Genomic DNA, 56,275 nt, shown 5'->3' with positions numbered 1-56,275 from the left:
GCGCGTCGTCGTGGTGGACAACGCCTCCACCGACGGCTCGGCCGAGGGACCGGAGCGGCCGGGGCTTCAAGTCACCGTGCTGCGCAATTCCGAAAACCTCGGCTTCGCCCGCGCCTGCAACCAGGGGGCGGCCGCCGGCTCGGCGGATGCGATCCTGTTCCTCAACCCCGACACCGAGGTGAGCCGGGACGGGATCGGGCAGGCCCGCGCGGTGCTGGAGGCGAATTCCCGCACCGGCATCGTCGGCGCGCGCCTCGTGGACGAGGACGGCGCGACCCATCGCACCTGCGCACGCACGCCCACCGCCTTCAGCCTCGTCGCCCACACCCTGTTTCTCGATCGGCTCCTGCCGGTGCGCATCCCTCCGCATTTCCGGCTCGACTGGGACCACGCCGACACGCGCCCCGTGGACGCCGTGATGGGTGCGTTCCTGATGATCCGCCGCCCGCTCTTCGCCCGACTCGGCGGCTTCGACGAGCGCTTCTTCGTCTACTGGGAGGATGCCGACCTCTGCACCCGGACGGGTCGGGCCGGCTTTGCCGTGTGCCATGCCGCACGGGCCGTGATCCGCCATCGCGGCCAGGGGACGACCGAGGGCGTGAAGGACCGGCGGCTGTTCTACTTCCTGCGCGCCCAGGCGCTCTACGCACAGAAGCATCACGGCACGGCCGCCCTCCTCGGCGTCCTCGCGGCGGCGTTCACGGTCAACCTGCCGGTTCGCCTCGCTCGGGCGCTGCTGCGGGGCGGCCCCGGCGAGGCCGGCGCGGTGCTGCGCGCGACGCGCTGGCTCGCGGGTGCTTCACCCAAGCTGTTGACCCGGCGGCCAAGTTAGGGCTTGCCTCCGCCGTGGCCTTGCCGGTCGCCGCGCCCTCGGCCATGCTGAAGGGAGCGGCCCGGGCTGCTGAACGGGGAACGGATTGCTCGAACGGGCGGACCAGGGCTCTCGATCGCCGGATGTCTCGCCCGGCCTGTACCGGGCTGCCTTCGATGCCGCCCCGGTCGGTCTCGCCATCCTCTCGCCCGACGGCCGCACCATCCGCGCCGCCAACCCACGCCTGTGCGGCTGGCTCGGGCACCCGCCCGGCGCCCTCGACGGGCGGGCCGCCGCCACCGTGCTGGACAGCGGGCAGACGATCGAGCCCGGCATCCGCCGCTGGCGCCGGGCCGACGGCGGCGGCATCGACCTGCGCCTGTCCCTCTCGGAGGAAGCGGGCGGCGAGACGGTGGCGGTGGCCGAGGAGGTCGATGCCGACGAGCTGGTCCGGGCCGAGCAGAACCGCGACGCGCTGACCGCCGCGGGCCTCGGCGAATGGCGCTGGGACCTCACCACCGGCGAGATGGCCTTCTCCCGCCGCGCCGCGCAGATTTTGGGCTACGCCCCCGGCCGCTCGGTCACCTGGGCGGCGATGCGCGGGCGGATCGATCCGGACGATGCGGAGCGCATCGGCACGGCCGTCTCCGAGGCGATCCGTCAGGGCCGGCCTTACGAATTCCAGACGCGCTTCCGCCGCGCCGCGGACGAGGCCGAGATCTGGATCGGCGCCCGTGGCGAGGCTGTCCTCTCCGGGGACGGCACGCCGGTCGGCATCGTCGGCGTGGTGCAGGACATCACCACCCGGGTCGAAGCCCGCGTCGCCCTCGCCGAGCGTGAGGAGCGGCTGCGGGTCGCCACCACCGTGGCCAATCTCGGCATCTTCGAGTGGCACGTCCTCGACGACAGGGCGACCTGGGAGAACGAGCGGATGTTCGCCCTGTTCGGCCGCCGGCCGGAAGAGGGCAGCATCGGCAAGTCCACCTTCCTCAAGGAGATCCTGCATCCCGACGACCGCCCGGCCTTCCGCCAGGCCATCGTGCGGGCCTTGCGCGACGACACGATCCTCCACGCCACCGGCCGCATCCGCCGCCACGACGACGGCACGTGGCGCACCATCGACATGGCGGGCAAGTTCGAGCGGGGGCGCGCCGGCGCGCTGCCGCGCCGCCTGATCGGGGTCGTGGCCGACGTGACCGACCGGCACCAATCGGAGGAGCGGCGCAGCCTCCTGATCCGCGAGTTGCACCACCGGGTGAAGAACACGCTCGCCACCGTGCAGGCCATCGTCGGCTCGACGGCGCGCACGGCCACCAGCATCGACAGCTTCCACGAGGCCTTCGTCGGCCGCATCAAGTCGCTGGCCCACACCCACAGCGTCCTGACCGAGGCCACCTGGCAGACCGCGCGCCTGCGCGACCTGCTGGCCTCCGAGCTGATGCCCTACGCCGAGAGCGAGACCGAGACCTCGCCGGACCTGCGCATCGCGCTCGACGGTCCCCCGGTCGATCTGCCCTCCGACATCGCCGTGCCGATCGGCATGGCGATCCACGAGCTGACCACCAACGCGGCCAAGTACGGCGCCCTCTCGACCGGCCGCGGGCGCGTCGCCATCACTTGGGACGTCCGCGACGGGAGACTCCACCTCGACTGGCGCGAGAGCGGCGGCCCTCCGGTCGCCCCGCCGACCCGTCAGGGCTTCGGCTCGCGCCTGCTGCAGCGGGTGCTGACGACCCAGGTCCAGGCGACGATCACGACGGATTACGCGCCGGAAGGGTTCCACCTGACGCTCGCCGCGCCGATGCCGGAACGCAACCCGGCCCTCAACCCGCTGGCGTGAGGGCGGGCAACCGTGCCGGAATACCGAGCGGCACGGAACAGGACCGATGGTCCTGTTCCGTGCGTCCGGCGGAGGCCCGCCGCCGCGCCGTCGCGGGGAGCAATCGGCGATGAGTCAGGATCATCGCCGATTGGCATGACACCGCCCGGAAGGGCTTTCAGGGATTCACCCGCACGCCGAGCAGCACGGCGTGCCCCTCGTAGCTCGAATTGGCGCTGGTGCTGTTGAGCGTCGACCAGATGTAGCTGCCGCGGAAGGTGAGCCAGCGGTTGAAGCGGTAATCGAGCCGGGCGAAGACGGAGTAGCCGCGCTCGCGGATCGCGACGCCCTCGTAGGTGGTGGAGAGGTAGGTGCCGCCGAGATTGATCGAGAGGTTGCGGAACAGGTCGTGCTGCACCTCCAGCGACGCCACGTCGGTGAAGGCGCCGCTGGAGCCCGGTACGGCCGTCTCGATCACGCCGGTCTGCTGGTTGAAGCGCACCGTCGTCAGCGGCGAGACCGTCCAGATCAGCGCCGCGCTGACGAGCGGCGCGTCGATCGGCCGGAGCGAACGATCGACGTAGGAGCGGTGCTGCATCCCCGCCGAGACTTCGGCAGTGAGGGCGCGGTTCAGCTCGACGCTGGCGCCGGCCGTGAATGCGATGCCGTCGGAATCGCGCCGCAGCCCGTATTGATCGACCGGCGTGTCGTAGACGCGGGTGTCGATCAGCGTCTCGACGAAGGGCGTGAACGCCGGCGACACCTCGTAGCCCGCCCGCAGCCGCACGCCGTACTGGTTGGCGTCGCGGTCGCTCTGGCGGATCACCGTGCCGTTCGACAGGCGCGCATCCTCGTAGACCTGCCGGTCGAGCGAGCCGCGCAGCGAGAGCTGCAGCCGGTTGAAGGTCTCCTGCACCCCCACCGTCGCGCCGTAGGTCGCGAAGAGCGGGCGGCTCGCGGTCGCGGCGTTGAGGTCGGGGCTGCCGGTGCGCTGGCTGTCGAGCAGGAAGCGCGTCTCCACGTCGATGCGGGTGTCGCGGTTGGCGTCGATCCGCAGCCGCGAGACGCCGACCGCGTTGGGGCGGCTGGCATCCGGGTTGTCCGGATATTCGAGGTAGCTGCCGCGCATCTGGCTGTTGAATTCGGCCTGGGACCAGTCGGAGCGGACCGCCAGTTCCCCCTCGCTGCGCAGGACGAGGGAGGGCTGGGCGGCCCGCGCCGTGGTCTGGTTCGGATTGGTGTCGTAGCCGAGGCTCTGGGTGAAGGCCGGCAGCAGCGTGAAGGTGCCGAGGCGAAACCCGAGCGGCGCATAGGCCGGATCGACGGGTTTCAGGCCGCCCAGTTCGGTGGTGCCGAGCCCGAGGCCGAGCCCCAGCACGCCGACCGGGTTGACGAGGCCGAGCCGTGCGAACGGGATCGGCAGCGGCACGCCGGAGACGGGATTCTGGACCACCGGCGTCAGGCGCAGGTCGGTGGTGCTCTGCTGCGTACGCGCCTGCGTGATCTGCCTGGTCGCCGAGCCGAGCCGGCGCGGCGGCGCCGCCCGCTGGCGCAGCAGCGAGGGCCGGGCGCCGTTGACCGTCGCGCCGCCGGTGGTGCCGGGGGCGGTGCGGAAGCGCGGCAGACGCGAGACGCTCCCATCGCCCGAATCGGTCGATGGCGCGGAAGCGTCGCCCGAGGAGACCGGGGCGCGGGGGCCGAAGAGGCTGGCGCCGGTCGTACCGAGGGTCGACGAGCCCGTGTTCGTGGCGCCCGCGTTCGACGAGCCCGTGTTCGCGGCGCCGAGCCCGGACGCGATCGAGCCGCTGCGCAGGGGCGAACGCGTCTCGATTCCGGAGGTGCGGGGCCCGGCGCGGGCGGGCGCCTCGGCGCCCTCCGCCGGGGCGGCGGACGGATCGGCCGCGGATGGGCCCGCATCCTGGGCGAGAGCCGGGCTGGCGAGCGGTGCCACCACCAGGGCGGCGGCGAGGGCCCAGACGGGGCCTCGCATGACATCACGCGGCGGGGCGAGGCGGCCCGCCCCGGCGCGGCTCGCGCGCTCTCCCGTGATCGGCCGCTCGCGTGTCACCGCCTGCGCTCTTCCCTCGATGCCGTCGGCGGACCCGTCCCACGGGCCCGCCATGGTTAACCGAGCTATACCGGACAGGGTTAACGGCCGGTTTCGGCGCGGTTCGGGGCGGCCTCCGCCCGGCCCGCGCGCGAGACCGAGCGATAGCCCCCTTGCGACCACATTCACGGCTAAGAACGCACGCGAGAGACGAGACGACAGACCGGACCCCCACATGGCCCTTGCCCAGCGGATCGAGGCGACGGACGGCGACGATGCGGCCCACATGTCGGCCGTGGCTTCGGCCCTGCGCACCATCGAGACCGAACGCGAGGGCCTCGCCTGCCTGATGGCGGCGATCGGCAACGGCATGGGGGCGGCCTTCGCGCGTGCCGTGGCGCGGATCGGCGCCGGGCGCGGCCGGGTGATCTGCACCGGCATGGGCAAGTCCGGCCACGTCGCCCGCAAGATCGCCGCGACCATGGCCTCCACCGGCACGCCGGCCCTCTACGTCCACCCGGCCGAGGCGAGCCACGGCGATCTCGGCATGGTCCAACCCGAGGACGTGGTGCTGGCCCTGTCGTGGTCAGGCGAGACCACGGAACTCGCCGACATCATCGGCTACACCCGCCGCTACGGCGTCGCGCTCGTGGCGATCACCTGCAACGCTGGCTCGACGCTCGGCCGCGAGGCCGACATCTGCCTGACGCTGCCGAAGGCCAAGGAAGCCTGTCCCAACGGGCTGGCGCCGACGACCTCGACGGCGATGCAGCTGGCGCTGGGCGACGCGCTGGCCGTGGCGCTGCTCGAGGCCCGCGGCTTCTCGGCCCGCGATTTCTCCGTGTTCCATCCCGGCGGCAAGCTCGGCGCCTCGCTGCGTCAGGTGCGCGAGGTGATGCATGGCGGCGAACGCCTGCCGATCGTGGCGCTCGGCACCCCGATGCGGGCGGCGGTGGCCGAGATCGACGCCAAGGGCTTCGGCTCGGTGCTGGTGACCGATGCCGAGGGGCGGCTCGCCGGCATCGTCACCGACGGCGACGTGCGCCGCGCGATCTTCTTCAAGGACGGCCTCGACGCCCTCGCGGTGGATGCGGTGATGACCCGCAACCCCCGCACGATCACGCCCGAGACCCTGCTGGCGAAAGCCTTGCAGATCCAGGAGGCGATGAAGATCACCGCCCTCGTCGTGGTCGAGGACGGACGCCCCGTGGGCCTCGTGCATTATCACGATCTGTTGCGCACCGGCGTCGCGTAGCGGGCTCGCGCGTTCGAACGGTGAAGGGCCCCTGGCCCCCGCCCTCCGGCACGGTCCCGCTGGGTCGCGACACGCCGAGATCCACCCCCGACGCCGCCCTCGAAGGTGCGCCGAAATGGCGCCGGCCAAGCTCGGGAACATTCGGCGGCCTGAGCGCTTGAGGCCAGCCGTTCGAGCACCGAACAGTCCCGACGGCAGCCTTGATGGACAGGACGCTCCGGCTGCCGGCCCGATTGCCGAAGGCCGGTCGCGTCGCATCCGTGCGGGACGCGAGGCCGGATCTCGGCCCTCCCCGCCGCTTGCGCGCGCGCAGTGACGAAAAGGGGAAGGACCATGGAAACCTATACCGATGTCCTTTCGGGCAAATGCCCCTTCGGCGGGGACCGCGTCGGCGGCACGTTCGCCTCGCCGCCGACGTTGGAGCAGTGGTATCCCGACCGCCTGCGGGTCGAGACGCTGCACCAGAACGGACCGCAGGCCGACCCGCTCGGGCCCGACTTCGACTACAAGGCAGCCTTCGAATCGATCAATTACGAGGAGCTGAAAGCCGATATCCGCTCGTTCCTGACGAGTTCGGTGTCGTGGTGGCCGTCCGATTACGGCAATTACGGCCCGCAGATGATCCGCATGGCCTGGCACTCGGCCGGCACCTACCGCATCGCCGACGGGCGCGGCGGCGCCGGCGAGGGCCTCCAGCGCTTCGCCCCGATCAGCAGCTGGTGGGACAACGGCAACACCGACAAGTCCCGCCGCCTGATCTGGCCGATCAAGCAGAAATACGGCAACGCCCTGTCCTGGGCCGACCTGATGGTGCTGACCGGCACCGTCGCCCTCGAGATCATGAACTTCCCGACCTACGGCTTCGCCGGCGGTCGCCGCGACGCCTGGGAGGCCGACAACGCCACCTACTGGGGCCCGGAGCTGTGGGACCCGCACAACGTCAAGTCTCCCGACGAGATGGTGAACCGCGATAAGCGCTGGCGCGGCCAAAACGGCGACCCCGATTACGATCTGGAGCAGCCGCTCGCGGCCTCGCATCAGGCGCTGATCTACGTGAACCCGGAAGGCCCCTACGCCAGCGGCGATCCGGCTGCGTCCGCGCACGACATCCGCGTCACCTTCACCCGCATGGCGATGAACGACGTGGAGACGGTGGCGCTGATCGCGGGCGGCCACGCTTTCGGCAAGAGCCACGGCATGGTCAAGGCCGACCGGATCGGCCCGCCGCCGGAGATCGCCCCGATGGAGGCGATGGGGCTGGGCTGGCACAACCCGGAGGGCAAGGGCTCCGCCGAGCAGACGATGACGAACGGCATCGAGGGCTCGTGGGTGCCGAACCCCACCTCGTGGGACAACGACTACCTCACCAACCTCTTCAAGTTCGACTGGAAGCAGACCAAGAGCCCGGCCGGTGCCCTGCAGTGGGAGCCGACCGACCCGAATGCGCCGCGCACCCCCGACGCGCATATTCCGGGCAAGACCCATCCGCTGATGATGATGACCAGCGACATCGCGCTGAAGGTCGATCCGGTCTATCGTGAAATTTGCCAGAAGTTCCTGGAAGATTTCGACTACTTCACGCTGGAGTTCTCGAAGGCGTGGTACAAGCTCACCCACCGTGACATGGGTCCGAAGGAGCGCTATCTCGGCCCGGAGAAGAAGCTCGAGAACGACCTGATCTGGCAGGACCCGATCCCGGCGCTCGACCATCCGGTGATCGATGCCGCGGACATCTCGGCTCTCAAGGCGGAAATTCTCGCCAGCGGCCATTCGGTATCGGACCTCGCCTTCACGGCGTTCTCGTCCGCCTCGACCTACCGCAAGAGCGACAAGCGCGGCGGCGCGAACGGCGCCCGCATCGCACTCGCCCCGCAGATCGGCTGGTCGGTCAACCGCCGCGCCGTGCCGGTGATCGAGACGCTGCGGGGCGTCGCCTCGAGCTTCAACGGTAAGGCGACCGGCGGAAAGACGGTCTCGCTCGCCGACCTGATCGTGCTCGGCGGCTGCGCCGCAGTGGAGAAGGCGGCTCAAGAGGCCGGCGTCGATGTCACGGTGCCGTTCGCGCCGGGGCGGATGGACACCACGTCCGAACTCACCGACGAGGCGAGCTTCGAGTGGCTGAAGCCCGTGGTCGACGGTTTCCGCAACTACATCGACGACCGCTTCGCCGAGATCACGGGCGGAAAGGTCGCACCCGAGGAGGTCTTCCTCGACCGGGCGAACCTCCTGGCGCTTACCGCCCCCGAATGGGTGGTGCTGGCCGGCGGCACCCGCGCGCTCAACCTGAACCACGACGGCTCGAACCACGGCATCTTCACCGACCGCGTCGGCGTGCTGACCAACGACTTCTTCACCGTGCTGACCAGCATGGACTATGAGTGGAAGAAGGCGGACCCGGCCGGAATGTCCTTCACCCTCGACGACCGCGAAAGCGGGCAGACGAAGTACACGGCCACCCGCTGCGACCTCGTCTTCGGTTCGAACGCGCAACTGCGCGCGGTGACGGAGGTCTATGCCGGCGCCGACGGACACAAGCGCTTCGTGCGCGATTTCGTGAAGGTCTGGGACAAGGTGATGAACCTCGACCGGTTCGACCTGCGGGTCTGATCGGACGGCCGTCGTTGGAGCGAGCGGGCGGCCGGTTGGCCGCCCGTTTTCCGTTCGAGGCGACCACCCCTCGACAATCCCCGCCATCCGTCCGAAGGAGAGGCGGGGCAGGGCGCGGGGAGCTTTTCGCGCATGAGCGGGCAAACCAGCGAGCACGTCATCGTCGAGGACCGTGCGGACGGCGTGCGGCTGATCCGGATGAACCGTCCGGAGAAGAAGAACGCGCTGACCGGCGCCATGTACGACGCCCTGCGCGAGGCACTCGCCGAGGCGGACAAATCCGAAAAAGTCGGCGCGGTGGTGCTGGCCGGGCTGCCCGGTGCCTTCACCGCCGGCAACGATCTGGCCGACTTCGTCGCGGCGGCGAAGGGCGGCTCGTTCTTCGATATGCCGGCCCTGCACTTCATCCGGCAGCTCGCCCGCACCCGCACGCCGCTGGTGGCGGCCATCGACGGGCTCGCGGTCGGCGTCGGCACCACCCTCTGCCTGCATTGCGACCTCGTCTTCGTCGGGCCGCAGAGCCGGTTTCGCATGCCCTTCGTCGAACTCGGCCTCGTGCCGGAGGCCGCCGCGAGCTACCTGCTGCCGCGCCGGATCGGCATCGCGCGGGCCTCGGCCCTGCTGCTCCTGTCGGAAACCTTCGACGCCGAGACCGCCGTGTCGCTCGGCCTCGCCAACGCGCTCCTGCCCTCCGACGAGGTGGAGGCGCATGCACTCGAAAAAGCCGCCCGGCTCGCCACCCTGCCGCGGGAGGCGGTGGCGGCGACGCGGGCGCTGATCCGCGGGGATCAGGCGGCGGTGGAGGCCGCGATCGAGGCGGAGGCGCAAGCCTTCTCCGAGCGGCTGGCCTCGGAGGAGGCGCAAGCCGCCTTCGCCCGCTTCCTGTCCGGTGCACGCAAGCCGTGAGCCTGCCTTTGCGCGGAAAGGTCTGCCTCGTCGCCGGGGCCTCGCGCGGGGTCGGGCGGGGCATCGCCCGGGGCCTCGGCGAGGCCGGCGCGACCGTGATCGTCACCGCCCGCTCCTCCGAGACCGGGCGGCGCACCGAGACCCGGCCCGAGACCATCGAGGACGCGGCCCGCGCCGTCGATGCGGCGGGAGGCGAGGGGCACCACTACCTGTGCGACCACACCAGCGAGCGTCAGGTGGACGAGTTGGTCCACTGGGCCCTGCGTCGCTTCGGCCGGATCGATGTGGCGGTCTCCAGCGTCTGGGGCGGCAACGAGGGCTATGACGGCGAGCGCTATCCCGACGGGGCGAGCTGGGGCACGCCGTTCTGGCGCCGCTCGGCCGAGCCGTTTTCGGGGTTTCTGGGGACCGGCCCCTATCCGGGGCTGCTGCTGGCGCGCGCTGTGGCGCCCGCCATGGTGTCGGCGAAGAGCGGGCTCTTCGCCTTCGTCTCGTTCGGCACCGAGGATTATCTCGGCGACCTCTATTACGATCTCGCCAAGTCGGTGACGAACCGCCTCGCCTTCGCCTGCGCGGCGGAGCTGAAGCCGCACGGCGTCTGCGCTCTGGGCCTCTCGCCGGGTTTCGTGGCCACCGAGCGGGTGCGCGACGCGGGCCAGACCGAGATGGCGACCGAGAGCCCACTCTATGCCGGCCGGGCGCTCGCCGCGCTCGCCGCCGACCCGGACGTACTGACCCGGGCCGGCGCCATCCTCCATGCCGGGGACTTGGCGCAAGACTACGGCTTCACCGACGAAGACGGGCGCCGTCCGGAGCGCTTCCGCATCGCGAGGGACGCATGAGCCTCCAGGGAAAGACGCTGTTCATCACCGGCGCCTCGCGCGGCATCGGGCTCGCCATCGGCCTGCGCGCCGCCCGCGACGGCGCCAACGTCGCGATCGCGGCCAAGACCGACACGCCGCATCCGAAGCTGGAGGGCACGATCCACACGGCGGCCGAGGCCATCGAGCGGGCCGGCGGCAAGGCCCTGCCGATGGTGGTCGATGTCAGAGACGAAGACGCGGTCAAAGATGCGCTCGACCAAACAGCCAAAAAATTCGGTGGGATCGACATCGTCGTGAACAACGCCAGCGCGATCTCGCTGACGAACACGGCCAACACCGAGATGAAGCGCTACGACCTGATGCATCAGATCAACGCGCGCGGCACCTTCATGGTCAGCAAGCACGCGATCCCGCATCTGGAGAAGGCCGACAACCCGCACATCCTGATGCTGTCGCCGCCGCTCGACATGGCGCAGAAGTGGTTTTCGCCGCATCTCGCCTACACCATGGCGAAGTTCGGCATGTCGCTGTGCGTGCTCGGGCTCTCGGGCGAATTGCGGGGCAAGGGCATCGCGGTCAACGCCCTGTGGCCGCGCACCACCATCGCCACGGCGGCGGTGCAGAACCTGCTCGGGGGCGACGCCCTGATGCAGGCGAGCCGCACGCCCGAAATCATGGCGGATGCCGCCCACGCGCTGTTCCTGAAGCCGTCCCGCGAGACCACCGGCCGCTTCCTCATCGACGACAGCTTCCTGGCCGAGCAGGGTGTCACGGAGTTTTCAAAATATCGCGTCACAGCGGGCGTCCCCCTTGCGCCGGACTTCTTCGTGCCGGATGCGAGCGAGCCGCCGCCCGGCGCCCTCGACTGAAGCCCGATCCCGAGTCCGCCCTTGATCTTCATCCACCAGCCGGTCCCCGGCGGCGCGCAGACCCTGCTGGAGCGCCGCCCCCTGGAATTGCAGGACGCGATCCCCGAGGACACGGTCTGGCTCGACATGATCCGCCCGACCCGCGAGGAGGACGTGAAGGTCGAATCCTTCATGGGCATCCAAGTGCCGACACGGGAGGAGATGAAGGACATCGAGCCGTCCGAGCTCCTCTATGTCGAGGAGGGCGCCCGCTACATGACGGGGCGTGTGCTCTCGAAGGTGAGCGATTCCGAGGAGCCGGGACTTGCCGGCATCACCTTCATCCTGCGCGGCAACCGCCTCGTGACGGTGCGCTACGAGGAGCCGCAGGCGTTCCGGATGTACGCCCAGCGTGCGGGCCGCACCACCGGCAACGGCCCCTCGCGCTCGACCACCGGCGAGACGATCCTGGCCGGGCTGATCGAGGCGGTGATCGACCGCGCGGCCGACGTGCTCCAGTTGCAAGGCGAGCGCATCGACCGATTGTCGCGAAAAATCTTCGAGGAGCGGGACGATCCGTCGGCCCGCAACACCGCCCTGCAGGACACTTTGCGCGCGCTGGGGCGGCACGGCGACCTGATCTCGAAGCAGCGCGAGAGCCTCGTCTCGATGGAGCGCATCCTGCTCTCGCTCTCGGCGACCTACCGCACCAGCAAGGCGCCGCGCGAGTTGCGCGAGGACGTACGCTCCACCTTGCGCGACCTCCAGTCGCTGGAAGAGCACGCGACCTTCCTCTCGTCCAAGATCCAGTTCCTGCTCGACGCGACGCTCGGGCTGGTGAACCTCGAGCAGAACAACATCATCAAGCTGTTCTCGGTCATGGCGGTGGTGTTCATGCCGCCCACCCTGATCGCCTCGATCTACGGCATGAACTTCGAGATCATGCCGGAGCTGAAATGGCACTTCGGCTACCCGTCCGCCGTGGTGATGATGGTGGTGGCGGCGGTGCTGCCCTACGTATTCTTCCGCTGGAAGAAGTGGCTGTAGAGCCTCGGCCCGAACGACGGGAACCGGCTTTCCGAGCGAGCCGATACCGCATGGGAAGACGCAAGAAGGCCCTGGATCCGGGATCCAGGGCCTTCTTGCGTCGGCGGGTCGGGTCGAACCTTACTTCCGCGCCAGCGAGTCCAGCCGCGCCTGCATCTCGGCCATCTGCTTCTTCAGCTCGTCGAGATCGCCACCGCCGGTGACAGGGGCGGGGGGCGTCGCGGGCGGGGTGGCGGGCGGGGCAGGGGGGCCGAAGCCGCCGGTGAACATCTTCATGGCGTCGCCGAAGAAGGTCATGTTCGCCCGGACCTGCTCCTGCACCGCCTGCTGGAAGGCGGAGGGGCCGAAGCTCTGGGCCAGCTTCTCGCGCAGGCCGTCCTGGTCCTTGGCGAAGTTCGCCATGGAGAATTCGAGGAAGCTCGGCACCATGGTGCGCATGCTGTCGCCGTAGAAGCGAATCAGCTGGCGCAGGAAGGCCACCGGCAACAGGTTGTCGTCGCCGGCCTTGTTCTCCTGCTCGAAGATGATCTGCGTCAGCACCGAGCGGGTGATGTCGTCGCCCGAGCGCGCGTCGTAGACGATGAAATCCTCGCCGTTCTGCACCATCGTGGCGAGGTCTTCGAGGGTGACGTAGGTCGACGTGCCGGTGTGGTAGAGTCGCCGGTTGGCGTATTTCTTGATGACGGTCTGGTGCGCCCTGCCGCTCTCGGCCATCGCTGAGACGCCTCCCGCTTCGCTCATGAGTCCGCGCAAAGCTCACCGCTCCGCTTACGTTGCCGGCCGCCCGCGCGCGGGCGGGCTTTTCTTTCGTCCGAAGACGACCTTAAGGCACTCGCCCGGCGTCGAAAACAGCAATTTATCTCTTGTCCCGAAGATTCCCGCCGCGCCGTCCCCACTTCCACGCGACGAAGAGGCGGGGTTGTCTGCGCTCTGGCTTGACTTCGGGTGTCTCGCGCTCTTCATCCGGTGAACGGCAGGCCGCGCGCCGGACGCTTCGAGTCCTCTCATGATCGCGCCGCCGGAACGAGGAGAACGCACGATGGCAGCCAGCGAAGATATCGTCATTGTCGGGGCGGCGCGCACGCCGGTCGGCTCGTTCGCGGGCGCCTTCGGCAGCGTGCCGGCCCACGAACTCGGCGCGGTGGCGATCAAGGCCGCCCTGGAGCGGGCCGGCGTCTCGCCCGACGACGTGGACGAGGTGATCTTCGGCCAGGTGCTCACCGCCGCCGCCGGCCAGAACCCGGCCCGTCAGGCCGCCATCGCCGCGGGCATCCCCGAGAAGGCCACCGCCTGGGGCCTCAACCAGGTCTGCGGTTCGGGCCTGCGCACCGTCGCGGTCGGCATGCAGCAGATCGCCAACGGCGACGCCACGGTCATCGTCGCGGGCGGCCAGGAATCGATGTCGCTCAGCCCCCACGCGCAGTACCTGCGCGCCGGCCAGAAGATGGGCGACATGAAGCTCGTCGACACCATGATCAAGGACGGCCTGTGGGACGCCTTCAACGGCTACCACATGGGTCAGACCGCCGAGAACGTGGCTCAGGCCTTCCAGCTCACCCGTGAGCAGCAGGACGAGTTCGCGGTCCGCTCGCAGAACAAGGCCGAGGCCGCCCGCAAGGAGGGCCGCTTCAAGGAGGAGATCGCCCCCGTCACCGTGAAGGGCCGCAAGGGCGACGTCGTCGTCGACACCGACGAGTACATCCGCGACGGCGCCACCGTCGAGGCGATGGCCAAGCTCAAGCCCGCCTTCACCAAGGACGGCACGGTGACCGCCGCCAACGCGTCCGGCCTCAACGACGGCGCCGCCGCCCTCGTGCTGATGTCGGCCTCGGAAGCCGAGAAGCGCGGGATCAAGCCGCTCGCCAAGATCGTGTCCTGGGCGACCGCGGGCGTCGATCCGAAGGTGATGGGCACCGGCCCGATCCCGGCCTCGCGCAAGGCCCTGGAGAAGGCCGGCTGGAAGCCGTCCGACCTCGACCTGATCGAGGCCAACGAGGCCTTCGCGGCCCAGGCGCTCGCGGTCAACAAGGACATGGGCTGGGACGACGCGAAGGTGAACGTCAACGGCGGCGCCATCGCCATCGGCCACCCGATCGGCGCGTCCGGCGCCCGCGTCCTCATCACCCTGCTGCACGAGCTGAAGCGCCGCGACGCCAGGAAGGGCCTCGCCACCCTCTGCATCGGCGGCGGCATGGGCGTCGCCATGTGCGTCGAGCGCGTCTGAGCCGGCTTCCGGGAGGGCCGCACGGCCCTTCCGGACCTCAAGAAAATTTGCGCAAATCCGCTTTGACCGCAGCGGAAATTTAAATGGCGTGCCGCCCCCGGCAGGGCCGGGTTAGAAGCACAGCCACGGTCCGATCAGAACACGACCCAACACACGGAGGAAACCATGGCTCAGGAACGCGTCGCCCTCGTCACGGGCGGAACGCGCGGCATCGGCGCCGCCATCTCCAAGCGCCTGAAGGAGAAGGGCTACAAGGTCGCCGCCAATTACGGCGGCAACGACGAGGCCGCCAACGCCTTCAAGGCCGAGACCGGCATCCCGGTGTTCAAGTTCGACGTCGGCGATCTGGCGAGCTGCGAAGCCGGCATCAAGGCGATCGAGGCCGAGGTCGGCCCGATCGACATCCTGGTCAACAACGCCGGCATCACCCGCGACGGCGCCTTCCACAAGATGACCTTCGAGAAGTGGCAGGCGGTCATCAAGACCAACCTCGACTCGATGTTCACCTGCACCCGCCCGCTGATCGAGGGCATGCGCTCGCGCGGCTTCGGCCGGATCATCATCATCTCGTCGATCAACGGCCAGAAGGGCCAGGCCGGCCAGACCAACTACTCCGCCGCCAAGGCCGGCGTGATCGGCTTCGCCAAGGCCCTGGCGCAGGAGAGCGCCTCCAAGGGCATCACCGTGAACGTGATCGCGCCGGGCTACATCGCCACCGAGATGGTGATGGCCGTGCCGGAGGACATCCGCAACAAGATCATCTCGACGATCCCGACCGGCCGCCTCGGCGAGGCCGACGAGATCGCCCACGCGGTCGAGTACCTGGCGGCGGACGAGGCCGGCTTCGTCAACGGCTCGACCATCACCATCAACGGCGGTCAGCACTTCGTCTGATCGACCGCTTCCGGCGCCTGCGGGGCGGCGGTCGTCCGCCGGACGTAGGAAACAGGACCGACGGTCTTGGTCCCTACGACGCGATGAAGAGCACGATCTTGCGAGCGAGAGCCGCCGGCCCGGAGACGGGCCGGCGGCTCTCGCGCATTCTAAACCCTGCGGCAGCCGGGACGATTCGGAAATCCGGATGGCCCTGATGCGGCAAACTCTCTGGATACAAAATGGAAAATGTCGCATCCGCCCGTGCGGCGCGCGTGCTACTGGTACCGCTGAACCATGACAGCCGGTATCCAATCGATCATGCCCACGCCTCGATGAGCCGCCCGTGCTGCGTCTCGCGCTGATCCTCCGGCGCAACCTGCCACGGCTGGCGGGCTTCGCGACCGTTCCGCTGATCCGGATCGTTTTCTGGCTCGCCCGTGCCCTGGGCACCGACCGGGCGAGCGATGTCGGCGGCCGGATCACCCGCACGCTCGGGCCCCGCCTGCCCTCGCACCGGACCGCGATGGCCAATCTCCGCGCCGCCTATCCCGAGTGGGACGAGGCGCAGTTGCAGGCGATCGCGCGGGAGGCCTGGGACAATCTCGGCCGCACCGGCGCCGAATACGCCCATCTCGACACGATCTTCGACCACGATCCCGCCGATCCGGCGAGCCAGCGCATGGAGGTGCGGGGGGCCGAATATTTCGAGGCGATCCGCGACGACGGCAAGCCGGGACTGATCTTTTCGGCGCATCTCGCCAACTGGGAGCTGCCGGCGATCTGCGCCCAAAAGTTCGGGCTGGAGACGACGGCGGTGTTTCGCCCGCCGAACAACCCGGCCGCCGCGCAGCTGGTGCAGGAGGTGCGCCGCAAGACCATGGGGGGGCTGGCCGCCTCCGGCCCCGGCGCGGTCTTCGCCATGCAGGGCGCGGTGGAGCGGGGCGGGCATCTCGGCCAGTTGATCGACCAGCACTTCACCCGCGGCGTGGTGGTGCGCTTCTTCGACCGGCCGGTGCTGGTCAACCCGCTGCTCGGCAAGCTCGCCCGCCATCACGATTGCCCGGTCCACGGGGTTCGCGTGGTGCGCAAGGACGGCGGGCGTTTCCTGCTCGAGCTGACGCCGGCCCTCGACCTGCCCCGTGGACCGGACGGGCTGATCGACGTGCAGGGCGCGATGCAGGCGATGACCTCGGTCATCGAGGCGTGGGTGCGCGAGCATCCCGGCCAGTGGCTGTGGATGCACCGCCGCTGGCGGCCCTCGATGCTGCCGAAGGGGGCCGCGACGCCCCCGATCCCGGCGTCGAACCCGGTCGCCACCGAGCCCGCCCTCGACGCGGCGCGGGGCCGCTGATGCGGAGCGCGCGGGCGGTGCTGCTTGCGACGGCCCTCGCGCTCCCCGTCCGCCCGGCCTCCGCCGGTCCCGAGCCCGCCCCGCCGGTGCGGGCGGTGGTCGAGATGTTCACGAGCCAGGGCTGCTCCGCCTGCCTCGCCGCCGACCGCTTGGCCGGCGAGTTCAGCCGCGAGCCGGGCCTGCTCGCGCTGACCGTGCCGGTGACCTACTGGGACTATCTCGGCTGGAAGGACACGCTGGCCGAGCACGCCTTCGACGAGCGCCAGCGCGCCTACGCCGTCCAGAACCGCTTTCACCAACTCGCCACGCCGCAGGCGGTGGTGAGCGGCCGCGAGCTGATCCCCGGCTCCGACCGGAGCCGGCTGTCGCGCCTCGTCGCGGAATCCGGGCCGTTGCCGGTGCGGGTGAAGGTGTGCGAGCGCAACGACCACATCGTCATCGACATCGAGGCCGATTCCACGGCGCGTCCGGCGGAGATCTGGCTGGTGCCGGTCGTCCGCAGCCGCCCGGTGGTGATCGGGCACGGTGCCAACGAGGGGCGCGTGGCCGTCTACGCCAACGTCGTGCGGGGCTTCCATCGGGTCGGGACGTGGACCGGCGCGGCGACCCGGTTCGAGCTGTCCCGCGCCACCGCCCGGATCAACGGCGCAGACGGCTACGCCGTGCTCTTGCAGGCGAGCGGTCCGAATCGGGCCGGGCGGATTATCGGGGCCGCGAAGGGGCCGGGCCTGTAGGGCTTCCGCCGATCTGATCGGCGAGCCGGCGGCGCAGCAGCGTCGAGGAGATGCCCGGCGTGTAGGGGATCTCGGCCCGCATCGCCTCCGGCAGGTCCGCGCAATCGGCGCGCTTCACCGCGAGTTCGGCGGCATCCGCTCCGCCATAGGCGTAGAGGTCGTGGCCGAACCGCGCCAGGAAGGCGCGATCGATCACCTTCGGGCCGTCGGTCACCACCGCATCGACATGGCGGCAGGACGCGACCATCTCGACGCGCTCCTCCAGGGTCAGCAACGGCGGGCGCCCCTTGTAGGCCGCCACTCGCGCATCGGGCACGACGCAGACCGTGAGCCGGTCGCCCAAGGCCCGGGCGGCGGCGAAGAAGCGGACATGGCCGGGATGGAACAGGTCGACCACGACCTTGGCGTAGACCGAAGTCATCCTCGTCCATTCTCCTGGCGTGTCTCGCGCAAGATCCGTTCGGCGGCGGCCCCCACCCGGTCGAGAGCGCAGCCGTCGGTGCGCTCGCCGAACAGGTCGGCGCGCCGCTCCATCCGTGCCGCCTCGTTGCGCTCCGGGTCGGCCAGCGCCGTCAGGACAGCGGTGGCCAGCTCGCCGACGAACTCGACCCGGGTCCCGATGTCGCGCCAACGCCACTCGATGCCGTCGGGGTCGTAGCATTCGGGCGTCGCGAAGCGCTCGGGGTTGTCGATGAGTACGATCGGGCGGTTGAGCGCGAGAAAGTGGAAAATCGCCGAGGAGGCGTCGGAGACCAGAAGGTCGGCCCCGAGCAGGGCCGGTATCAGGTCGGCCTCGGGCGGATGGACGATGACGTTGGGGTGGTTCCTGGCACAGTCGCGCCACGTCTCGATCCACTCGGGCGCCGCCACCGCGATGTGGGGATGGGGCTTGATGAGGATGCCGACCCCATCCTCGGCGCCGCGCATCAGCGTCACCAGCGCGTCGCCGAGCATCGGCGCGGAGGACAGCGAGGGGTTCCAGGTCGGCGCGTAGACGAGGCTGGCCGTGCAGCCCGGCACCCGGACGCCGTCGCGGCCGGACGCGCCGGCAAACAGCGGATCGGCCTGGATCAGCCCGGTCGGGAGGAAGCCGCGGCGCGGCACGTGGCCCCGCGCGGTCAAGCGCGCGGCGGCGGCCTCACTCGCGACGCAGACGTAATCGGCCGCGCCGTAGGTCTGGCCGGGCACGTTCTTGCTGATGAGGCCGTGGCCGACATGCAGGATCAGGGCGTCGGGCAGACGGGCGCGCAGATGCACCGCGGTGCCGGCATCGGCCACGACGACGAGGTCCGGGACGCGCTCCCGCTGCCAGGAGCCGTCGTCCCAGGCGGCCTCGAACGCCGCCATGGTCAGGCCGAGGACCTCGTTATCGGCACCGAGGCGGACGGCGAGCGGGCCCAGGATCGGGGTGTGCCATCGATATTGATGGATCACCAGAACGAAGGACCGGTCGGATGTCATGAACTCGCGGCGCTGCGGCGAAGGGGCCGTTGCTTAAGCCAAACGCACCGCCGCGCGAAAGGGCGATCCTTCAGACCCACTCGCCCTTGCGCATCACCGGCACGGCCTCGCCCGTCGCGGTGAGGCCGTCGACGTCGATTTCGGCCGAGCCGATCATCCAATCGATGTGGATCAGGCTGCGGTTGGCGCCGCGGTCGGTCAGGTCGGCCTCGCTCAGGCCCTCGCCGCCGTTCAGGAAACACTTCGAATAGGCTTGGCCCAGCGCGATGTGGCTCGCGGCGTTCTCGTCGTAGAGGGTGTTGTAGAACAGGAGACCCGAGGCCGAGATCGCGGAAGACGCCGGCACCAGGGCGACCTCGCCGAGGCGGGCGGCGCCCTCGTCGGTCTCCAACACCTTGGCGAGCACGTCGGCGCCGGTGCGAGCGGTGGCCTCGACGATGCGCCCTTCGGAGAAGCGCACGCGGATATCGTCGATCAGCGTGCCCTGGTAGGACAGGGGCTTGGTGCTCGACACGAACCCCTCGACCCGATCCTTGTGCGGGGTGGTGAAGACCTCTTCCGTCGGGATGTTGGCGTTGCAGACGATGCCGTTCTTGGCGGTCGTGGCACCGCCGCACCATTCATGGTCGTCGGCGAGCCCCACCGTCAGGTCGGTGCCGGGGCCGGTGAAGCGGAGCGCGGAGAACCGCGAAGCATTGAGCCGCTCGGTGCGGGCGCGCAGATCGGCGTTATGCGACGCCCAAGCCGAGACCGGGTCCGGCCCGTCGATGCGCGAGGCGGCGAACACCGCGTCCCACAACCGCGCCAGCGCCTCGTCCTCGAGAAGGTCGGGGAAGACCGTGCGGGCCCAGGGCTTGGTCGCGGCCGAGACGATGGTCCAGTTGGTCGAAAACCCCGCGATCAGTTCCAGCGCCGGCACGTAGGCGCGGGAGCGCGCCCGGTTGGCGCGGGCGACCTTGGCGGGGTCCTGGCCGGCGAGCAGCGAGGGGTCGTCGCCGGAGATGGCGAGCCGCGCGGCGCCGTTGCGGTAGGCGTCGGCCATGCCCGCATAGAGCCAGCCCGCGGCGTGGTCGAAGGCCGCGTCGGGGGCATGGGCGAAGCGGGCGAGCGTCGCGGCGTCGTCCGCGTAGAAGGTGGTGACCAGCGAGGCGCCGGCCCGGTAGGCGTGCTCGGTGATGGCGCGGGCGAGCGGCACCGCCTCGAGGGGCGCCGTCATCACCAGTTCCTGGCCGGGCTTCAACCCAAGGCCGACCCGGACCGCTACCTCGGCCAGCCTGTCGAGGCGCTCGGTGAAGGCGGGGAGGGGGGTGGCGGTCATCGTGGAGCCTTCCTTGCGGGTCGTCCCGATGCGCGCCGGCCCTCAGGGTCGTATCAGGCGGCGCGCGACCATGTGATCTCGCCCAGATTCTCCCGGAAGGCAAAGCGCAGGAGATGGTCGGAGACGACGTTTTCCAGCCGGGTCAGGGCGGCGGGGTCGGGCGTGGCGACGCGCATCAGCAGGGCGTCGGCACTGGCCTCGAAGGTGCAGATGCGGTCCTCGCCGAAGGGCACGCGGCCATGCTCCTCGTTCGCCTCGACGGGGAACTTGTGGCTCCAGTGGCGGCAGAGCTGCTTCAGGTAACGGCTCGCTTCCGCGGTCGGAACACGGGCCTGGGAGGTGGGCATGTCGATCTCCTTTCGGAAGCTTCCGGGTCGAACGGATCGCCGGCGCGAGGCGCCGAGCTCTCCGATGCGCCGCAGCGCAGCATGGGGGATGAGGTAAGTGTGCCATGCGACGAAACCGAGGCGGGAAAACCCGCCGAGCCTCGCCGTTTCAGGCGATTGTCGGGCCGCAATGGTTAACGCTTCCATCATCCGGGCCGCGTTTCCGGTTGCGCGCAAGGCTGATTCCCCACGCTTTGGGGGAGGATCATGCCGATTTCTTGTGCGATGCACAATGACCGTTGGAGTACCGAGACGGCTGGCGCAGGCCCTGGTGTGCGCGGCCTCACAGGACGAATGCCGCCGCGCGGTCGCATCGTTCCCGCAACGCGGCCTTGCGTCTCACACCGGCAGGGCGGGGGGCGGGTCGTTGGAGAGCGCCACGACCTTGCCGGGGTTGAGCAGATCGTGCGGATCGAGGGCGGCCTTGAGGCGGCGCATCAGGTCGAGGCCGACCGGGTCGGCGGTACGAGCGAGTTCGTCGCGCTTGATCAGGCCGACGCCGTGCTCGGCGGCGATCGAACCGTCCATCCGCTCGACGATGCCGTGGACGATGTCGTTGAAGCGGGCCCACTCGGCCAGGAACGCCGCCTTGTCCATGCCGATGGGCTGGGTGAGGTTGAAGTGGATGTTGCCGTCGCCGAAATGCCCGAACGGGCAAGGGCGCAGGCCCGGCATCGCGGCAAGACACGCCGCTTCCGCCTCTTCCAGGAAGTCGGCGAGCCGGGACAGCGGCAGCGATACGTCGTGCTTGATCGAGCCGCCCTCGGCCTTCTGCACCTCCGGCAGCATCTCGCGCAGGCGCCACAGGGCGGCGTCCTGGGCCGCGGAGCCGCCGATGGTGGCGTCCTCGACGAGACCCGCCTCCATCGCCTCGGCGAGCAACGCCTCCAGTTCGGAGCGGGTGTCGGCGCCGGGGCGCGGCGAGGAGAGCTCCACCAGAGCGTAGGCCGCGTGCTGGCCTTCCAGCGGCGCCCGCACATCGATGCCGTGGCGCAGGACCATCTCCAGGCCGAAGCGGGGGATGTACTCGAAGGCGGTCAGCCCCCGGTCGGCCCCGGCCCGCAGCCGCTCGAACAGGGCGAGCGCCGCGCGGGCCGAGGGCAGGCCGACGAAGCCGACGCTGCGCGACAGGACGCGTGGAAACAGCTTCAGGGTCGCGGCGGTGATGATGCCGAGCGTGCCCTCCGAGCCAATGAAGGCGTGCTTGAGGTCGTAGCCGGCGTTGTTCTTGCGCAAAGCCTTCAGCCCGTTCCAGACGCGCCCGTCGGCGAGCACGACTTCGAGGCCGAGGACGAGGTCGCGGGCATTGCCGTAGGCCAGAACCGCGAGCCCCCCGGCATTGGTGGCGATGCCGCCGCCGATGCGGGCCGTGCCCTCGGCCGCCCAGGACAGGGGAAAGAGCATTCCGGCCTCTTCCGCCGCCGCCTGCACGTCGGCGAGGATCATGCCGGCCTCCACCGTCATGCTGGCGCCCAGCGGATCGACCGCGCGCAGGCGGTTCAGGCGGTTCAGCGAGAGCACGATCCCGCCGAACGGCACGCCGCCGCCGACGAGCCCGGTATTGCCGCCCTGGGCCGTCACCGGCACCCGCGCCTGCGCGCAGGCCGCGACCGTGAACGCCACCTCCGCGGTGCTGCCCGGCTCGACCAGGGCCAGCGCGTGGCCGCGATAGAGCCCGCGGGACTCGACGAGATGCGGCGCCAAGGCCTCCGCGTCGGCCCGCACATGGCGCGCGCCGAGCCGCTCCGTGAGGGTGGCGATGAGGCGCGCGGAAGAGGTGTCGGGCATCGGTGGGCAGGGGCCTCGGAACGGGTCGGGGATGATAGGCCGCCCGGCCAGTTTTTGCACGGACGGCCACGGCACGCGGGAAGCCCCTTCGCCGTTATCGATCCGCGGCGCGAGGCCGCGCGACCTGCGCTACATTGAAGTCCGACGCCATCGACCCGAGGCCGCTTGCCGCCATGCTGTCCGTGATCCCGAACCCGCCGCGCCCCGCCTTGCCGATCCATGGCAGCGCCGACCTGTTTCCGGTGCGCCGGGTCTACTGCGTCGGGCGCAACTACCGGGCCCATGCCCGCGAGATGGGCGCCGACGAGCGCGACCCGCCGTTCTTCTTCCTCAAGCCCGCCGACACGCTGCAGATCGTCCCCGAAGGCGAGACCGCCGAGCACCCCTATCCGCCGCGCACCGAAAACTACCATTTCGAGGTAGAGTTGGTGGCGGCTCTGGGCCGGGGCGGGCGCGACATCCCGGTCGAGACGGCCGGCGGCCACGTCTACGGCTACGCGGTGGGCCTCGACATGACCCGGCGCGACCTTCAGGACGAGGCCAAGCGCCTGTCGCGCCCCTGGGAGATGGGCAAGGCGGCCGATTTCTCCGCGCCCGTCGGCCCGCTCCATCCGGCGGGCGTTATCGGGCACCCCAGGGCGGGGGCGATCACGCTCGATTGCGACGGGGCCGAGCGCCAGCGCGGCGACCTCTCCGAGATGATCTGGTCGGTCCCAGAGCAGGTGGCCCTGCTCTCGACCTATTTCGAGCTCCATCCGGGCGACCTGATCTTCACCGGCACGCCGTCCGGCGTCGGGCCGGTGGCGCGGGGGCAAACGCTCCACGCCCGGATCGAGGGCGTCGGCAGCCTCAGGCTGACGGTCGCCTGAGGGCGGCGCTAGATTCCTGTGCCGCATCGGCTTTTTCCGAAAGCCGGTTCCCACCTTTCGGGCCGATGCTCTAGAGACACGGGCCATGTTCAGTCTCGACCGCCCCTGGCTCTACGGCCTCGTCATGCGCGCCGGTCTCCTCACCCGCGGCATGACGCTGGGCGTGCGGGGCGTGGCGATCGACGAAGAAGGCCGCGTCTGCCTCATCCGCCACACCTATGTCGCGGGCTGGCACCTGCCCGGCGGCGGGATCGATCCCGGCGAGAGCGCCCCCGAGGCGATGCGCCGGGAGTTCCGCGAGGAGGCCGAGATCGTCGTCGAGCCGGGCGCGCCGCTGCGGCTGCACGGCTTCTTCCTCAACGCGCGGGCGCCGCGGCGGGACCACATCGCGGTCTACGTCGTCCCGGCCTTCACGGTCATCGGCCCGAAGCGGCCCGACCGCGAGATCGCCGAATGCGGCTTCTTCTCCCTCGACGCCCTGCCGCCCGACACCACGCGGGCGACCCGCACCCGGCTCGACGAAATCCGCGAAGGCCGGGCTCCGGCGGAGGCATGGTGAGCCCGCCAACGAAAAGCGAAGTTCGCGCTTGCACCGCGGGGCGGAATGGTGTTTAGAACGCCCACCGACGGCGAGGCCCACGGGCGGCGCCGAACGGGACGAGACGAGCGGGTGTAGCTCAGGGGTAGAGCACAACCTTGCCAAGGTTGGGGTCGAGGGTTCGAATCCCTTCGCCCGCTCCAGTTTCTCTGATCGGTATTTCACGAAGGGGCCCTAGGGCTCGCAGTCGTGACAGTGAGCGGGTGTAGCTCAGGGGTAGAGCACAACCTTGCCAAGGTTGGGGTCGAGGGTTCGAATCCCTTCGCCCGCTCCAGTTTCTCCGACACGATCTTTATGGTTTTACGGCTCGGCACGGTTTGTGCCTTGCGTGACCGTCGCTTTGCAGTCTACGACCGTCGAGACGTAGGCCACCTCGCGAGTCGCCAATTCGCGACCGAGCGAAGCCCGGTTCTGTTTCGTTAAGATCGCGTCTCTATCCTCATCGTGTCGGCCGGATCAATCCGGCCTGGAAGTCTTGCCACATGCGCAATGTTTCTCGGCGGTCCTTTACCGTCGAAGTCAAATCGACGGGCCGCCGCACCTCGACGATCATCCCGACCCGTGTCGCCGCTCCTTCGGCGCCCACTCCGCAGACCCTGTTTTCGACTCCTGCCGCCCCGCGCGAGCCGGCCGCCGAGAAGCGCCGGGTGCTGCCGAACCTGATCGAGCCGGAGGTGCCGGAGATCGAGCCCGCCCCGCCGCCGGTCGCCGAGGACGCTCCGCCGCGCCGCCCCCGCGGGCGCCCGCGCAAGCATCCGCTCCCGGTCAGCCCGCCGCCGGTGGCGCGCGAAATCCCGGTCGTGGCCGAGCCCGTGATCGCCGCGGCGCCGCCGCCGCCGGAAGAGGCCGCTCCGTCCGCTCCCACGCCGCGCAAGCGCAAGGAGTTGCCGGGCGCAGAGCTGCCCCGCGGCGAGCGCTGGAAGACCCGGCGTCTCGGGCGCTGGAGCCGATAGGGCAGCGCTCAACCCTTCGGGCAGGGAAGTGTCGCGCTGACCGTGACGATCGGCCGATTGCCGCGTTGTCGGCTTCGACCGACCAACCGGAGCCGTTCCATGTCCGCCCGCGCCGCCGCGCTCGCCCTGCTCAGTCTCGTCTTCATCCCGGAGGCCAGGGCCGCGGCCTTCGACGACCTCAAGGCCGACCTCGCCGTGTGCCTGCGGTTCGAACTCGACGGCGCCCGCGCCCGCCGCGCCGGGGTCGGCGACGCAGTGCGCCGGTGCGCCGTGGAGATCGAGCGCTTGGACCGGGCCGATCCGCGCCGACTGCCCGGCGACCGTGGCCTCAGCCCCTCGAGCCGGGGCGTGCTCCAGAGCGTGCTCGGCTCCGGCGGGCGCCACAAATCGGCCCGCTGAGCCACAGGGTTGGTTCGCCGCCCGCGGACCGGCTATCCTCGACGCCAGCACCGAGCCGCGAGGACACGCCATGCCGAAGGTCAGCACCTGCCTCTGGTTCGAGCGGGACGCGGAAGCCGCGGTGAGCCGCTACGTCTCGCTGATCCCCGACTCGCGCATCGACCATGTCCAGCGTGCGCCGGGCCCGTGGCCGGCGGGGCAGGCAGGCGACGTGATCCTGATCGCCTTCACGCTCGGCGGCCAGAACTTCCAGGCCTTGAATGGCGGCAGCCGAGCCGAGTACGGCACCGCCGCCTCGATCTCGGTGCCGTGTGCCGACCAAGCCGAGGTCGATCGCCTCTGGGCAGCGCTGACGGAAGGCGGATCCGAGATCGCCTGCGGCTGGCTGCGCGACCGCTGGGGCGTGCCCTGGCAGATCTTTCCCGAGAGGCTGCCGCGCCTGCTGGCCGACGCCGATCCGGCTCGGGCCGCCCGCGTTTTCACCGCGATGCAGGGGATGGTGAAGATCGACGTCGCCGCCCTGGAGCGCGCCGCTGCCGGATGAGGACAGTGCGCGGAAGGGCACCCTAACGATTGGCTCACCTTACCGGGCTAGCTTCAGCGGGCTCGGACTCGAAGGGAGCGTTATCCATGAGCAGCGGCATCGCCCATTCCTCGCCGGCACGGCTGTCGGAGGTCTCGCGCCTCGCCACCCTGCTGGCCGACCAAGCCCTCGACGCGCAGATCGAGCGTCGGCCGATCCCGGACCTGCAGCTGCGCGCCCTCGTCGAGGCCGCCGAATTGCTCGACGCCTATGGACAGGCGCTGCCGCCGCTGCTCGGCCAGGTGATGCACGAGATCAACACGGATCGGGGCGACGCCAAGCAGGCCCGCCGCGACGACGAGATCGGACGCCTCGCCTGGATGCTGCGCCCGTTCCGCACGAAGCCGAGCGAGCGGCACTGATCCACTATGCCCCCGGCTCGCGCCGGGGGAGGGCGCTCAGGCCCACTCGCGTTGCGCGAGCTTCGCCTCGAAATCCGCGATGGCCGGGGCCCGCTCCAGCGTCAGGCCGATTTCGTCGAGGCCGTTGAGCAGGTTGTGCTTGCGGCCCTCGTCGATGTCGAAATGCAGCGTGCCGCCGTCCGGGCCCTTGATGGTCTGGGCGGCCAGATCGATCGTCAGCGTCGCGTTGGCGCCGCGCTCGGCGTCGAGGAACAGCTTTTCGAGGTCGTCGGCCGAGACGACGATCGCCAGGATGCCGTTCTTGGCGCAGTTGTTGAAGAAGATGTCGGCGAAGCTCGTCGAGATCACGCAGCGGATGCCGAAATCGGCGAGCGCCCAGGGGGCGTGCTCGCGCGAGGAGCCGCAGCCGAAATTGTCGCCCACCACCAGGATCTTGGCGTTGCGATAGGCGGGCTGGTTGAGGACGAAGTCGGGCTTTTCCGAGCCGTCGTCGTTGTAGCGCATCTCCGAGAACAGGCCCGTGCCCAGCCCGGTGCGCTTGATCGTCTTGAGATACTGCTTCGGGATGATCCGGTCGGTGTCGACGTTGATGATCCGCATGGGCGCGGCGACGCCCTCAAGGGTCGTGAACTTTTCCATGGCTCGTCTCGATACCGTCGCGCGGAACGGTTATGTTGGTCCCGTTCCGATGTCCGGCGCGTTCTAGCAGCGGGGCCGCCGCGCCGGAAGGTGCCGCGCATGGCCGGCGCCCCAGCGCTTCAAGCCCCGCTTCCATCGCGCCGTCCAGCGAGGGGGAAGCCGCACGACATGGCCGAGACGCCCGACACCTTCAAGAAGGCGCCCAAGCGCAAGCCCTCCAAGGGCAAGAGCGTGGCGGTGTCGCCCGAGATGCGGCAGGCTTACGCCGACCTCATCAAGGAGCGGGAGGCCAAGCAGGAGGGCTACGAGCGCCACCTGCGGCAGGACGAACCGAAGCGGCGCTGATCCCCGGTCGTCAGCGCTTGCGCACGAATTCGGTGCGCAGCACGAGGCCCTTGATGCTGTCGTGCCGGCAATCGATCTCCTCCGGATCGTCCGTGAGGCGGATCGAGCGGATCACCGTCCCTTGCTTCAGGGTCTGGCCGGCGCCCTTTACCTTCAGATCCTTGATCAGGACCACGGCATCGCCGTCGGCGAGGACATTGCCGGAGGCATCCCGCACCTCGGCCCGGGTCGCGCTCGCGGTCGCCATCTCCGAGGCCGGGCGCCATTCGCCGGTCGCCTCGTCGTACACGTAAGCATCGTCGTCGTCGGACAAGGGGCGGACCTCGGCTGCGGAAGACGCCGTTGTGCCATCGCGGCCGGCGGCGGCAAGAGGGGGCCGAGCAGGGCAGTATCCCGCCCGGAGCAGCCTGCCCCAAATCCAGAAGCGGGCGCATTCGCCTCAGGCTATTCAGCGATGATCGAACCGTAAAACCGCGGTAGATCCAGCATAACCGACGGTCTGTTCTTGTTCTATCTCCGCCCTCCAGGCTTGTGCCGTACCGGCACATTGGGTACCCCTCGCCCTCGAAGCGGCCTTTTGCGCCGCGTCGACCCAGGAGAACCCGTGCACGTTCGTCTCATCGGAATCGGAATCGCCACCGCCCTGTCCGCTGCCGGCACCCTCGCCGCAGCGGAGACGATGCCGGCCCGCAGGGCCGGCCTGTGGGAGAGCAAGACGATCACGCCGGAAGGCAACGTCACCGCCCGCCAGTGCATCGATTCCAAGACCGATCAGTTCTCCCAGGGCGCCTTCGGCGCGGGCCAGAACTGCACCAAGAACACCATGACCAAGACGAGTGCGGGCTACGAAGGCGCGAGCGACTGCAAGATCGGCACGATCCAGGCCGCGGCCAAGAGCGTGATCACCGGCGATTTCGACAGCAAGATCCACATGGTGGTGGACACGACGCTCACCGGCATGCCCGGCGCCAAGGCCCCGGTGCAGCGCCAGATGGTGATCGACGCGACCTATCTCGGCCCCTGCGAGGCCGGCCAGAGCCCCGGCGACATCATCCTGCCCGACGGCAAGGTCGTGAAGATGCCGGCGCCCGCTCGTTAGCGCCGGCTCACGCCATAGAGCACGGCTGTGAGCGCGACGAGGAACGGCAGCCAGAAATGGAGCAGGCCGGCGCCGCTCCACACGGTGAAGCGCTCCCGGCAGCCGGTCGTGTTCATCGCGCAGCCGAGCGGCACGAAGTAGAAGAACCAGAGGAAGGTCGCGGCGGCCAGGATCAGGCCGAGGATCAGGGCCGTGGTCTTCATGTCCGCCCCCGATATGCGTGAAGCCGCCGCCCCGGCCGGGACGGCGGCTTCCTTATGTCTTCGAAGCACGGTGGAGCGCTGCTGTCACGCCCCGCCCGCGCGGCTCACATGGCCTTGAGGGGCCCCGCCTCGATCACGTCCTCGACGGTGCGCAGACCGGCGCGGGTCGAGTTCACGAGCACCGCCATGTTGCCCGGCGGGTGCTGGTTCTTCCACATCTTGGTGTGGGCGGCCGGGATCTTGTCCCAGGGCAGCACCTCGCTCATGCAGGGGTCGATGCGCCGGTCGATCACGAACTGGTTCGCGGCCGAGGCCTGCTTGAGGTGGGCGAAGTGCGAGCCCTGGATGCGCTTCTGGCGCATCCAGACGTAGCGGGCATCGAAGGTGATGTTGAAGCCGGTGGTGCCGGCGCAGAACACGATCATGCCGCCGCGCTTGGCCACGAGCGTCGAGACCGGGAAGGTCGACTCGCCCGGATGCTCGAACACGATGTCGACGTCGTTGCCCTTGCCGGTGATGTCCCAGATCGCCTTGCCGAACTTCCGGGCTTCCTTGAGCCAGGTGTTGTATTCGGGCGAGTTGACCTTCGGCAGCTGGCCCCAGCAATCGAAGTCCTTGCGGTTGATGACGCCCTTGGCGCCGAGCGACATCACGTAGTCGCGCTTCGTGTCGTCCGAGATCACCGCGATGGCGTTGGCACCCGACGCCGCGCAGAGCTGCACCGCGAACACGCCGAGGCCGCCCGAGGCGCCCCACACCAGCACGTTCTGGCCCGGACGGACCGTGTGCGGCGCGTGGCCGAACAGCATGCGGTAGGCGGTGGCGAGGGTGAGGGTGTAGCAGGCGGCCTCTTCCCAGGTGAGGTGCTGCGGGCGCTTCATCAGCTGGCGCGACTGCACCCGGCAGAACTGCGCGAACGAGCCGTCGCCCGTCTCGTAACCCCAGATGCGCTGCGAGGGCGAGAACATCGGATCGCCGCCGTTGCACTCCTCGTCGTCGCCGTCGTCGCGGTTGCAGTGGACGATGACCTCGTCGCCGACCTTCCAGCGCTTCACCTTGGCGCCGACCTTCCAGACGATGCCCGAAGCGTCGGAACCGGCGATGTGGTACTCGCCCTTGTGCACGTCGAACGGCGAGATCGGCTCGCCCAGGCCCGCCCAGACGCCGTTGTAGTTCACGCCCGCGGCCATGACGTAGACCAGCACCTCGTCGTCGCCGATGTCCCACACCGGCAGCACTTCGAGCTGGTGCGATTGCTCCGGCGGCCCATGGCGCTCCCGGCGGATCGCCCAGGCATACATCTTGGCCGGCACGTGGCCGAGCGGCGGGATCTCACCGAGTTCGTAAAGGTCCTTGGCTTCCGCCGTCTGCCCGGTCCAGGCCGGCGCTGCGCTCTCCGCCATCGTGGCACTCCCTGTTCGATTGCTGGTCCGCGGGCGTAGGCGCCGCTGCGAACTTGGCGGAAGCTATATGCATGATGTTTCGGGCCTTCCAAGTGGCCTAAAAGGCGAGGCTTCCTCCGATCCGCACAAAAAATAGGCATCGATCTACATCGACCCACGTGAATGCAAAATAATCTTTTCGAAGCCGCCGGGATCGCGATCCGAAGCGGATTTGGACGCGGCAAAGTCGCGCCTTGGGCTTTCCGGCCTCGGCCGCCGCGCCCTGGCCATCCAAGCCGCAACGCCGTCTCTAGAAATAATCCATCGAGAAATTTTCGAATTATCAGGATTAAATCTTCGAACTTACCTTGTGACTAAACGCACATCTTCGAAAAAATCGCTCAATGAACATGCGGGTGCCGTTCGTTTAATCAGCATCTGTCACTTTTCGGAGCAGAACCTTGCCGCGTCTTCTCGCCCTCGCCTCGCTCTCCCTCGCCCTCGTTGCCACCACCACCCTGCCGGCCGATGCGCGCCCGGCCGCCGGCCAGGATCGGCCCCCGTCGCGGACGATCGTGAAGAAGGCTAAAATCGACAAGACCAAGAGCAATCGGATCGCCGCGGGCCGGCCGGCCTCGCATTGGTCGAGCATCGCGCCCGACGTCGATCGGGTCGGCTCGCTGCCGGCACCGAGCCGGGTCGGCGCTCCCGTCCTGGTCGCCCCGGCTCTCGGCGGCCTGCCGGCGATTTCGTTTCCCGGCAGCCGCAGCTTCGAGCGCTGCGACATCGTCGTGAAGCGCCCCGGCGGCAACCCGACCCAGGACATGACCGGCTCGATCGGCCACGCGAAGAGCCATCAGAGCAACGGCGGTGCGGGCCGGATGCGCGTCTGTGGCGCGCGATGAGCCACGATCGGGCCCGCCGCATCCGGGGCGGGCCCGGTCGCAAATTCTCCTTCACCGACTCGTCAAGTTTTCCTCAAGGCTAGAGCCGCCCCTCGACCTTTCTCCCAGATGACGGGCCGCCGCCGCTTCGCTACGGTGCCGCCCACATCGCGCGCGTGGCGCGCAAGTAAGACTGTTGAGGGAGTCGAGCCGGATGAGCGCCACCGCGAGCGTCGCCGAGACCAAGAACGACAAGCCCGAGCGCGATAAGCCTTGGCTGATCCGGACCTATGCCGGCCACTCCAACGCGGCGGAATCCAACAAGCTCTATCGCGGCAACCTCGCCAAGGGCCAGACCGGTCTCTCGGTCGCCTTCGATTTGCCGACCCAGACCGGCTACGATCCGGACGACGAGCTCGCCCGCGGCGAGGTCGGCAAGGTCGGCGTCTCGGTGGCGCATCTGGGCGACATGCGCACGCTGTTCGACCAGATTCCGCTGGCGCAGATGAACACCTCGATGACGATCAACGCCACGGCGCCGTGGCTGCTGTCGCTCTATCTCGCGGTGGCGGAGGAGCAGGGCGCGCCGATCTCGGCGCTGCAGGGCACCACGCAGAACGACATCATCAAGGAATACCTGTCGCGCGGCACCTACGTGTTCCCGCCCGCGCCCTCGCTGCGGCTGACCAAGGACGTGATCCTGTTCACGACCAAGGAAGTGCCGAAGTGGAATCCGATGAACGTCTGCTCCTACCATCTGCAGGAAGCGGGCGCGACGCCGGTCCAGGAACTGTCCTACGCGCTCGCCATCGCCATCGCGGTGCTCGACACCGTGCGCGCGGACCCGGATTTCGACGAGGCCAACTTCTCGAACGTCTTCAGCCGCATCTCGTTCTTCGTGAACGCCGGGATGCGGTTCGTCACCGAGATCTGCAAGATGCGGGCCTTCGCCGAGCTGTGGGACGAGATCGCCCAGGAGCGCTACGGCATCACCGACGCCAAGAAGCGCATTTTTCGGTATGGCGTGCAGGTCAACAGTCTCGGACTGACGGAACAGCAACCCGAAAATAACGTCCACCGCATCCTGATCGAGATGCTGGCCGTCACCCTCTCGAAGCGCGCCCGCGCCCGCGCGGTGCAGCTCCCGGCCTGGAACGAGGCGCTCGGCCTGCCGCGCCCCTGGGACCAGCAATGGTCGATGCGGATGCAGCAGATCCTGGCCTTCGAGACCGATCTGCTCGAATACGACGACATCTTCGACGGCTCGAAGGTGATCGAGGCGCGCGTCGAGGCGCTCAAGGAGCAGACCCGCGCCGAGCTGAAGCGCATCGCCGAACTCGGCGGCGCCGTCACCGCCGTCGAGGCGGGCGAGTTGAAGCGGGCTCTGGTGGAATCGAACGCCAAGCGCATCGCCGCGATCGAGCGCGGCGAGCAGATCGTGGTCGGCGTCAACAAGTGGCAGAACGGCGAGCCCTCGCCGCTGACGGCCGGCGAAGGCGCGATCTTCACCGTCTCCGAGACCGTCGAGATGGAGGCCGAGGCCCGCATCCGCGAGTGGCGCGCCAAGCGCGACGACAAGGCGGTGACCAAGGCGCTCGACGACCTCGAAGCCGCCGCGCGCTCGGGCGCCAACATCATGCCGGTCTCGATCGCCGCCGCGAAGGCCGGCGTGACGACGGGCGAGTGGGGCGGGCGCCTGCGCCAGGTGTTCGGCGAGTACCGCGCCCCCACCGGCGTCACCCTTCAAACGGTGTCGTCCGGCGCGGCGGAAGAAGCCAAACTCCTCATCGCCGATCTCGGCGAGCGCCTCGGCGAGACGCCGAAGCTCGTGGTCGGCAAGCCCGGACTCGACGGCCACTCCAACGGCGCCGAGCAGATCGCTCTGCGCGCCCGGGATGTGGGCTTCGACGTGACCTATGACGGCATCCGCCAGACGCCGACCGAGATCGTCGCCAAGGCGGTGGAGCGCGGCGCCCACGTCATCGGTCTGTCGGTGCTATCGGGCTCCCACGTGCCGCTGGTGCGCGAGGTGAAGGCGAAGCTGCGCGAGGCCGGGCTCGACCACGTGCCGGTCGTGGTCGGCGGCATCATCTCGCCCGAGGACGAGCTGGTTCTCAAGAACATGGGCGTCACCGCCGTCTACACGCCGAAGGACTACGAGCTCGACAAGATCATGGTCGGGCTCGCCAAGGTGGTGGAACGCGCCCTCGACAAGCGCGCCGCCGACAAGGCGGACGCCGCGGCCGGCGTGCCGGGTGCGCCGAAGAGCAACGGAAACGCCGCGCAGGTGTTCTGAGCGGGCGGAAGCGCATCCCCTCTCCCCGCATGCGGGGAGAGGGGAAACATTCACGCGCTCTGCGCCAGCACCGATTGCCGCTCGAACAGCGAGCGGTAGGCGCCGTTCGGGCGGCGCATCAGGGCGGCGTGGGGTCCGTCCTCGACGATGCGCCCACGGTCGAACACGAGGATGCGGTCGAGCGCTCGCACCGTCGAGAGGCGGTGCGCCACCACGATCGCGGTTCGCCCGGCCATCAGCCGCTCCATCGCCTCCTGCACCAGAGCCTCCGATTCCGAATCGAGGCTGGACGTCGCCTCGTCGAGGATCAGGATCGGCGCGTCGGCCAGGAACGCGCGGGCGAGCGCCACCCGCTGGCGCTCGCCGCCCGAGAGCTTCACCCCCCGCTCGCCGACGGGCGTGGCGTAGCCCTTCGGCAGGCGCGCGATGAAATCGTGCGCGTTGGCAAGCCGCGCCGCCCGCTCGATCGCCTCCGGCGCGGCGCCCGGCCGGCCGTAGGCGATGTTCTCGGCGAGCGAGCGGTGGAACAGCACCGGCTCCTGCGGCACGATCGCGACCTGCGCCCGAAGGCTCGCCTGGGTGGCCCCCGCCACATCCTGCCCGTCGATGGTGACCCGCCCGCCCGCCACGTCGTAAAGCCGCTGGATCAGCTTGACGAAGGTGGTCTTGCCCGAGCCCGAGCGGCCGACGAGGCCGACCCGCTGACCGGCGGGAAGCGTCACCGACAGACCGTCGTAGAGCGGCGCACGGTGATCGCCATAATGGAAGCGTACATCCTCGAACCGGATCGCTCCGCCCGAGACCTGAAGCGGCACGGCGCCCGGCCGGTCGGCGACGCCCGCCGGCTCGCTCTCCAGCGCGACCAGTTCCTCCATCTCGTTGACGGCTCTTTGCAGGTGGTTGATCTGCCCGCCGATGTCGCGGAGGTAGCTGTGCACCACGAAGTAGGTGGTGAGCACGTAGGCGACCTCGCCGGGGCTCGCCTGCGCGACCCACCAGAGCCACAAGGCCGTGGCGACGATGGCGGTGCGGAAGGCGAGCAGCAGCGCGAGCTGCGCCGTGCCGCTCCACGTCACGATCATCCACGTGCGGTGCGTGCGCCGCCGCCAACGGCCGAGGATGCGGGCGAGCCGCGCCTCCTCGCGTGCCTCCGCGCCGAACGCCTTGACCACGGCGTTGTTGCCGACCGCATCCGACAGCGCGCCGCCCAGCCGCGTATCGAGGGCGTTCGACAGCGTGGCGGCGGGCGCGATCACCCGGGTCGCCAGGAACACGGACGCCGCGACGTAGACGAGCGCACCGATCCCGACCACAGCCCCCATCGCCGGCCAGTGCAGGCCGAGCACCACGGTGGTCCCGGCGAGCACGACGAGAGAGGGCAGCAGCGAGAGCAGCAGCACGTCGTTGAGGCTGTCGATCGCCCACATCCCACGGGAGATCTTGCGCACGGTCGAGCCCGCGAAGGTGCTGGCGTGCCACTCCGTGGACAAGCGCTGGACGCGCGCGAAACTGTCGCCGAGTACGTCCGACATGGTGCCGAGCGTCAGCGGCACGACGAGGGCCCAGGAGACGTGGCGCAGCCCGACCGCCACGAGACTCAAGCCGGTCATGGCCGCAAAGGCCGGCATCGCGGCGCCGAGTGCCGCCTCGCGCTCGGCGCCCGCCAGCGCATCGACGAGGCGGCCGGCATAGATCGGCAGCATCACGTCCGCCAGCGTCGCGAGCGTGACGGCGGCGACGAGACCGAAGACCAAGGCGAGCCGCTTGCGCCAGCCGCGGGCGACGAACGCGACGACGCGACGGACCGCGTCCGTGCGCTGGGGAGAAGTCAAGGACATGACACGCGCCCGACGCGCAAGCGTCGGCTCCGAAAGGCGCGGGCCCACGCGACGGGGTCGGCGCAGACCGGCGAGGTCGGATCGGGGAGGATGAGGAGAACCGTGGGGCCGCTCAGGCCGGCGACGGCGAGGACGGCGCTTAGGCGCGTCCCGTGCGAACTCGGATCGCAGCGATTCCGAGAGGAGAGAAGGCTGGCATGACGCTCATACGGTCCTCTCCTTGCTCAAGTTCGACCGATGGCAGGGTTAAGCAAACAGGCCGCGATTCGCAACCTGGGCGGTGTCGCGGAAGCCCCCTGAAATCGTGGATCGATCAGTGGACCCGGATGCCCGCTCGGCCGCCTACCGAACCTCCCGCCCGGCAGCCTGTGCCCCCGCGCCGTCCCTTGCCATCCGGGCCGGCGGCGAGGGGGCAATCGGCGATGAGTCGGGATCATCGCCGATGGGTCTTACGCCGCCCGGTCAAGCCTGCCCGAGATACCGCCGCCGCAGATGCGCCAGGAAGTCGGCCGTGCCGAGCGGACGGCCGGTGGCGGCCACCAAGAGGTCGTCGGTCTCCGTGAGACTCGCGCGGGCATGGACGTTCCGGCGCAGCCAGCCGAGCAGCGGCGCGAAGTCACCACGGGCGAGGCCGGGCCGGATCTCCGGCACCGCTTCGTTGGCGGCAGCAAACAGCTGGGCGGCGGCGAGCGCGCCGAGGGTGTAGGTCGGGAAATAGCCGAAGCTGCCGCCGGGCCAGTGGATATCCTGGAGGCAGCCGAGACGGTCGCTCGGCACGGTGAGGCCGAGCAGCTCCTTCATACCGGCATCGAACGCGCCCGGCAGGTCGGCGACCGCGAGGTCGCCCGCGATCATCGCGGTCTCCAGGCGGTAGCGCAGCAGGACATGGGCCGGATAGGTCACCTCGTCGGCATCGACCCGGATGAAGCCGGGCTCCACGCGGGTGTAGAGCCGGTGCAGGTTCTCGGCCGTCCAGGCCGGCCCCTCGCCACCGAAGGCCTGGCGCAAGGCGGGGGCGAGGTACTGGCAGAAATCCAGACCGCGGCAGGCCTGCATCTCGATGAGCAGGGACTGGCTCTCGTGCAGGCTCATGCCGCGGGCGAGCCCGACCGGCTGATGGCGCCACGCGGCCGGGCGGCCCTGCTCGTAGAGAGCGTGGCCGGTCTCGTGCAACACGCCCATCAGGGCGCCGGTCACCGCGGCCTCGTCGTAGCGGGTGGTGATGCGCACGTCGTCGGTGGCGCCGCCGCAGAACGGATGCAGGCTGACATCAAGCCGCCCGCGGGAGAAGTCGAAGCCGGCCGCCCGCATCAGCTCGAGGCCCAATGCGCGCTGGGCTGCGACCGGGAAGGGGCCGGGCAGCGCCAGGGGAGGGGCCTCGGCGGCCTGCCGCTCGCGCACCTCGACGACGAGGTTCGGCAGGACGGCGCGCAACTCCGAAAAGAGCGGGTCGATGCGGGCCTGGCGCATGCCCGGATCGTAGCCGTCGAGCAGGGCGTCATAGGGCGAGAGCCCGAGCACCGCGCCCTTGGCCTCGCCGACGCGGCGCTGGAGCCGCAGCACCTCCGTCAGGTGCGGGGAGAGCTTGGCGAAGTCGGATTCGGCGCGGGCCTCGCGCCAGACCATCTCGCAGCGGGTCGCGGCCTTGGAAGCGGCGGCGACGAGGTCGCCCGGCACGGCGGCCGCATGGACATAGGCCCGGCGCATCTCGCGCAGGTTGGCGCGCTCCCACTCGCCGAGATCGTCCGCCCCGGCCTCGGCTTCGTCGAGCCGTTCGAGGGTGCGCGGATCGGTCAGGATCTCGTGGGACAGCACCTTGAGCACCGCCATCTGTTCGCCACGGGTGTCGGCGGCGCCGTCGGGCATCTGGGTCTGGGTGTCCCAGCCGAGGATGCCGCCGGCATCGTCGAGGGCGCCGAGGCGGGCGAAGGTCGCCGCGAGGGTGGTGTAGGCCTGCATGGGCTTCTCGGATTCTTCGGTGCGCTGAGTCTGGTCTAAAAGCCGAGACCGGAGCGTGGCAATCCAGGGGAAGGCGGCGCAGCCGCCGCGGCCGGCACGACCGCCCCGCCGGCCGGGGTGAACGAAATGCGTCCGGCAAAAACCACCGGTTAAGGCTAAGCGCCTATCACCGGCCTCAGGGCCTTCTGCGGAAGCTCCCGCGCCGTCGCCGCCTCTTGGGGCAGCCGCGGTGCGGCGGCCGTGCCGCGGACGAGCCATCGAGCCTTGGTGTTGAAAGGAGCGCCGATGACCAGGGAACAACTCGCGACCGAACTGAAGCGCATGGCCTCCTCGCAGGTCAGCGACATCGAGCGCGCGGTCAAGGCGGGCCACAAGACCATCGCCCTGAACGAGCTGGCCGACCTCGACCGGCAGCTCAAGGCGCTCGCCACCGCCCTCAAGGCGAAGCCCGCCATCCGCGCCTGACCGACGGCACGCACGACCGACCACACGCACGTCCCGGGGAACGCTTCCCGGGGCGGGAGCCTCAACCCTCGGCGGCGACCGCGGCCAGCGGCGCCACCAGGGCCATGACGACGCCGCCGCGCGGATAGCGCAGGCGGGCGCTGCCGCCGAAACTGTGAACGAGGCTGCGCTCGATCAGGCGGGAGCCGAAGCCGCTGCGGGCCGGCGGCGTCACCGGCGGACCGCCATGCTCGGCCCAGCGGAACCAGAGCCACTCGCCTCCGGCCTCGCCCGCGATCCGCCAGCCGATGCGGACATGCCCGCCCGGATTCGACAGGGCGCCGTACTTCGCGGCGTTGGTGCCGAGTTCGTGCAGCATCAGGGCCAGCGTGAGCGCCGCCCGCGGGCCGACCATGATCTCCGGACCGGTGATCTGGAACCGCTCGGGCGTCTCGTCACCGTGCAGGCGGACCGCGCCGTCGATGAGGCCACGCAGCGAAGCGCTGGCCCAGGCCCCCTGCATCAGCACATCGTGCGCCTGGGCCAGCGCCAGCATCCGCGCGCCGAGCGAATCCGCCGCCGCCGGGAGCGAGGGCGCGTTGCGCAGGGTCTGGGTGGCGATCGCCTGAACGATGGCGAGGGTGTTCTTGAGCCGGTGCTCCATCTCCATCAGCAGCACCGCTTGGCGCGCTTCGCCCTGACGCTGCTCGGAGACGTCGCGGGCGACCGCGAGGAGGCGCGGGCGCGGGCCCGCGACCGGCGTCACCGTCACGTCCCAGGAGAGCGGGCCCGTGGCGGCGCGAAACCGGGCCGGGCTGCCGGTGCGGGCGAGCACGAGCGCGGCCTCCGCCGCGGCGCGGCCCTCCGGCCCGTCCCACCCCTCGGTCCAGGCGCCGCCGCACGGCGCGCCGGCCCGGGGATTGGCGGCGACGACGCGACCGGCGGCATCCAGCAGCGCGACGCCGTCAGGGCTCGCCGCGAAGGGGCGGACGATGTCCGCGTCGGCCGCAAGGACCTGCGGGGGCAGGCGCCCAGCACCGACGACGCAACCGGGCCATTCCGCGCAGCCCCCCTGCGGCTCGGGGATGCCCTGCAAAGCGGCGGATCGCGAATCGGCCTCGCCGATGCGCGGCAACACCACGTCACTGCGGACGCGCTCGATCTCGGCGAGCCCGAAGCCGCCGTCCAGGCCGGTTCGCATCGAAGTCCCCCTGGCGCTCGCTCTCGACCCGGCCTCGGGTCGCGTCGGCGCGTCACGCGAGCCGGAGAGGCTTCGTGGTCTGATGCCGGGGCTTCAACGGGAACTCGGACCCGCAAGGAATCCGCGTCGTGGTCCCGCCGCGCCCCCATGCGGGCCGCGACTCGGTACCGCCTCAAGTTAACAGATTTCGCGAACTCGACAACTGAATTGAAATTTCAGAAAAGATTTCGGGCAAGGCGAAAAACTTGACCGAACCTGAGCCCCAGACGCCGGGTTCTGATCCGGCTCAGCGATCGCGGCTGAGCAGCAGCAGCCAACCGACGCCGAGCATGGCAATCGTCAGGCCGATGATGACGAAGACCGGCGTGCCGAGATCGATCAGGCGCGGCGCGAGCTGGGTCGCGAAGGCCGCCACGACGAGGCCGACGGCGACACGGGCCGCGCCGCGCTCGATGCCGCGCACGAGCTTGTCCATACCTTTAAGCTCGATCTCGACGGTGACGCGGCCCTGCTTGAGCCGCACCAGCATCAGGTGGATCAGCGTCGGCAGCTCGGAGGCCGCGCCGAACAGACCGGTGCCGAGCGACTCGGCCTTGCGCATCAGGCCGCGCAGGTTGAACTGCTGACGCATGGAAGCCCGCACGGTCGGGCCGGCGGCGGAGAATAGGTCGAAATTCGGATCGAGCTGCCGCATCACCCCGTCGGCGGTGACGAGCCCCTTGAACAGGATCGCCAGATCGGTCGGCATCGCGAGGTCGTTCTCGCGGGCCATGGTCATGAAATCGGTGAGCACCAGCCCGAGATTGAGCGGGATCGAGGAATGGGTCTGGACGAAGTTCTGGGCCGATTGCTCGAGCTTGGTCAGGTCCGGGTTCGAGGTGCCGGTCCAGTCGAGGAGCGTGGCCATCAGGCCGTCGACGTCCTGCTTGAGCATGGCGCCGATCAGCACGAGCAGTTGCTGGCGCCGCTTCTGCGACAGGCGCCCGACGATGCCGAAATCGATGAAGCCGATGCGGTCGTTCGGCATCACCAGCAGGTTGCCCGGATGCGGATCGGCGTGGAACACGCCCTCGATCAGGGCCATGCGCAGGAAAGCGTCGCACCCTTTCTGCGCCAGCGCCTTCTTGTCGGCACCGAGCGCCTTGAGGGCCGCCGCGTCGTTGGGCGAGACGCCGTGGATGAACTCCTGCACCAGCACCCGCTCGGAGCACCATTCCCAGTGGATCTTGGGGATGACGATGTCGTCGCGGCCCGCAAAGATTTCGGCGATCATCTCGCAGTTGCGGGCCTCGTTGAGCAGGTCGAGCTCGCCGTTGAGTCCGTTGGCGAGGTGGCGCATCTGCTCCTGGGGCTGGTAGCGGGCCATCTCGGGCCACTCCGCCTCGACGATGCGGGCGCCGTGCGCCATCAGCCGAAGGTCCGCCTCGATCACCTTGCGCAGGCCCGGCCGCAGAACCTTGACCACGACCTCCTCGCCCGAATGCAGGCGGGCCCGATAGACCTGGGCGATGGAGGCCGAGGCGATCGGCTCGATGTCGAACTCGGCGAAGACCTGCTCGGGCGGCGCGCCGAGATCGGCCTCGAGCTGCGGCCCGATCAGCGCCCACGGCACCGGCTTCACCTGGCTGTGCAGCTTCTCCAGCTCGTCGGTCCAGACCGGCGAGAGCAGGTCGGGCCGGCTCGCCAGGATCTGGCCGAACTTGATGAAGGTCGGCCCCAGCGTCTCGATGGCGCGGCGCAGGCGCTCGGGCTGGGACAGGCGGGTGACGTCGACCCGCGGGGTGCGGCGCGGGATCAGCGGGATGTTGTGCAGGCCGAGCCGGTCCACGACCTTGGTCAGGCCGAAGCCGATCAGGACCGAGGCGATCTCGGAGAGGCGCTGGCGATCGCGCGCGGCGACGAAGGCGGTCTTGAGCATTCGATCTCTGGAGCGTGCCGCGCTGGGGGAGGCTCGGCGCCGGGCCGCCGGAGCGGCCCTCGCCGGGGCGCTCGCACAGGCCATGCCCATGGGGCTTTTTTGGGATGCGGCGAGAGCGCGATGCCTATTCCTCGCCGCGCCGCTCCCGGCGCAGCCGCTCCCACCATGCGAGGCGCTCACCGTACCGGGTCTCCATGCCGCGGTCGGTCGGCTCGTAGAAATGCTGCCGCCCGAGGCCTTCGGGCCAGTAATCCTGGCCGGAGAAGGCGTCGGGCTCGTCGTGGTCGTAGCGGTAGCCCTCGCCGTAACCGATCTTGCGCATCAGCCCGGTCGGGGCATTCAGGATGGTGCGCGGCGGCGGCAGCGAGCCGTTGGCCTTGGCGACCCGGGTGGCAGCCTTGTAGGCGTTGTAGACCGCGTTCGATTTGGGCGCGCAGGCGAGGTAGACCGTGACCTGCGCCAGGGCCAGTTCGCCTTCCGGCGAGCCGAGGAAATCGAAGGCGTCTTTTGCCGCATTCGCCACGACCAAAGCCTGCGGGTCGGCGAGGCCGACATCCTCCACCGCCATCCGGACGAGGCGGCGGGCAATGAACAGGCGATCCTCGCCCGCATCCAGCATCCGGCAGAGATAGTACAGCGCCGCGTCGGGGTCGGAGCCGCGCACGGTCTTATGCAGGGCGGAGATGAGGTTGTAATGCCCCTCCTGCGCCTTGTCGTAGATCGGCGCCCGGCGCTGCACCAGCACTTGGAGCGTCTCGGCGTCGAGCGTCTCGCCGGGCCGGGCCGAACGCCAGACCTCTTCGGCGAGCGTCAGGGCGGCGCGTCCGTCGCCGTCGGCCATCCGCACCAGGGCGGCGCGGGCCTCCTCGTCGAGGGGCAGCGGACGGCTCTCCATCTGCTCGGCCCGTGCCAGGAGCCGGGCGAGCGCCGCCGGATCGAGGGCCCGAAATAGGAGCACGCGGGCGCGGGAGAGGAGCGCCGCGTTCAGCTCGAAGGACGGGTTCTCGGTGGTGGCGCCGACGAGCGTGACGGTGCCGTCTTCCATCACGGGCAGGAAGGCGTCGAGCTGCGCCCGGTTGAAGCGGTGGATCTCGTCGACGAAGAGCAGCGTGCCCCGCCCGGTGGACCGGCGACGGCGCGCCGCCTCGAACACCTTTCGCAAGTCCGCGATGCCCGAGAAGATCGCCGAGATCTGCTCGAAGTCGAGATCGGTCTCGTGGGCGAGAAGCCGCGCCACGGTGGTCTTGCCGGTGCCGGGCGGCCCCCAGAACACGAGCGAACCGAGCGACTTCCCCGCCAGCAGCCGGGTCAGCGCCCCGTCGGGGCCGGTCAGGTGCTCCTGGCCCACGACCTCGGCCAGGCGACGCGGGCGCAGCCGGTCGGCGAGCGGACGCGGGGCACCCGCCTCGAGACCGGCGGAGGCGAACAGATCGGACATGCCCCCGCATCAACACCGCCGCCCGGCCCGCGGCAAGGCCCGATGCGACGCCGGGGCAGGATCGCGCCACGACAATTGCGAAGGCGGCTTGTGGAGCGCCACCCCGCATGCTAGGGCGCTTCCCGTCGTCACGACACCTCTGCGGAGAGGTGGCAGAGCGGTTGAATGCACCGCACTCGAAATGCGGCATGCCTGCAAGGGCATCGGGGGTTCGAATCCCCCCCTCTCCGCCAATCTTGCTAAAAGCTCAATCATCACGGTAAGTTGCTGACCCGCAACGTGTTCGTACGGCCCGACTGGTACATTCGGGTGGTACATATGCCCCTGCCGATGGCACGTCCCTGGAAGCATCCCGACAGCGGAATCTATTACGTCCGCAAAGCCGTGCCGGTCCCGCTACGTCCGCTGGTCGGCCGGTCTCTCGAGAAGCTCAGCCTGCGCACGAAGGACCCCGAGGTCGCCCGCGCTCGTTTTATCGATGCCGTTCGCGAAATCGAGGCACGCTGGGCGACTCTCGCGGCTGGCCCTACGGTGCTGAGCGAGCGGGAAGCGCACGAACTGGCCGCGCCGGCTCACGATCGCTGGATCGCCCTACATCGCGACAACCCGAGCCAAAATTTCTGGCGTACCGACCTTTTCGCGCGCCTGTGGCAGCCGCGCCGGGTCGGGCTGTGGGGCCGTCCCGACGTCGTTCACCAGGTTCTGCACGGCGCCTACGCTGATCGGGGTGAGGACGACATGGAGGCGTGGTGTCTTAAACAAGCCGACTCCCTCATCGCGAAGAAGGGCCTACAGCTCGACGCGGACGGGCGTCGCACGCTGGCTCAGGCGGTCTCTGCAGCCATCCAGCGCGCGAGCCTGACCCTCGAACGGCACGCGCTCGGTGACGTGGTGGAGACGCTGCCTGAGCGTGCACCATCCGCAGATCGAACGCCCACGCCGCGCTCGGCGCCGACGGCCAAGGTCTCATTCGACGATCTGGTGAAGGGGTGGGCCGCCGAGCGCAAGCCGGTCGAGAAGACGGTCTACGACTGGACGCGGGTCATGCAGCAGCTCGCGGCATTCCTCGGGGACAACGACGCCACGCGAGTCACAGCTGACAAACTCGTTGCCTGGAAAGATAGCCTCGTGGCATCGGGGCTGTCTGCGAAGACCATCCGTGAGAGCCGCTTGGCGCCGGTACGGGCAGTGCTGCGCTGGGGTGTCGACAACCGACGGCTTCCTGAGAATCCCGCCGAGCGCATCACCATCAGCGTCAAGCAGAAGCCAGGCCAGGGCAAGCGCGGCTTCAAGGACGCCGAGGCGACTCAGATCCTCGCCGCAGCGGCGGGTGAGTGCGACCCGGTCAAGCGGTGGGTGCCGCTGGTGTGCGCGTACTCGGGCGCTCGGCTGTCGGAGGTCTGCCAGTTGCGCGTCGAGGATTTCAGTGAAGTCGATGGCATCGCCGTGATGCGGTTCGACGCCGAAGCCGGCTCGCTGAAGAACGCGGGCTCGGAGCGGACGGTACCCCTCCACTCGGCGCTCCTCGCCGCTGGTTTCCTCGAGTTCGTGCGCAGCCAAAACAGGGGGCCACTGTTCCCCGATCTGCCGCCGGATAAATTCGGCAAGCGCGGCGGCAATGGCACAAAGATCCTAGGTCGCTGGGTTCGCGCCCTTGGGCTGATCGATCCTAGGCTTGCGCCGAATCACTCGTGGCGGCACCGCTTCAAGACGCTCGCGCGTAATTACGGCTTGGCCGGTGATCTGACTGACGCCATCACCGGGCACGCGCACCGAACGGTCGGGGACGGCTACGGGGAGTATGAAATCTCCGCGATGAAGCGAGAATTGGAGAAGATTCCATCGCTTCAAATGGGAGTATCGTCGCACCCGCTATAAGTGCAATGGCTTGATCACTTACCTTGCAATCCGATTTGAGGCAATGGGATCCAGCCCCAGTTGGTGCCCAGGAAAGGATTGCCCACTTTCCAAGTAAACATGAATGAAAACAGATACTTAGACCGCACGGTCCGATCGCCTTTGTACCACCACCTTGTGCCACCGTCGAGGCTCTTTGCATTCTGTCGATACGTTGCCGAAAACCTGCTTCAGCGAGCAGGCGATAAACCGACTTTGAATCCTGTCCTGAACTTCGACGAGAATAGACGAATTTATGAATGGCTAAGGTTCGTCCAGCTTGTTCGGCTATGCGCCACTTCCCGACCTTCGACCGATGCCGCTGGAATGGCCGCTTGGCGCTCGGCAGCGGACCTTTTGAGGTCGGGGAGCGCGTCTCCGATCCCCAAGCCGGTCCGCACTACCCCAGTTTGTCAAAAGAGCCGACAGAATGTGCCCTCTCGGCCGATCCGAGTGTAGCCACGCCCTCTACATTCGCTCGCCCAATTTGGACGAGCGATCAATGCCACGATACTTATTTCATATCGACGAAGGGCGGCACTATACCGCTACGCTTTGTCCCGCGGTGACGATGCAGCCGTGCGGGCAGGCCTGCGCAGCCTGGCCAGCGAGCGCCGCCGGTTCGGCGACCGGCGCCTGCTCATTCTGCTGCGGCGGGAGGGCCTCACCCTGAACCACACCTCAAAGATATTAACACGGAAATCATGGCGCTTCTGATTTATATGATGAATTTGATTCAGGATTGGGAACGGAAAATGTGTCGAAACGTTATATAATATGGGCATCGAAAATCTTTCGATCTTTAATATTCATGACTAACTATCATTGATAATTATTTAAAAGAGGAGCCGCAACAATGTCTACGACGCTGCGTTTCGGACGAAAATGCGTCTTCCTTCAACGGCTGAGATAAAGCACGAACTTACGATGATGGCTGCGGCCGATGCTCTTGCCATTGCCCTGAAAGAAAAAATGCAGTGATAGTGACTTTGTAAGAATAATTGAGGTTCAAATAAGATATCATATCTCAAGAGATCGAGAGGATATCCTCCTTAACCGCTTCAGCCCAAAACAGACAAATTTAATGGAAGCCGCACAAAGTCATAATGTGCGAAAACATCTGTAAAAATTTAGAAATCACGGCCCCATGGATCTTGCCTAGCAGGTTCCAGCCTCAGCAGTGTTCTCCGCGTGCGCGGGCGCTCACCCGAACCGACTGATGGTCGCGAGAACGTTGTCGGAACCAACGGCGAGGCAGATGATACGGTCGGCACCATAGCGCCAGGACGTAGACGTCGTCTCGCCATCGGCCGTCGCCAAGGCAGTAAGGCCATTCGCATGGTCAGGCTGAGTGGAGTTCGGCCATAGCCGTTCGGATCGATGTCGAACGGTCACTGGAGCCAAAGCGCTCAGGCATTCCTTCGCACTTGGCGCCGCGTATCGAGCCAGAAGGACTAAGAGTGGGGTCGAGGTTGTGAGCGATGCCGCAGCCTACCCGTGATATGTCTTCAAAATGGCGGTGCGGCTGCTCGACCCGGATGAGGCGGATGGTCGTCCCCTCCGCCCTCGGCGACGACGACAGTGCCGATCGCCGGGGTATAGCATCGAGCAGCCTAGCCACATGCTTCGGCCGTTAAAATCGGCCGCGCCGCATGCGGATTCGGACGACGGCAGATTAACGGTTGGCCGACCGGATCGCCGCCGAGACCGCATCCTTGGTGGAGGGTGCGGCGGCGATGACCTTCGGGGTCGCCTTCTTCGGCTTCTTCGTCTCGCGATTTCCGCGCTTCTTTTCGTTGGCCATGTCGTGGCTCCTCGTTCAAAAATGTCGGGACGGAACGTGACGCGCGTTCATTGACGCGCCTCGATCGAGACCGCCATCGGAAGGTTGCCGGGCCAGTAGCGGGCGATGAAGCGCGTCCGGTCCCAGAGTTCGATCGGATGATCGCCCAGCAGCATGAGGGCGAGCGCCTTCGCCTCGGTGTCGCTCCGGGCGCGCAGCGTGCGCCCGGCCCCCTCACGGCCGGTGCACCCGACATCGTAGAGCCGGTAGGCAGCCGTGCCGCCGTCATAGTCTCTGAGTTGGACGATATTGGTCATGACATCCGCCTGTTCGATCCAGGCGGGGACATCATGCGCCCTCAGCCATCGGAGCCTGACGATCGCTCTTCCGACGGTGACGAGACCTTGCGCCTTTCTTTCAGGGAAAGATAGCCCGTTCGGCGGGCTGAACCTCCTGCCGGCTCGGCGGTTCACTGCAGGGTGTTGAGAAGCCGCGCGTAGGGGCCGTCGGCGCCGATCCTCGCGGCTCTCGGCTTCGAAACCATCCACGACATTAGAACGAAATGGGAGCGACGACGCAGCCGATGAACCAACCTGCCGGCACCCCAGGCGCCCGACCCGGTCCCGGAGCCCGCATCTCGACCGGTCTTCCCGGATTGGACGAGGTTCTGTGCGGCGGCCTGACCCCGGACCGCCTCTATCTCGTGGAGGGGACGCCCGGCACGGGCAAGACTACGCTCGCCCTGCAGTTTCTGCTCGGCGGTGCAGCCAAGGGCGAGCCGAGCCTCTACGTGACCCTCTCGGAGACCGCCGACGAATTGCGGGCGGCGGCTGCGACCCACGGCTGGTCGCTCGGCGGCGTCGACGTCTACGAACTCGTCAGCGAGTTCGGGCTCGATCCCGACAGCGAGCAGTCAATCCTCCACCCCTCGGAGGTGGAACTCGGCGAGACCGTCCGCGAGGTCATCGCCCGCGTCGAGGCGATCAATCCCGTGCGCGTCGTGTTCGACAGCCTGTCGGAGCTGCGCCTTCTCGCCCAGAATCCGCTGCGCTACCGCCGCCAGATCCTCGCCCTCAAGCATTTCTTCGCCAAGCGCGCCTGCACCGTCTTGATGCTCGACGACCGCACCTCGGAGGCAGGCGACGTGCAACTCCATAGCATTGCGCACGGTGTCATCTCCCTCGGTCAGGCGACGCGGGAATTCGGCTCCGAGCGGCGGCGCCTGCGCATCGTCAAGATGCGCGGCATCAAGTTCCGCGGCGGCTATCACGACTTCACGCTGGAGACCGGCGGGATCCGGGTGTTTCCGCGCCTGATCGCGGCCGAGCATCACGGCCGCTTCGAGCCGACAGCCCGCTCGACCGGCTCGGCCGAACTCGACCTCCTGCTGGGCGGCGGATTGTCGCCCGGCACCAACACGCTCCTGCTTGGTCCCTCCGGCGTCGGCAAGACGACGACCGGGATCCGCTGCATGCTCGCGGCGCTGGAGCGGGGCGAGAGCGCGACCTACTACTTGTTCGACGAGGGCCTCGCGACCCTGCTCGCCCGTTCCAAGCTGCTCGGCATGGACCTGCGGCCGCATCTCGAATCCGGGCGGCTCACCATCACGCAGATCGACGCCGCCGAACTCTCGCCGGGCGAGTTCGCCATGATGGTGCGCGAGGCCGTGGAGGAGCGTGGCTCGACTTTCGTGGCCATCGACAGCTTGAACGCCTACCTGCACGCGATGCCGGGTGAGCAATTCCTCCTGCTGCAGATGCACGAGCTGGTGAGCTACCTGAATCAGCAGGGCGTCATCACGCTTCTCGTGCTCGGCCAGCACGGCATTGTCGGCGAGGTCCGCACCGACACCGATCTGAGCTACCTGAGCGATTGCATCCTGCTGTTCCGCTTCTTCGAGGCGCGGGCCGAGATCCGCACGGCCCTCTCCGTGGTGAAGAGCCGCGTCAACGCCCACGAGCGCTCGATCCGGGAGTTGCGGCTCTCGACCGACGGCCTGCAGGTTGGGGCGATTCTGACCGATTTCGAGGGCGTGCTCACCGGCCTGCCCAGCTATCGCGGACGCGTGGCGATGCTATCGGAGCCGGACGCCCCGGGCACCGACGCGTGATCGCCATGCTCGAGGAACGCGTCCTCATCCTGGCCCCCCACGGGCGCGACGCGCCGGTGATCGGGCAGGTACTGGGCCGCGCCGGGCTCACCGGGCAGGTCTGCGCCGATGCGGCCGCGTGGGCGGGCGGGCTGCGGTCCGGCGCGGGCACGGCCCTGGCGACGGAGGAGGCGCTCGCCGAGGGCGACGCGGCGGACCTGTTCGCTTGGCTCGACGCGCAGGAACCGTGGTCGGACTTCCCCTTCATCGTGCTGGCCACCCGCCAAGCCGGGCGCCGCACGGGGCGGGCCGCGGAGCTCTTGCAGCGTCTCGGCAACGTCGTCCTACTGGAGCGCCCGATCAACGCCGAGACGCTGACCAGCGCCGTCCTCTCGGCGCTGAGGGCGCGGCGTCGGCAATATCAGGCGCAGGCCTATCTTCACGAGCGGGAGCGGGCACAGGCGCAGTTGCGACGTGCGAACGAGGAGTTGGAGCGGCGCGTCGCCGAACGGACGCGGGAGGTCGAGGCCGCGCACGGGGCCCTCGCCTTCGCCCTCGACGCCGCCGGCATGAATTCGTGGGAGATCGACAGCACCACCGGCCTTGCTCGCTGCTCGCCCCGGTTCGATGCTGTGTTCGGCTATGAAGGCGCGGGGCGGTCTTGGGACCGGCAGAGCTTCCTCGCCCACGTCCTCGAGGAGGACCGCGTCGGCGTCGAGGCGGCCTTCGCCGCGGTCGCCGAGACCGGCCGGCTCGACCTCAAATGCCGCATCCGCCGCATCGACGGGACGGTGCGCTGGATCGCTCTGCGCGGCCAGGTGAAGCACGACGAAGCCGCAGGGACCCAGCGCCTCGCCGGCATCCTGATGGACCGCACCGACCAGCACGTCACCGAGGAGGCCCTGCGCCAGGCCCAGAAGATGGAGTCGATCGGCCAGCTCACCGGCGGCGTGGCGCACGACTTCAACAACCTGCTCACCGTCATCGTCGGCGGCCTCGACATGATGCTGCGCGCGCCTGAGAAGGTCGAACGGGTGAAGCGGCTGGCGGAGGCCGCGATGGGGGCGGCGCGCCGCGGCGAGCAGCTCACCCAGCAACTCCTGGCCTTCTCCCGCCGCCAGATGCTGCGACCGCAGACCCTCAACCCGAACCGGCTGCTGATCGACTTCAAGCCTCTCGCCGAGCGCGCCGCGACTGGTGCGGTGGAACTCGCCTTCGACCTCGATCCGGCGCTCGACCCGATCCGGATCGACCCGGCGCAGTTCGAGTCGGCGGTGCTCAACCTCATCGTCAACGCCCGCGACGCCATGGAGGGCCGCGAGGGTCGGGCGCGCATCTGCGTGCTGAGCCGCAACATCCGCCTCGGCACGGCAGCCGTTGCCGACAAGGGCGTGCCGCCCGGCCCCTACGTCGTGATCTCCGTCACCGATACCGGCAGCGGCATCCCGCCCGAGAGAATCCAGCGAGTGTTCGAGCCGTTCTTCACCACCAAGGAGGTTGGCAAGGGCACAGGGCTCGGCCTCAGCCAAGTCTACGGTTTCACCCGCAGCGCCAAGGGTTTTGCCCAGATCGAGTCCGAGGTCGGCCAGGGCACGAGCGTGAGCCTCTACTTCCCGCGCTCGACCGACCCGGCGGGCGAGGAGATCGGGACCGGCCCTGTCGGCACGCTGCCGCTGCGCCGGGCCGGCGAGGGCGAGACCGTCCTGCTGGTCGAGGACGACGAACCCGTACTCGGCATGGCAGTCGAGAGCCTGGAGGAGCTGCGCTACCGGGTGATCGTCGCCCGCAACGCCGCCGAGGCGCTGGAGCACCTACGCGGCGTCGAGCGCATCGACATCCTGTTCTCCGACGTGGTGATGCCCGGTGGAATGAACGGCTCGCAACTGGCCGCGGAGGCCGAGCGGGTGCGTCCCGGCATCAAGATCCTGCTGACCTCGGGCTACGTGGCCAATCTCGACGAGGGCCAAGTCATCGGCCGTGGCGAATTGCCGGTCCTCAACAAGCCCTACCGGCGAGAAGAACTCGCCCGCTCCCTGCGCCTCGTCCTCGGTGGGGGGAAGGCCTGACATGTTTCGCGGGTGTGTCAACACCTTGCAGACGGAACCGCTGCCCGCGGATGTCGAGCGTGTCGCCGTCGATGTCTGTTTCGCGGCCGGTGATGGGCTCGGCAAGGACTGGTGTTCGGCGATGAACAGGGCTGTAGTCACTGACGACTGAGGCTTTCGCCGAGGACTTCATTCACCATGGCGACGCCGTATTGAAACCAAGCGCTGCGCTGCCCGGTAGCCCGTACAGTGAACGGGAAGGACCGGATGACGAACCGTCAGGCTCTACCCTCGGCGGAAGCCTTGGACCAGATGTCAATGGTGGATTTCATGTCGGCTTGGCGCAGCCTTGTGGGCGAACCTCCCGCCGTCATGCTGGAAAGTCGCGCTGAGATGATATGCATTCTCACTGAGGCAATTCGCGCCTTGCCCGTTTGTGCTGACGAGGAGGCCGAGGCATTTCCGCAAAACAAAATTAACAAAAGCTGCACGGCGAAGGGCAATGGAACGCTGCACAATGGCTGTAATTTATGACGCGCTCAATTTAAAGGCACGATCGACTCCGCTCAGGCCCTTCCAGCAGGCGGTTAGTTTGCACGTAAATTAGGCTCTCGACCAAATTTCAGGTACAGAACGCTGGCTCCCCTATCCATGGAGCGGCGACATCGCCAAGCCGGAGTGCTCCTCAGCCCCTGGTCTGACGACCAGAGATTGAGTTGGGAGAGTGCCGGTGATCACGGGCCGTAGACCGCGTGCCATCCTCATCGCTGAGCACGATGAGCTTATCCGGATGGTGACAGCTGACATGCTGACAGATGCAGGCTTCGAAACCATCGAAGTCAGGAACACCAATGAGGCCCTCGCTGTGCTTGAGCAGCGAGGGCCTGTGCATGTGCTGATCACCGGACGGCATATCCCCGGCAACGGCGTCGTGCTCGCCCATATCGTTCATGAGCGCTGGCCATCCGTCAGCATCTTTGTCACGACTGGAGCCGGAGCAGATCTTGAACGGGAGTTGCCGCCGCGCGCGCACCTGCTGCGCAAGCCCTACGACTTCGCGGATGTCATCCGGGCGGTGGAGGCCAGCCTGGAGTGGCTGCCGGAGGAGCCTGACAATAGTCTGGTGACTGGGCCGCTGTTGCCGGGCGGCGTGCCGGTTCATACCGGAGCCGATGTGAGTTCCGGGATCGGCGCCGCTGCGGCGCCAGTCCCTGAGCCCGACAAGACGTGATCCTGAGGAGCATGGTCGACAACCACATCGGAGAAAAGGCGTTCCGGGTCTCTCAGCCGACGCTCGCGGTCTGGGGCACGCGGGACGGCATCGTGCCCTTTGCGTTAGTGACGAGCCTCGCTGCCTCTCTGCCTCGGGGGCGGCTTACCGCCATCCCCGGCGCGGCCCACGGGATCAATTACTCGCACCCGGAGGCATTTACGGCTGCCTTGCTGCTATTCCTCCTTGCACCGCAAGAGGGGCCTCCGGCTGAAGGCTTATGCTTCGAATCCGGCGTAGATTGAGGGACTTCAGCCGAGCTCGACAGACTCTCAAGATGTCTACCCGCCGGCACTCCGTCGGCCGCGCGGCCCGGTGGGTGCGGGCGTGTCGTCACGGTTCTCGTCGACGAGCTTGCGCCAGCGGATGAGGCGCTCTGGGTCGAGCCTGCCGTCGGCGACGGCGGCTTGCACGGCGCAGCCGGGTTCGTGCGCGTGCGTACAGTCGCGAAACCGGCACGAGGGCGCGAGTTCGGTGATCTCGGCAAACAGCGTTGCGATCCCTTCCCCCGCGTCGCTGACGTGCAGCGTCCGCATCCCCGGCGTGTCGATCACCCAGCCGCCCCCTGCAATGGCGTGCAGGGAACGCGACGTCGTGGTGTGGCGTCCCTTGGCGTCGTGCTCGCGAATGCCTCCGGTTTCCTGGGGAAGCGCCTGCCCGGGACCGGCGAGCGTGTTCACCAGTGTCGATTTGCCGACACCGGACGAGCCGACCAGCGCCACGGTCTGCCCCACCCCGCACCACGGGGCCAAGGTCCCTGCCGCCACTGGCAGCCGGGGATTGACGGTCACGACATCGAGCCCGCGCTGCAAGGCAGCAGCCTGACGGCGATAAACATCGACGTCGGCCGCCATGTCGGCTTTGGTGAGCAGGATCACCGGGTCGGCACCGCCCTGGTTGGCCAGAGCCAGATAGCGCTCCAGTCGCGCCTGATTGAAGTCGGCGTTGCAGGAGGTGACGATGAACAGCGTATCGACGTTGGCGGCGACGGGCTGCAGGGTCCGGCTGCCCTCGACGCGTCGCTCCAGGACCGTCTTCCGGTTGAGACGGCGGTGAAGCATCCGGGTCTGGGGGTGAGCCAGAACCCAATCGCCGACGGCGAAATCGGCGGTGTTGGTATGAACGGCAAGCGTCAGCTCGGTCGATCCCGTCTCCGACAGCCCGGTCAGGCGCGAGCGGTGAACCGTGGCGATCCGCACGGGCACGAGACCCGTCTCATCCGGTTCGCGCTGCTCCTCGAAGAAGTCGAGCCAACCGAGGCTTGTCAGCGATGCGGGCGGAAGGACGTCGGGATGATCGGTCACCGGCCTGCATCTGACATGGCACTGGTCGCATGACCAGCGGCGTGTAGGGGAGTGCGTCGAGACGCGTTGGGCAGTCTCCCCCTCAGGCTTTCGCCCCGCCAAGGCTACGGGACTGCTTCGAGCCGAACTTCAACCGACCCGCAGCCTTCGTACGCGTGCAAATCCGACCAGCTTCCGCGCCTCTTCATCCCAGAGTGCGAGGTTCAGGCAGCCGAGGCTGTCGCGCAGCGTCAGACGGCCGACGCGGCCGAGGATCTCGTGGCCGTCCAGGCATTCCTGCAGGCGGTAGTTCGGGATGCGGCTGTTCAGATGGTGGACATGGTGCAGGCCGACGTTGCCGGTGAACCACTGCAGGACGCGCGGCAGAACGTAGTACGAACTGCCGCCAAGGGCGGCGCGGTGGAAATCCCAGGCGTCGGCCTCTTCCCAGACGGTCTCCTCGTACTGGTGCTGGACGTAGAACAGCCAGCCCCCGATCCAGGCGGCGACGCTGATCACCGGCAGAAACACCCAGAGCACCGGCCCGACGCCGCCGACGGCGAGCGTGAGGAGCGCGAGGCCGGCAAGCAGCATCGCATCGAGCGTCAGCACATCGCGCCACGCCGTCCGCCACGGGAGCCCGACGCCGGAGGGCAGCCGTTGCAGCAGGAGGAAGTTGAGCGGTGAACCGAGCCCGATCAGGACGAACGGGTTGCGGTAGAGGCGATAGCGGAGCCGGCTCCGACGCGGCAGGGCGAGGTACTCGCGCACGGTCAGCGTATGGATATCCCCGGTGCCGCGGCGGCTGAGATCGCCGGTGGAGGCATGGTGCAGGGCGTGGGCCCGCTTCCAGCTGTCGTAGGGCGTCACTGTCAGAAGGCTCAAGGCGCGGCCGAGCCCGTCATTGCCGCGGCGTGAGGGCAGGAACGAGCCGTGCCCGCAATCGTGCTGGATGATGAAGAGCCGGACCAACAGCCCGCCCGCCGGCACGGCGAACGGCAGGGTCAGCAACGCGTAGCCGTTCGCCGCCATGCCGAGCATCAGCGTGCAGAGGATCAGGTACGGCAGCAGGGTGTCGGCGACCTGACGCAGAGCCAGCCTGCGTATCGGCTCGCGGAACGCGGCGCAGTGCCGAGCCACGTCCCGCGCGAGTTGCGCCTCGTCGGGTCGCGATGCCGCGTTGGCGAGCCTGGACGTTGCGGGCACGTTCGGGGTCGCTCCGGTCACGATGGTCGATGATCCTGTCTGTTGAGCATGGTCGGGGGCGAGACCGACGGGTGGGTGGGACGGCTTTCGAACGCGACCGCCGGGCCCAGAAGCGACGTGTCGGCGACTGATCATGACTGGGCGTCGATCAGGCCCGTCCACGCCTCGGCCAGGATACGCCCCCGGCGGTCGGCGCGGTCCGGGGCGGCGTCGCACACCCGACGCAACACTGCCTCCAGCACCTCGCTCCCGCCCGCCGCGACAGCTTCCTCGCCTTTTCGAAGGATCGCCGCCCGGTAGGCCTTGGTGGCTGGCCCAGCGGGCTGCGTCTCGACGGCCGCGACGAGCGACAGAAGTGCCATCACGGCGGCCTCGACCGCTGCGCTCTGCTCAGGCTCGGCAGCCGGGGCTGCACGCGGGGGCTGCGGTTCGGCCAGATGGCCGGTGGTACGGGGACGCTTCATCGCGGGGTCTCCGGCCAATGTCACGAGGTCTCAGCCGAAACCCTGCATCTCGACGAAGGCCGAGGTCGCGGTTGCCCGAGGCTCTGCTCGCGGCCGGCCTACTCGTTCCCGGCCTCGCCCTCAGGCTTGGCTGCGACCGGCGGCTTGTTCGGTCGCGGCGCGTTGCGGCGCTTCTCCGGCGGCTTTTCGATCGTCGGCGTCTTGGCCACGGCACGCTTTGCACGCTCGTTGAAGTCGGCCATCGTCAGGGTCGCCGAGCGACCGGTCGAATTGGATCCAGCCATGTTGGGCCTCTGCTGCGCTGCCCAAGGCACAGGATGATGCAGTGGGATCGTTCGTCGTGCGCGCGTGCCGGCCGCGACCTCGGCTGCCGGCACGAACGATCGTCTAGTCGACCTTGAGGTTCTCGGCCGAGGCTTTGCCGCGGCGTTGGTCGACCACCACCTCATACGAGATCTTCTGGCCGTCGGCGAGGTCGCGCAGGCCGGCCTTCTCGACCGCTGAGATGTGCACGAATGTGTTTCGGCGTGCAACTTTGACCCCCTGATGCGGGGGATCGGCGTCCAATTCTGACCCCCTGAAGCTTGCTCTCGCAGACTGCCCTCCGGGACGACCGGACGGGTGGTGGGGGATGAAGGGCGTGGACACGATTGCGCGCATCCGGCGCGAGTTCTTCATCCGCGGCCGGTCGATCAAGGACATCGTCCGCGACCTGCACGTCTCCCGCAACACCGTGCGCAAGGTCATCCGCTCGGGAGCCACCAGTTTCGCCTACGAGCGCGAGGTGCAGCCGCTGCCCAAGCTGGGACCATGGCGGGACGACCTCGACCGGTTGCTGGCCACGAACGCCAGCCGGCAGCCGCGCGAACGGCTGACCCTGATCCGGGTGTTCGAGGTGCTGCGCGGGCTCGGCTACGAGGGCGGCTACGACGCGGTGCGCCGCTACGCCAAGGGCTGGAAGCGGGAGCGCACGGCCATCACGGCGCCCGCCTTCGTGCCGCTCTCCTTCGCCCCGGGCGAGGCCTACCAGTTCGACTGGAGCCACGAGATCGCACTGATCGGCGGCGTGACCACGACGGTCAAGGTCGCCCACATCAGGCTCTGCCACTCGCGCATGCTGTTCGTGCGCGCCTACCCGCGTGAGAGCCAGGAGATGGTCTTCGACGCCCATGACCGGGCGTTCGCCTTCTTCCGCGGCGCCTGCCAGCGCGGGATCTACGACAACATGAAGACCGCGGTGGAGACGATCTTCGTCGGGCGCGAGCGCGCCTACAATCGCCGCTTCCTGCAGATGTGCTCGCACTACCTCGTCGAGCCGGTGGCCTGCACGCCGGCCTCGGGCTGGGAGAAGGGTCAGGTCGAGAACCAGGTCGGGCTGGTGCGCGAGCGCCTGTTCACCCCGCGCATCCGGGTGAAGAGCTACGACGAACTGAACGCCCTGCTGCTCCACGGGGTGATCGCCTACGCCAAGGCCCATCCTCATCCCGAGGAGCGTGAGCGCAGCGTCTGGGAGCGGTTCGAGGCCGAGCGGGCGGCGCTGGTGCCCTATGCCGGCCGCTTCGACGGCTTCCACGCCGTGCCGGCCGCCGTCTCCTCGACCTGCCTCGTGCGCTTCGACAACAACAAGTACTCGGTCGCCGCCTCGGCCATCGGTCGCCCGGTCGAGGTGCGCGCCTACGCCGAGCGTGTCGAGATCCGCCAGGACGGCCGCATCGTTGCCGAGCATGCCCGCGTCTTCGGCCGCGGCCAGACGGTGTTCGATCCCTGGCACTACGTTCCCGTGCTCGCCCGCAAGCCCGGCGCGTTGCGCAACGGGGCGCCGTTCAAGGACTGGGTGCTGCCCGCCGCTCTCGACCGAGTCCGGCGCAAGCTCGCCGGCAGCGCCGACGGCGACCGGCAGATGGTCGAGATCCTGACCGCCGTGCTCGGCGATGGCCTGCCCGCGGTCGAGGCTGCCTGTGCCGAGGCGCTGCGCGAGGGCGTCCACTCGGCCGACGTCGTCCTCAACATCCTGGCTCGCCAGCGCGAGCCCGCCGCGGCCGTGACCCTACCGACGCCCGAGGGTCTGCGGCTACGCCACGAACCCGTTGCCGACTGCGCCCGCTACGACAGCCTGAGGAGAGCCCGATGATGGAACGCCAGCAGATCCTCGCCACGATGGGCGAGCTGAAGTTGTTCGGGATGAAGGCGGCCTATGACGAGATCATTAAGGTCGCGGTTAAGAGCGCCTAACAGAACCGTCTGATCTGGTTGAGGGTGATGAGGCTGGCTGCGAGGGTGGTGAAGGCGTCGTAGATGTCGGCGCGGCGCTCGTAGCGGACGGGCAGGCGGCGGAAGCGGTTGAACCAAGCGTGAGTGCGCTCCACGACCCAGCGGTGGCGGCCGAGCTTTTGGCTGCTCTCGATGCCTTTGCGGGCGATGCGTGGGACGATCCCACGCGCCCGACACTCCTGGCGGCGCGCCTTGGCCTCGTAGGCCTTGTCGGCGTGCAGCTTGTCGGGGCGTCGGCGCGGTCGACCGCGCCGGC

General features: G+C 68.8%; 52 protein-coding genes, 3 tRNA genes and 3 pseudogenes (1 of these 58 cut by a window edge). 34 read left to right on the top strand and 24 right to left on the bottom strand.

Annotation, left to right across the window (positions count from 1 at the left end):
* On the top strand, positions 1-832 hold the 3' portion of the coding sequence (locus BM140_RS12370; RefSeq protein WP_091946291.1) for a glycosyltransferase family 2 protein. The gene continues 98 nt to the left of window position 1, outside the view; only the last 832 of its 930 coding nucleotides appear in the window; its start codon lies beyond the left edge, outside the window; its stop codon occupies positions 830-832.
* A gap of 85 nt (positions 833-917) precedes the next feature.
* Complete coding sequence (locus BM140_RS12365; protein ID WP_091946288.1) at positions 918-2,651, top strand: sensor histidine kinase; 1,734 nt, start codon at positions 918-920, stop codon at positions 2,649-2,651.
* A gap of 157 nt (positions 2,652-2,808) precedes the next feature.
* On the opposite strand, the gene BM140_RS12360 is transcribed toward BM140_RS12365, so the two are convergent.
* Positions 2,809-4,620, bottom strand: coding sequence for an outer membrane beta-barrel protein (locus tag BM140_RS12360; RefSeq protein WP_244535407.1), 1,812 nt, complete (start codon positions 4,618-4,620; stop codon positions 2,809-2,811).
* Between the two features lie 292 nt (positions 4,621-4,912).
* Between BM140_RS12360 and BM140_RS12355 the strand changes: the two genes are divergently transcribed.
* The 6 genes from BM140_RS12355 to BM140_RS12330 all read left to right on the top strand — a co-directional run bounded on the left by BM140_RS12355 (position 4,913) and on the right by BM140_RS12330 (position 12,164).
* A complete protein-coding gene (locus BM140_RS12355) occupies positions 4,913-5,932 on the top strand; it encodes a KpsF/GutQ family sugar-phosphate isomerase (RefSeq protein ID WP_091946282.1) in 1,020 nt (339 codons plus the stop codon).
* 333 nt (positions 5,933-6,265) lie between these two features.
* Complete coding sequence (gene katG, locus BM140_RS12350) at positions 6,266-8,539, top strand: catalase/peroxidase HPI (RefSeq protein ID WP_091946278.1); 2,274 nt, start codon at positions 6,266-6,268, stop codon at positions 8,537-8,539.
* Positions 8,540-8,671: 132 nt separating this feature from the next.
* Positions 8,672-9,445, top strand: a complete 774-nt coding sequence (locus BM140_RS12345) for an enoyl-CoA hydratase-related protein (protein WP_091946275.1) — start codon at positions 8,672-8,674, stop codon at positions 9,443-9,445.
* Complete coding sequence (locus BM140_RS12340; RefSeq protein WP_091946272.1) at positions 9,442-10,287, top strand: SDR family NAD(P)-dependent oxidoreductase; 846 nt, start codon at positions 9,442-9,444, stop codon at positions 10,285-10,287. The genes BM140_RS12345 and BM140_RS12340 overlap by 4 nt, the downstream gene beginning before the upstream one ends.
* Positions 10,284-11,138, top strand: a complete 855-nt coding sequence (locus tag BM140_RS12335) for an SDR family oxidoreductase (protein ID WP_091946270.1) — start codon at positions 10,284-10,286, stop codon at positions 11,136-11,138. The genes BM140_RS12340 and BM140_RS12335 overlap by 4 nt, the downstream gene beginning before the upstream one ends.
* Positions 11,139-11,159: 21 nt before the next feature.
* Complete coding sequence (locus tag BM140_RS12330) at positions 11,160-12,164, top strand: magnesium transporter CorA family protein (RefSeq protein ID WP_091946267.1); 1,005 nt, start codon at positions 11,160-11,162, stop codon at positions 12,162-12,164.
* Positions 12,165-12,284: 120 nt separating this feature from the next.
* Here the strand turns inward: BM140_RS12330 and phaR are convergent, their stop codons facing one another.
* Positions 12,285-12,878, bottom strand: coding sequence for a polyhydroxyalkanoate synthesis repressor PhaR (phaR, locus tag BM140_RS12325; RefSeq protein ID WP_091946264.1), 594 nt, complete (start codon positions 12,876-12,878; stop codon positions 12,285-12,287).
* Between the two features lie 325 nt (positions 12,879-13,203).
* Here phaR and BM140_RS12320 point away from each other — a divergent pair, with 325 nt between their 5' ends.
* From BM140_RS12320 to BM140_RS12305, 4 genes are all read left to right on the top strand, one after another.
* Positions 13,204-14,388 (top strand): acetyl-CoA C-acetyltransferase, encoded by a 1,185-nt coding sequence (locus tag BM140_RS12320; RefSeq protein ID WP_091946261.1) that lies wholly within the window; start codon positions 13,204-13,206, stop codon positions 14,386-14,388.
* Positions 14,389-14,553: 165 nt separating this feature from the next.
* Positions 14,554-15,282 carry an acetoacetyl-CoA reductase gene (phbB, locus tag BM140_RS12315; RefSeq protein ID WP_091946259.1) on the top strand — a complete coding sequence of 243 codons (729 nt, stop codon included), beginning with the start codon at positions 14,554-14,556 and terminating at the stop codon, positions 15,280-15,282.
* A 325-nt stretch (positions 15,283-15,607) separates the two neighbouring features.
* Positions 15,608-16,615, top strand: a complete 1,008-nt coding sequence (locus BM140_RS12310; RefSeq protein ID WP_091946257.1) for a lipid A biosynthesis lauroyl acyltransferase — start codon at positions 15,608-15,610, stop codon at positions 16,613-16,615.
* A gap of 17 nt (positions 16,616-16,632) precedes the next feature.
* Positions 16,633-17,349: a DUF1223 domain-containing protein gene (locus tag BM140_RS12305; protein ID WP_244535406.1), complete on the top strand. Its 717-nt coding sequence runs from the start codon at positions 16,633-16,635 to the stop codon at positions 17,347-17,349.
* Here the strand turns inward: BM140_RS12305 and BM140_RS12300 are convergent.
* From BM140_RS12300 to BM140_RS12280, 5 genes are all read right to left on the bottom strand, one after another.
* Positions 17,318-17,770, bottom strand: a complete 453-nt coding sequence (locus BM140_RS12300) for an FAD synthase family protein (RefSeq protein WP_165616449.1) — start codon at positions 17,768-17,770, stop codon at positions 17,318-17,320. The two genes, BM140_RS12305 and BM140_RS12300, sit on opposite strands and share 32 nt — an antisense overlap.
* Positions 17,767-18,810: a CDP-glycerol glycerophosphotransferase family protein gene (locus BM140_RS12295; RefSeq protein ID WP_091946248.1), complete on the bottom strand. Its 1,044-nt coding sequence runs from the start codon at positions 18,808-18,810 to the stop codon at positions 17,767-17,769. Before BM140_RS12295 ends, BM140_RS12300 begins: the two co-directional genes overlap by 4 nt.
* A gap of 70 nt (positions 18,811-18,880) precedes the next feature.
* Positions 18,881-20,128, bottom strand: coding sequence for an aminopeptidase (locus BM140_RS12290; protein WP_091946245.1), 1,248 nt, complete (start codon positions 20,126-20,128; stop codon positions 18,881-18,883).
* 53 nt (positions 20,129-20,181) lie between these two features.
* On the bottom strand, positions 20,182-20,475 hold the full coding sequence (locus BM140_RS12285; protein WP_091946242.1) for a DUF2218 domain-containing protein: 294 nt from the start codon (positions 20,473-20,475) through the stop codon (positions 20,182-20,184).
* A 378-nt stretch (positions 20,476-20,853) separates the two neighbouring features.
* On the bottom strand, positions 20,854-22,302 hold the full coding sequence (locus tag BM140_RS12280; RefSeq protein WP_091946239.1) for an FAD-binding oxidoreductase: 1,449 nt from the start codon (positions 22,300-22,302) through the stop codon (positions 20,854-20,856).
* A 173-nt stretch (positions 22,303-22,475) separates the two neighbouring features.
* Here BM140_RS12280 and BM140_RS12275 point away from each other — a divergent pair, with 173 nt between their 5' ends.
* From BM140_RS12275 to BM140_RS12240, 8 genes are all read left to right on the top strand, one after another.
* A complete protein-coding gene (locus BM140_RS12275; RefSeq protein ID WP_091946585.1) occupies positions 22,476-23,171 on the top strand; it encodes a fumarylacetoacetate hydrolase family protein in 696 nt (231 codons plus the stop codon).
* A gap of 85 nt (positions 23,172-23,256) precedes the next feature.
* Positions 23,257-23,730 carry an NUDIX domain-containing protein gene (locus tag BM140_RS12270; RefSeq protein WP_091946235.1) on the top strand — a complete coding sequence of 158 codons (474 nt, stop codon included), beginning with the start codon at positions 23,257-23,259 and terminating at the stop codon, positions 23,728-23,730.
* A 107-nt stretch (positions 23,731-23,837) separates the two neighbouring features.
* Positions 23,838-23,912: transfer RNA gene (locus BM140_RS12265), tRNA-Gly, on the top strand.
* 56 nt (positions 23,913-23,968) lie between these two features.
* Positions 23,969-24,043 (top strand) — tRNA-Gly (locus BM140_RS12260).
* Between the two features lie 208 nt (positions 24,044-24,251).
* Positions 24,252-24,722, top strand: a complete 471-nt coding sequence (locus BM140_RS25870) for a hypothetical protein (protein WP_091946232.1) — start codon at positions 24,252-24,254, stop codon at positions 24,720-24,722.
* Positions 24,723-24,821: 99 nt separating this feature from the next.
* Positions 24,822-25,121: a hypothetical protein gene (locus BM140_RS12250; protein ID WP_091946230.1), complete on the top strand. Its 300-nt coding sequence runs from the start codon at positions 24,822-24,824 to the stop codon at positions 25,119-25,121.
* A 70-nt stretch (positions 25,122-25,191) separates the two neighbouring features.
* Positions 25,192-25,665, top strand: a complete 474-nt coding sequence (locus tag BM140_RS12245) for a VOC family protein (RefSeq protein ID WP_091946227.1) — start codon at positions 25,192-25,194, stop codon at positions 25,663-25,665.
* An 86-nt stretch (positions 25,666-25,751) separates the two neighbouring features.
* Positions 25,752-26,066, top strand: coding sequence for a hypothetical protein (locus BM140_RS12240; protein ID WP_091946224.1), 315 nt, complete (start codon positions 25,752-25,754; stop codon positions 26,064-26,066).
* A 36-nt stretch (positions 26,067-26,102) separates the two neighbouring features.
* Here BM140_RS12240 and leuD read toward each other — a convergent pair whose 3' ends face one another.
* Positions 26,103-26,705, bottom strand: a complete 603-nt coding sequence (gene leuD, locus BM140_RS12235; RefSeq protein WP_091946221.1) for a 3-isopropylmalate dehydratase small subunit — start codon at positions 26,703-26,705, stop codon at positions 26,103-26,105.
* 168 nt (positions 26,706-26,873) lie between these two features.
* Between leuD and BM140_RS25865 the strand changes: the two genes are divergently transcribed.
* Complete coding sequence (locus tag BM140_RS25865) at positions 26,874-27,050, top strand: hypothetical protein (protein ID WP_165616448.1); 177 nt, start codon at positions 26,874-26,876, stop codon at positions 27,048-27,050.
* Positions 27,051-27,060: 10 nt separating this feature from the next.
* Here the strand turns inward: BM140_RS25865 and BM140_RS12230 are convergent, their stop codons facing one another.
* Positions 27,061-27,363, bottom strand: a complete 303-nt coding sequence (locus BM140_RS12230) for an alkylphosphonate utilization protein (protein WP_091946218.1) — start codon at positions 27,361-27,363, stop codon at positions 27,061-27,063.
* Between the two features lie 291 nt (positions 27,364-27,654).
* Between BM140_RS12230 and BM140_RS12225 the strand changes: the two genes are divergently transcribed.
* Positions 27,655-28,149: a DUF3617 domain-containing protein gene (locus BM140_RS12225; RefSeq protein WP_091946214.1), complete on the top strand. Its 495-nt coding sequence runs from the start codon at positions 27,655-27,657 to the stop codon at positions 28,147-28,149.
* Here the strand turns inward: BM140_RS12225 and BM140_RS12220 are convergent.
* Both BM140_RS12220 and ccrA read right to left on the bottom strand, forming a co-directional pair.
* A complete protein-coding gene (locus BM140_RS12220; protein WP_091946210.1) occupies positions 28,146-28,352 on the bottom strand; it encodes a hypothetical protein in 207 nt (68 codons plus the stop codon). The genes BM140_RS12225 and BM140_RS12220 overlap by 4 nt on opposite strands.
* Before the next feature lie 104 nt (positions 28,353-28,456).
* Positions 28,457-29,755 (bottom strand): crotonyl-CoA carboxylase/reductase, encoded by a 1,299-nt coding sequence (ccrA, locus tag BM140_RS12215; protein WP_056246309.1) that lies wholly within the window; start codon positions 29,753-29,755, stop codon positions 28,457-28,459.
* A gap of 440 nt (positions 29,756-30,195) precedes the next feature.
* On the opposite strand from ccrA, the gene BM140_RS26690 reads away from it, so the two are divergent.
* Positions 30,196-30,639, top strand: a complete 444-nt coding sequence (locus BM140_RS26690; protein ID WP_091946206.1) for a hypothetical protein — start codon at positions 30,196-30,198, stop codon at positions 30,637-30,639.
* 193 nt (positions 30,640-30,832) lie between these two features.
* Positions 30,833-32,914, top strand: coding sequence for a protein meaA (locus BM140_RS12205; protein ID WP_091946203.1), 2,082 nt, complete (start codon positions 30,833-30,835; stop codon positions 32,912-32,914).
* A 50-nt stretch (positions 32,915-32,964) separates the two neighbouring features.
* Here the strand turns inward: BM140_RS12205 and BM140_RS12200 are convergent, their stop codons facing one another.
* Both BM140_RS12200 and BM140_RS12195 read right to left on the bottom strand, forming a co-directional pair.
* Positions 32,965-34,752, bottom strand: coding sequence for an ABC transporter ATP-binding protein (locus BM140_RS12200; RefSeq protein ID WP_091946200.1), 1,788 nt, complete (start codon positions 34,750-34,752; stop codon positions 32,965-32,967).
* A gap of 462 nt (positions 34,753-35,214) precedes the next feature.
* On the bottom strand, positions 35,215-36,711 hold the full coding sequence (locus tag BM140_RS12195) for a carboxypeptidase M32 (protein WP_091946197.1): 1,497 nt from the start codon (positions 36,709-36,711) through the stop codon (positions 35,215-35,217).
* A gap of 285 nt (positions 36,712-36,996) precedes the next feature.
* On the opposite strand from BM140_RS12195, the gene BM140_RS12190 reads away from it, so the two are divergent.
* Positions 36,997-37,176 carry a hypothetical protein gene (locus tag BM140_RS12190; RefSeq protein ID WP_056246319.1) on the top strand — a complete coding sequence of 60 codons (180 nt, stop codon included), beginning with the start codon at positions 36,997-36,999 and terminating at the stop codon, positions 37,174-37,176.
* Between the two features lie 61 nt (positions 37,177-37,237).
* On the opposite strand, the gene BM140_RS12185 is transcribed toward BM140_RS12190, so the two are convergent.
* The 3 genes from BM140_RS12185 to BM140_RS12175 form a co-directional block, all read right to left on the bottom strand.
* Positions 37,238-38,356 (bottom strand): PAS domain-containing sensor histidine kinase, encoded by a 1,119-nt coding sequence (locus tag BM140_RS12185; protein ID WP_091946194.1) that lies wholly within the window; start codon positions 38,354-38,356, stop codon positions 37,238-37,240.
* A 286-nt stretch (positions 38,357-38,642) separates the two neighbouring features.
* Complete coding sequence (locus tag BM140_RS12180; RefSeq protein ID WP_091946192.1) at positions 38,643-40,274, bottom strand: ABC1 kinase family protein; 1,632 nt, start codon at positions 40,272-40,274, stop codon at positions 38,643-38,645.
* Between the two features lie 124 nt (positions 40,275-40,398).
* Complete coding sequence (locus BM140_RS12175; RefSeq protein WP_091946189.1) at positions 40,399-41,712, bottom strand: replication-associated recombination protein A; 1,314 nt, start codon at positions 41,710-41,712, stop codon at positions 40,399-40,401.
* Between the two features lie 143 nt (positions 41,713-41,855).
* Between BM140_RS12175 and BM140_RS12170 the strand changes: the two genes are divergently transcribed.
* The 3 genes and pseudogenes from BM140_RS12170 to BM140_RS26270 all read left to right on the top strand — a co-directional run.
* Positions 41,856-41,945 (top strand) — tRNA-Ser (locus BM140_RS12170).
* 31 nt (positions 41,946-41,976) lie between these two features.
* Positions 41,977-43,590, top strand: coding sequence for a site-specific integrase (locus BM140_RS12165; RefSeq protein ID WP_244535405.1), 1,614 nt, complete (start codon positions 41,977-41,979; stop codon positions 43,588-43,590).
* Positions 43,591-44,151: 561 nt separating this feature from the next.
* Positions 44,152-44,286, top strand: a pseudogene (locus BM140_RS26270) (IS3 family transposase); the annotation flags it as partial.
* A 997-nt stretch (positions 44,287-45,283) separates the two neighbouring features.
* On the opposite strand, the gene BM140_RS26580 reads toward BM140_RS26270, so the two are convergent.
* Complete coding sequence (locus tag BM140_RS26580; protein WP_280142588.1) at positions 45,284-45,412, bottom strand: hypothetical protein; 129 nt, start codon at positions 45,410-45,412, stop codon at positions 45,284-45,286.
* A gap of 47 nt (positions 45,413-45,459) precedes the next feature.
* Positions 45,460-45,708 carry a hypothetical protein gene (locus tag BM140_RS12160; protein ID WP_091946186.1) on the bottom strand — a complete coding sequence of 83 codons (249 nt, stop codon included), beginning with the start codon at positions 45,706-45,708 and terminating at the stop codon, positions 45,460-45,462.
* Positions 45,709-45,974: 266 nt separating this feature from the next.
* Here BM140_RS12160 and BM140_RS12155 point away from each other — a divergent pair, with 266 nt between their 5' ends.
* From BM140_RS12155 to BM140_RS12140, 4 genes are all read left to right on the top strand, one after another.
* Complete coding sequence (locus tag BM140_RS12155) at positions 45,975-47,501, top strand: ATPase domain-containing protein (protein ID WP_091946580.1); 1,527 nt, start codon at positions 45,975-45,977, stop codon at positions 47,499-47,501.
* Complete coding sequence (locus BM140_RS12150; protein ID WP_091946576.1) at positions 47,501-49,546, top strand: ATP-binding protein; 2,046 nt, start codon at positions 47,501-47,503, stop codon at positions 49,544-49,546. The genes BM140_RS12155 and BM140_RS12150 overlap by 1 nt, the downstream gene beginning before the upstream one ends.
* Positions 49,547-49,792: 246 nt before the next feature.
* Positions 49,793-50,059 carry a hypothetical protein gene (locus tag BM140_RS25395; protein WP_131803809.1) on the top strand — a complete coding sequence of 89 codons (267 nt, stop codon included), beginning with the start codon at positions 49,793-49,795 and terminating at the stop codon, positions 50,057-50,059.
* Between the two features lie 196 nt (positions 50,060-50,255).
* A complete protein-coding gene (locus BM140_RS12140; protein ID WP_244535404.1) occupies positions 50,256-50,756 on the top strand; it encodes a hybrid sensor histidine kinase/response regulator in 501 nt (166 codons plus the stop codon).
* Positions 50,757-51,076: 320 nt separating this feature from the next.
* Here BM140_RS12140 and rsgA read toward each other — a convergent pair whose 3' ends face one another.
* From rsgA to BM140_RS26265, 5 genes and pseudogenes are all read right to left on the bottom strand, one after another.
* Complete coding sequence (gene rsgA / locus BM140_RS12130) at positions 51,077-52,099, bottom strand: ribosome small subunit-dependent GTPase A (protein ID WP_091946182.1); 1,023 nt, start codon at positions 52,097-52,099, stop codon at positions 51,077-51,079.
* A gap of 129 nt (positions 52,100-52,228) precedes the next feature.
* The gene (locus BM140_RS12125) at positions 52,229-53,284 is read right to left on the bottom strand and encodes a fatty acid desaturase (RefSeq protein ID WP_244535403.1); all 1,056 of its coding nucleotides are present in this window, start codon (positions 53,282-53,284) and stop codon (positions 52,229-52,231) included.
* Between the two features lie 131 nt (positions 53,285-53,415).
* Complete coding sequence (locus BM140_RS12120) at positions 53,416-53,748, bottom strand: hypothetical protein (RefSeq protein WP_091946174.1); 333 nt, start codon at positions 53,746-53,748, stop codon at positions 53,416-53,418.
* Between the two features lie 98 nt (positions 53,749-53,846).
* Entirely contained in the window at positions 53,847-53,990 is a 144-nt protein-coding gene (locus BM140_RS25860) for a hypothetical protein (protein WP_165616447.1), read from the bottom strand.
* 145 nt (positions 53,991-54,135) lie between these two features.
* Positions 54,136-54,270 (bottom strand): annotated as a pseudogene (locus BM140_RS26265) (cold-shock protein); the annotation flags it as partial.
* 109 nt (positions 54,271-54,379) lie between these two features.
* Here BM140_RS26265 and istA point away from each other — a divergent pair.
* Entirely contained in the window at positions 54,380-55,879 is a 1,500-nt protein-coding gene (gene istA, locus BM140_RS12110; RefSeq protein ID WP_091946171.1) for an IS21 family transposase, read from the top strand.
* Positions 55,879-55,971: pseudogene (locus BM140_RS12105) on the top strand (ATPase); the annotation flags it as partial. The gene istA and the pseudogene BM140_RS12105, both read left to right, overlap by 1 nt.
* 5 nt (positions 55,972-55,976) lie before the next feature.
* Here BM140_RS12105 and BM140_RS12100 read toward each other — a convergent pair.
* The coding region (locus tag BM140_RS12100) for a transposase (protein ID WP_165616446.1) at positions 55,977-56,275 on the bottom strand (299 nt) is incomplete at its 5' end.

The organism is Methylorubrum salsuginis (genome assembly GCF_900114375.1).
GTDB lineage: Bacteria > Pseudomonadota > Alphaproteobacteria > Rhizobiales > Beijerinckiaceae > Methylobacterium > Methylobacterium salsuginis.
This window is presented reverse-complemented; position numbering and strand designations above follow the sequence as displayed.

What these genes read in the sequence shown, in the direction of transcription:
- BM140_RS12360 (WP_244535407.1), bottom strand. Translation starts at nt 4,620, where the DNA reads ATGCGAGGCCCCGTCTGGGCCCTCGCCGCCGCCCTGGTGGTGGCACCG.
- BM140_RS12355 (WP_091946282.1), top strand. Translation starts at nt 4,913, where the DNA reads ATGGCCCTTGCCCAGCGGATCGAGGCGACGGACGGCGACGATGCGGCC.
- katG (WP_091946278.1), top strand. Translation starts at nt 6,266, where the DNA reads ATGGAAACCTATACCGATGTCCTTTCGGGCAAATGCCCCTTCGGCGGG.
- BM140_RS12345 (WP_091946275.1), top strand. Translation starts at nt 8,672, where the DNA reads ATGAGCGGGCAAACCAGCGAGCACGTCATCGTCGAGGACCGTGCGGAC.
- BM140_RS12335 (WP_091946270.1), top strand. Translation starts at nt 10,284, where the DNA reads ATGAGCCTCCAGGGAAAGACGCTGTTCATCACCGGCGCCTCGCGCGGC.
- phaR (WP_091946264.1), bottom strand. Translation starts at nt 12,878, where the DNA reads ATGGCCGAGAGCGGCAGGGCGCACCAGACCGTCATCAAGAAATACGCC.
- BM140_RS12320 (WP_091946261.1), top strand. Translation starts at nt 13,204, where the DNA reads ATGGCAGCCAGCGAAGATATCGTCATTGTCGGGGCGGCGCGCACGCCG.
- phbB (WP_091946259.1), top strand. Translation starts at nt 14,554, where the DNA reads ATGGCTCAGGAACGCGTCGCCCTCGTCACGGGCGGAACGCGCGGCATC.
- BM140_RS12300 (WP_165616449.1), bottom strand. Translation starts at nt 17,770, where the DNA reads ATGACTTCGGTCTACGCCAAGGTCGTGGTCGACCTGTTCCATCCCGGC.
- BM140_RS12295 (WP_091946248.1), bottom strand. Translation starts at nt 18,810, where the DNA reads ATGACATCCGACCGGTCCTTCGTTCTGGTGATCCATCAATATCGATGG.
- BM140_RS12290 (WP_091946245.1), bottom strand. Translation starts at nt 20,128, where the DNA reads ATGACCGCCACCCCCCTCCCCGCCTTCACCGAGCGCCTCGACAGGCTG.
- BM140_RS12285 (WP_091946242.1), bottom strand. Translation starts at nt 20,475, where the DNA reads ATGCCCACCTCCCAGGCCCGTGTTCCGACCGCGGAAGCGAGCCGTTAC.
- BM140_RS12280 (WP_091946239.1), bottom strand. Translation starts at nt 22,302, where the DNA reads ATGCCCGACACCTCTTCCGCGCGCCTCATCGCCACCCTCACGGAGCGG.
- BM140_RS12275 (WP_091946585.1), top strand. Translation starts at nt 22,476, where the DNA reads ATGCTGTCCGTGATCCCGAACCCGCCGCGCCCCGCCTTGCCGATCCAT.
- BM140_RS12270 (WP_091946235.1), top strand. Translation starts at nt 23,257, where the DNA reads ATGTTCAGTCTCGACCGCCCCTGGCTCTACGGCCTCGTCATGCGCGCC.
- BM140_RS25870 (WP_091946232.1), top strand. Translation starts at nt 24,252, where the DNA reads ATGCGCAATGTTTCTCGGCGGTCCTTTACCGTCGAAGTCAAATCGACG.
- BM140_RS12250 (WP_091946230.1), top strand. Translation starts at nt 24,822, where the DNA reads ATGTCCGCCCGCGCCGCCGCGCTCGCCCTGCTCAGTCTCGTCTTCATC.
- BM140_RS12245 (WP_091946227.1), top strand. Translation starts at nt 25,192, where the DNA reads ATGCCGAAGGTCAGCACCTGCCTCTGGTTCGAGCGGGACGCGGAAGCC.
- BM140_RS12240 (WP_091946224.1), top strand. Translation starts at nt 25,752, where the DNA reads ATGAGCAGCGGCATCGCCCATTCCTCGCCGGCACGGCTGTCGGAGGTC.
- leuD (WP_091946221.1), bottom strand. Translation starts at nt 26,705, where the DNA reads ATGGAAAAGTTCACGACCCTTGAGGGCGTCGCCGCGCCCATGCGGATC.
- BM140_RS25865 (WP_165616448.1), top strand. Translation starts at nt 26,874, where the DNA reads ATGGCCGAGACGCCCGACACCTTCAAGAAGGCGCCCAAGCGCAAGCCC.
- BM140_RS12220 (WP_091946210.1), bottom strand. Translation starts at nt 28,352, where the DNA reads ATGAAGACCACGGCCCTGATCCTCGGCCTGATCCTGGCCGCCGCGACC.
- ccrA (WP_056246309.1), bottom strand. Translation starts at nt 29,755, where the DNA reads ATGGCGGAGAGCGCAGCGCCGGCCTGGACCGGGCAGACGGCGGAAGCC.
- BM140_RS12205 (WP_091946203.1), top strand. Translation starts at nt 30,833, where the DNA reads ATGAGCGCCACCGCGAGCGTCGCCGAGACCAAGAACGACAAGCCCGAG.
- BM140_RS12200 (WP_091946200.1), bottom strand. Translation starts at nt 34,752, where the DNA reads ATGTCCTTGACTTCTCCCCAGCGCACGGACGCGGTCCGTCGCGTCGTC.
- BM140_RS12195 (WP_091946197.1), bottom strand. Translation starts at nt 36,711, where the DNA reads ATGCAGGCCTACACCACCCTCGCGGCGACCTTCGCCCGCCTCGGCGCC.
- BM140_RS12190 (WP_056246319.1), top strand. Translation starts at nt 36,997, where the DNA reads ATGACCAGGGAACAACTCGCGACCGAACTGAAGCGCATGGCCTCCTCG.
- BM140_RS12185 (WP_091946194.1), bottom strand. Translation starts at nt 38,356, where the DNA reads ATGCGAACCGGCCTGGACGGCGGCTTCGGGCTCGCCGAGATCGAGCGC.
- BM140_RS12180 (WP_091946192.1), bottom strand. Translation starts at nt 40,274, where the DNA reads ATGCTCAAGACCGCCTTCGTCGCCGCGCGCGATCGCCAGCGCCTCTCC.
- BM140_RS12175 (WP_091946189.1), bottom strand. Translation starts at nt 41,712, where the DNA reads ATGTCCGATCTGTTCGCCTCCGCCGGTCTCGAGGCGGGTGCCCCGCGT.
- BM140_RS26580 (WP_280142588.1), bottom strand. Translation starts at nt 45,412, where the DNA reads ATGGCCAACGAAAAGAAGCGCGGAAATCGCGAGACGAAGAAGCCGAAG.
- BM140_RS12160 (WP_091946186.1), bottom strand. Translation starts at nt 45,708, where the DNA reads ATGACCAATATCGTCCAACTCAGAGACTATGACGGCGGCACGGCTGCC.
- BM140_RS12155 (WP_091946580.1), top strand. Translation starts at nt 45,975, where the DNA reads ATGAACCAACCTGCCGGCACCCCAGGCGCCCGACCCGGTCCCGGAGCC.
- BM140_RS25395 (WP_131803809.1), top strand. Translation starts at nt 49,793, where the DNA reads ATGACGAACCGTCAGGCTCTACCCTCGGCGGAAGCCTTGGACCAGATG.
- BM140_RS12120 (WP_091946174.1), bottom strand. Translation starts at nt 53,748, where the DNA reads ATGAAGCGTCCCCGTACCACCGGCCATCTGGCCGAACCGCAGCCCCCG.
- BM140_RS25860 (WP_165616447.1), bottom strand. Translation starts at nt 53,990, where the DNA reads ATGGCCGACTTCAACGAGCGTGCAAAGCGTGCCGTGGCCAAGACGCCG.
- istA (WP_091946171.1), top strand. Translation starts at nt 54,380, where the DNA reads ATGAAGGGCGTGGACACGATTGCGCGCATCCGGCGCGAGTTCTTCATC.